Below are 56,604 nucleotides of genomic sequence, written 5' to 3'. Positions count from 1 at the left end.
TCGATCGCGCCCGACGGGATCACCGTCGCCGACCTCGTCGGCCGCGGCCGCTACCCGCACCAGGGCATCCTGCGCCAGTGGTCGGTCGACGACGAGCGGGTCGTGCAGGAGTCCATGGCGCAGACCGGGGTCGCCGAGCTCGCCGACCGCTATGTCGACGAGCTGTCGGGCGGGCAGCGCCAGCGCGTGTGGATCGCGATGGCCCTCGCCCAGCAGACACCGCTGCTGCTGCTCGACGAGCCGACGACCTACCTCGACATCCAGCACCAGATCGACGTGCTGGACCTGTGCGCGCGGCTGCACGAGGAACAGGGGCGCACGCTCGTCGCCGTACTGCACGACCTCAACCACGCGGCCCGGTACGCCACCCATCTGATCGCGCTGAAGGGCGGCGAGGTCATCGCGCAGGGCGCGCCGAACGACATCGTCACGGCCGGGCTGGTGGAGGAGGTCTTCGGGCTGCGCTGCCAGGTCATCGACGATCCGGAGACGGGGACACCACTGGTGGTGCCGGCTGCCCGGAAGGCCCGCGTGCGGGCCGAGCGGGCGGTCGCTACAGAAGTTTCCTGAGCTGGAACAGATCGCGCAGGCCCGCCTCGAGCTTCACCCGCCCCGAGCCCCAGGCCTTGGCGAAGTTCAGCTCGCCGGCGACGAGCGCGACCAGGTCGTCGCCGGTCATGGTCAGCCTGATCTGGGCCTTCTCGACCGGAGGCCCCTGAAGGGTGTCGTGCACGACGATCCGGCCGTCCGTCATCCGGCCGACGAACGTGATGTCCAGGTCGGTGATCCGGCAGCTCACCGATCTGTCCAGGGCCGCGGCCGTACGGACGTCCCCCTCGGCGTCGCCCATGCTGTCGGAGAGCTTCTCGAGTGCGGCGCGGCACTCCTCGGTCGTGGCCATCGCGACCGACGGTACCCCAGACGTTCGGAGTACCGTCTGGGCATGAGCGACACAGTGCCGGAGGCGGGGACCACGCCGGAGACCGTGCATGCGGAGCAGGAGCACGATCCCGCCGCTCCCGCCCCGTTGGACGTCCCCCGGACCCCCACCGGCAACGCCGAGGTGGACGGACTGCTGGACCGGCTGGCCGATGCCGACCACCTCGCCACCGACGGACACGTCGAGGTGTACGAGGATGTACACGGGGGGCTGCGCGACGCGCTCACCGCGCTCGACGCACGCCCGGGACCTCCGGTTCCCACCCGTCACCCGACCACCGGACCTCGATGAGACCCTTCGGGTCACATCCTTCGAATGGCGTACGGCAATAGGAGCTGAACCGAACGTGGCAGGAGTCGCACGACGCCGTCTGGACGCGGAGCTGGTCCGCCGTAAGCTCGCGCGTTCGCGTGAGCACGCCGGCCAGCTGATCGCCGCCGGGCGGGTGAGCGTCGGAAAGACCGTCGCGACCAAGTCCGCCACCCAGGTCGAGACGGCGGCCGCGATCGTCGTGGCCGTCGACGGCGACGACCCCGACTACGTGTCCCGGGGCGGCCACAAGCTGGCCGGCGCGCTGGCCGCCTTCGTGCCGCAGGGGCTCGTGGTGGAGGGGCGGCGGGCGCTGGACGCCGGCGCGTCGACCGGCGGGTTCACCGATGTGCTGCTGCGGGCGGGGGCCGCGCACGTGGTCGCCGTGGACGTCGGATACGGACAACTCGCGTGGTCTCTTCGAAGCGATGAACGCGTCACCGTCAAGGACCGTACGAACGTACGCGAGTTGACGCTTGAAGCGATCGATGGGGAGCCTGTGGATCTTGTCGTGGGGGACTTGTCCTTCATCCCGCTGGGGCTGGTGCTGCCCGCCCTGGCACGGTGCGCCGCGCCGGACGCGGACCTGGTGATGATGGTCAAGCCGCAGTTCGAGGTGGGGAAGGAACGGCTCGGCAGCGGGGGTGTCGTACGGAGTCCGCAGCTGCGGGCGGAAGCGGTGCGGGGTGTGGCAGGGAAGGCGTGGGACCTGGGGCTCGGGGTGAAGGGTGTCACCGCCAGCCCGCTGCCCGGACCTTCGGGCAATGTCGAGTACTTTCTGTGGCTCAGGGCCGGGGCGCCCGCCCTCGACCCGGCCGACGTTGACCGTGCAGTTGCGGAGGGGCCGCGTTGACTCAGAACCGAGCTCGTACTGTTTTCCTGCTTGCCCACACCGGGCGGCCCGCGGCCATCCGCAGCGCCGAGCTGGTCGTCAAGGGGCTGCTGCGTGAGGGCATCGGGGTGCGCGTCCTGGAGTACGAGGCCGCCGACCTGCCCCTGCCGGAGGAGGTGGAGCTGGTCTCCGAGGCCACTCCGCAGTGCCTGGAGGGGTGTGAGCTGCTGATCGTCCTCGGCGGCGACGGCACGCTGTTGCGTGGCGCGGAGTTCGCGCGGGCTTCGGGGGTGCCGATGCTCGGCGTCAACCTCGGCAGCGTCGGCTTCCTCGCCGAGGCCGAGCGCGACGACCTCGACAAGGTCGTCGACCGGGTGGTGACCAAGGCGTACGAGGTCGAGGAGCGGATGACCGTCGATGTCGTCGTGCATCGCAACGGGGACATCGTGCACACCGACTGGGCGCTGAACGAGGCGGCGGTGCAGAAGGCGGGCGCGGAGAAGCTGCTCGAAGTCGTCCTGGAGATCGACGGGCGGCCGGTCACCGGTTTCGGGTGTGACGGGATCGTGCTGTCCACGCCGACCGGCTCCACCGCCTACGCGTTCTCCGCCGGCGGGCCCGTGGTGTGGCCCGAGGTCGAGGCGTTGCTGATGGTGCCGATCAGTGCGCACGCGCTGTTCGCCAAGCCCTTGGTGACCTCGCCCGATTCCGTGCTCGCGGTGGAGGTGCTGCCGCACATCCCGCCGGGCGTGCTGTGGTGCGACGGGCGGCGGACCGTCGAGCTGCCTGCGGGGGCGCGGGTCGAGGTGCGGCGGGGGGCGGTGCCGGTGCGGCTCGCCCGGCTGCATCACGCTTCGTTCACGGATCGGCTGGTGGCGAAGTTCGCCCTGCCCGTCTCCGGATGGCGGGGGGCCCGGCAGTAGCCGTTCGCGCTGTCGGCAGGGGGCGGTGGGGGACGCGCGGCGGCTGGAGGCCCGGCCCGGCGCCGGCCGTGCGGTTCCCCGCGCCCTGGGACACGTCCACTCGCCTGGGTGATAAGTGAAGGCTCTCCGCTTTCGTCTACCTGCGGCTTCCCCTTCCGGGGGCGGGGGGCGTCGCACTTCCTCCCCCCGACCTCGTAAGGTCTTGTCCGTGTTGGAGGAGATGCGGATACGGTCGCTCGGAGTCATCGACGACGCGGTCGTCGAGCTGTCGCCAGGCTTCACCGCTGTCACGGGTGAGACGGGCGCGGGCAAGACCATGGTGGTCACCAGCCTCGGGCTGCTGCTGGGCGGGCGCGCGGATCCCGCGCTCGTGCGGATCGGCGCCGAGAAGGCGGTCGTGGAGGGGCGGATCGCCCTGCCCGCGGACGCCTCGGTGCTGGTACGGGCCGAGGAGGCCGGTGCCGAGCTAGACGACGGGGCGTTGCTCATCAGCCGTACCGTTTCCGCGGAGGGGCGGTCGCGGGCGCACGTGGGCGGGCGGAGTGTGCCCATGGGGGTGCTCGCCGAGCTCGCCGACGAGCTGGTGGCCGTCCACGGGCAGACCGACCAGCAGGGGCTGCTGAAGCTGTCCCGGCAGCGGCAGGCGCTCGACCGGTACGCGGGCGACGCGGTGACCGTGCCGCTCGCCAAGTACACCGAGGCCTACCGGCGGCTGCGGGCCGTGGCCGTCGAGCTGGACGAGATCGTCACCCGCGCGCGTGAGCGGGCCCAGGAGGCCGACCTGCTGCGCTTCGGGCTCGACGAGATCGGCGGGGTCGAACCGCGCGCCGGGGAGGACGTCGAGCTGGCGGAGGAGGCCGAGCGGCTCGGGCACGCGGAGGCGCTGTCGTCCGCCGCCACGGCCGCTCACGCCGCTCTCGCCGGCAATCCGGAGGACCCCGAGGGCATCGAGGCGACCACGCTCGTCGCGGGCGCGCAGCGGGCCCTGGAGGCCGTCAGGTCGCACGATCCGGCGCTGGCCGCGCTCGCCGACCGGATCGGGGAGATCGGCATCCTGCTGGGCGATGTGGCGGGCGAGCTCGCCGGGTACGCCGACGACCTGGACGCCGATCCGCTGCGGCTGTCGGCCGTCGAGGAGCGGCGGGCCGCGCTCACCGCGCTCACCCGCAAGTACGGGCAGGACGTGAACTCGGTGCTGGCCTGGGCCGAGCGGAGCGCCGTCCGGCTCACCGAGCTGGACGGCGACGACGAGCGCATCGACGAGCTGACCGCCGAGCGGGACGCGCTGCGCAGCGAGCTCGGTGGGCTGGCGCAGGCGCTGACGGACGCGCGCACGGAGGCCGCCGAGCGGTTCGCCGCCGCCGTGACGGCCGAGCTGGCCTCGCTCGCCATGCCGCACGCGCGTGTGTCGTTCGAGATCCGGCAGACCGAGGATCCGGAGGGCGTCGAGGTCGGCGGACGGCCGGTCGCCTACGGGCCGGCCGGCGTGGACGAGGTCGAACTGCTGCTCGCCCCGCACCCGGGCGCGCCGCCGCGGCCCATCGCCAAGGGCGCGTCCGGTGGTGAGCTCTCGCGTGTGATGCTCGCCGTCGAGGTCGTGTTCGCGGGCACGGACCCCGTACCGACGTACCTCTTCGACGAGGTCGACGCGGGGGTGGGCGGCAAGGCGGCGGTCGAGATCGGCCGACGCCTCGCCCGGCTCGCCAAGACCGCTCAGGTCGTTGTCGTCACGCATCTTCCGCAGGTGGCCGCGTTCGCCGACCGGCAGCTGCTGGTCGAGAAGACCGACGACGGGTCGGTGACCCGGTCCGGTGTGAAGGTCCTGGAGGGCGAGGACCGCATCCGGGAACTGTCCCGCATGCTGGCCGGCCAGGAGGACTCCGAGACGGCCCGTGCGCACGCGGAGGAGCTGCTGGCCACGGCGCGCGCGGACGCGTGACGGCGGCACGGCACGGCGCGGCGCGGGGCGTCGTGGGTTCTTCCCGGGGGTGAGGGCATGGTCATCCGGAGGGGCGCGGCCCGGCCTTCGCGACGGCGGCCGGGCCGACGGGGGTGACGACAGCGGCTCTGCGCGCCGCGGCACGCGGAGGGTCGGTACGCGGGGCGGGTGGTCGGGCTGCAGTCCGGTCCTGCCACCGCTCTGGGGCGCTGTTCGCCGTGGCACGCGGAGGGCGGGCAGGCGGGTAGTGCGGGAACCACGCGGGGCGGGTGGTCGGGCTGCAGTCCGGCCTCGCCACCGCTGTCCGCCGTGGCGGTCGCAGCCGCCCCCGCGGGCCCCGGCCGCCGCGGCCGGCCTGCCGGAGGACGCGGCCGGGCGGCAGATGCTCGGCGACAGGCCACGCGCTCGGCGCGCTGCTCGGGGCGGCGGTGGTGGCCGGCGACGGCCGGACGGGCCTGATCGCGCACGCCGGCGCCGTTGTGGCCGCGGCGGTGTTCGGGGAGGAGATGACCGAGGCGGCGAGGTCGGCACTCGGGTAATCGAACGGAACCCCACCTTCTCTCACCCGTGTGAGTGATGGAGAGTGCCTCGTGACCGGGTGTCAGTGCGCTCGACGGCACGGAACACCCGTACGTGCTGGCATCCTTGGGAGCAGTGCGTGGAGGAACGCCAGCGGTCCACCCTTCCGCCCGGTCCTTCTGTACGTTTCTTCGTGACCGTCCGACGCCGAACCAGGAGCCCCGGCCACGTGAGCAGCCACTCACCGCACGGCCAGTCGTCGCTGCGCACCGTGCAGGTGCTGGGCGGCGGCAACGCCGGCAGCAGCGCGCACGTGCGCTCCCTGGCCGCGGGGCTCGTCGCGCGGGGCGTGCGAGTGACGGTGTGCGCCCCCGTCGAGGCGGATGACACCTACGACTTCACGGGTGCCGGGGCGGAACACGTGCATGTGCCGCGCAGCAGCGATCCGGGGTCCGTGGCGGTGCTCCGGGCGGCCTGCACGGACGCCGACCTCGTCCACGCGCACGGACTGCACGCCTCCTTCCGCGCCGTCCTGGCGCTCAGCGGCCGGCGCACCCCGCTGATCGTCACCTGGCACAACCGTGCGCACGCAGAGGGGGCCCGAGCCCATCTGCTGAGGCTGCTGGAGCGGCGGGTCGCGAGGGCGGCGACCGTGGTCCTCGGCACCACCTCCCATCTCGTCGACCGTGCCCGCAGGACCGGCGCGCGCGACGCACGGCTCGCCGCCGTGGCGCTGCCCCGGCCCCGCCGGACCGAGGGCCACGAGGAGTCCGAGCAGCCGTCGCCCAAGCTGCGGGCCGAACTCGGCGCCATGGGACGCCCGTTGTTCATGGCCGTCGGCTCCCTGGACCGCCACCGCGGCCACGACCTCCTGCTGGACGCCGCACACGTGTGGCGCGCGCTGGACCCCGTACCGCTGGTCGTGATCGCGGGGGAGGGGCCGCGGCGGGCGGAGCTCCAGCGCCGCATCGAGGACGAGGAGCTGCCGGTCCGGCTTCTCGGGCGACGGGACGACGTGAGCGAGCTGCTCGCCGCCGCCGACCTCGCGCTGCTGCCCGGCGGCGGCGAGTCACGGTCGGTCCTCGCGCAGGAGGCCCTGCACGCGCGCGTGCCGCTCGTCGCGGCCCTCGCCGACGGCATCCGCGAACTCGTCGGCGACGCGGCCGAACTGGTCCCGCCGCACGACCCCGAGGCCTTCGCCGCAGCCGTCGTACGCCTCCTTGACGACCCCGCACGGGCCGAAGCCCTCCGAGACCTGGGCACGCGGCAGGCAGCCGGCTGGCCCACCGAGGACGAGACCGTCGCCCAGGTCCTCAGCGTCTACGACGAGCTGACGCAGCCCCAGCCGCTGATCTGAGCCTCACGGCACGTGCCGCCGCGCCCGCAGCGCCAGGCTCAACGCCAGGACCGTCTGCGGGTCGTCGAGGTCGGTGCCGAGCAACTCGCCGATGCGGGCGAGGCGGTTGTACAGCGTCTGGCGGTTCAGATGCAGCTCCCGGGCCGTCTCCGCCTTGCGGCCCGCGTGCGCCAGATAGGTCTCCAGAGTGGGCAGCAGGGGCGGCTTGGCGCGGTGGTCGTGGTCGCGGACCGGGCCGATCGCGCGGTCCACGAAGGCCGCCAGGTCGCGATGGTCGCGCAGCCGCCACAGCAGGAGGTCGATGTCCAGCCGGCGGGCGTCGTACCAGGGGCGGTCCGGCAGGCCCTGCGCGGCGGTCGCCGTCTCCGCCGCGTGCCTGAGGCCCGCCGAGGCTGCCGCCCAGCCGCCCGCCACCCCGACCACCACGACCGGTGGCTGGGCTCCCGGCCGCTGCATCCCGGCCCGCTCCACCCCGGCCCGCAGCGCCGCCGCGACCCGGTCGGCCACCGCCGAGCGCTCCGACTCCGACCGCAGGCCCAGCAGCAACGGCACCCGGCCCTCCACCGGCCGCACGCCCAGCAGCACGGGCACACCCACCGACGCCAGCTCCTCCGCGACCGCCCGCGCCAGCACCGCCCAGCCCCCGCCGGGGGCGAGGCCGTCGCCCAGCCGCATGACGACCGGGAGCAGGGGACTGGTGCCGGGCTTGAAACCGAGGACCCGCGCCTGCGCCGGAGCGTCCTCCGCGGCGATCCGGCCCTCGGCGAGGTCGGTGAGGAAGTCGCCCCGGCCGCGTGCCGCGAGCTCCTCCTCCTGGCGGGCCTGCATCAGCACCACGGCCAGGATCCCGGCCGCCCGCTCGGCGGCGATCCGGTGCACGGGGGCGAGAGGGGCGCGCACGGGCAGCAGGACGAGCCGGGCGCGCACCGAACCCGCCCCCGGCCCGCCCCCGGGCACATCCACCAGCACCGAGCCGGCGGGCGGCGACGCGTCCTTGTGCGGCCCGCGCAGCCCCTCCCACACCTGGAGCGGATCCGCGCCCTCGGGGCCGGCCCCGGCCGCGTACAGGAGCTGGCCCTCGGTCGTCTCCAGGAAGACGGGGTTGCCGCTGAAGTCCGCCAGGATGCCGAGGACCTGCGGTATCCCGCCCCCGCCGAGCAGAGCTTCCGTACAGCGCCGGTGCACTTCCTCGGCCTGCTGGAGCAGCGCGTAGTGGCCGTTGACGATCTCGGTGTGGATCTCCTCCGTGACCGTCACGAACGGCACCTCGCGGTGCAGTTGGACGAGGGGAAGCCCGGTCGCGCGCGCCGTCTCGACCAGGGCCGCGGGCAGCCGGGTGAAGCGCGGGCCCAGCTCGATCACCAGGGCCGCGATACCCCGCTCGGCCAGGGTGCGGACGAACACCCGCTGCTCGGCCGGACGGGTGCCGAGACCGTAGCCCGTGGTCAGCAGCAGCTCGCCGCCCTTGAGCAGCGAGGCGATGTTCGGTACCTCGCCCGCGTGCACCCAGCGCACCGTGCGCCCCAGCCGGTCGGCGCCCGCGAGGATCTCGGGGAGCCCGCTGCGCAGGCCGGGCAGCTCCAGCGCGCGCCGCACGGTGATGCCGGCGCTCCGGCTGTCGAATCGGTGGTCCGCGCGGCTGTCCATGCAGCGGACGCTACCTGCGCGGACGTGCCGGTGACATCTCCGCGCCGGCATGGGGCGCCCGTCGCCGGGTAGCGGCGGCCCATGGACTTCAGTGTGGTTGCGGTGGCGCGTGAGGACGACAGCCCGGTCGACGAGCCGCTGCGGGTCGCGGCGCTCGCCGACCGGCTCGGCTACCGGGAGGTGTGGGCCGGCGAAGGGCCGACCTGGGACGCCTTCGTCCTCGCCGCGGCGTTCGGCCGGGTCACCGAACGGGCCGCGCTGACGGCGGGGCCGGTCCCGGTGTCCGTGCGTGACCCGTACACCCTCGCCAGGGGCGCCGCGTCGGTTGCCGCGGTCACCGGCGGACGGGCGGTCGGCGTGGCGCTGGGCACCTCGAGCAAACGCGTCGTGGAGGGCGTGCACGAGCGGCCCCGGGTGCGTCCCGCCGCCGTCCTCACCGAGACCGCGGCGGCCGTGCGCGCCCTGCTGCACGGGGCTCCCGGTGAGCCGGTCGTGCCCGGCAGCACCTTCCTGCGTCGGCTCCCGCCGCCGGGCGGCCCGCTCACGGTGGCCGCGTTCGGGGACCGCGCGATCGCCGCGGCCGCCGCGCACGCCGACCGGATGCTGCTCGACGTCGTCTCCCCGGAGCAGGTCCGTGAGCTGCGCGCCAAGCTGGACGCGGCGGCCGGTCGGGCGGGCCGTACGCCGCCCACGCTCGCCGCCTGGCTGCCCGCGGCCGTCGACCCGGCGCCCGAGTCGCTCACCCAGGTACTGGGCAGCATCGCCGGGTACCTGACCGTGCCGGGGTATCGCGAGGTGTTCGCCGAAGCCGGTTTCCGCGAGGCCGTCGAGCTCGCCGCGGCCGGCGCCGACCGCGCCGCCCTGGTCCGGTCCCTGCCGGCGGCGGCCGCCGCCACCGTCGGCCTGGTCGGCACGCTGGACACCGTGCGCGCCCGGATCGACGCCTACGCCGAGGCGGGGCTCGACGAGATCGCCCTCGTCCCGGCGACGGCCGCCGATCCGGCGGGGGAGCGGACGCTGACGGCGCTGGCGGCGACGGCGGGGCTCGAGCCGGGCGGACGACCCGGGCCGTCGGTTCTCAGGCAGGCCTGATGTTGTGGTTGAAGCGGAACACGTTGTCGGGGTCGTACCACCGCTTCACGTCGCCGAGCCGACGGGCGTTCGCCTCGCCGACGCCCGCCACGACCCGGTCGGCGCCCTCGTCGCCGATGAAGTTGAGGTAGACCGCGCCGGTGCTCCACGGCTGTACGTCGGCGCGGACGTCCCTGACCCACTGGACGCACCGCTCGTCGTCCGCCGGGTCCGCCCACAGCCCGAAGGGGTGCACGCCCCACGGTGCGTCGCGGTAGGGCACGGGGTACTCGTGCGGGCCGGTGCCGATGGCGCCGCCCTGCGGGAACAGCGCGTGCATCGTGCCGGTCGGCACGGGCATGGCCCGGCCACGGGCGCAGTACACGTCCACGAAGTCGTCCGGGGCGCCGGTCAGGTACTCCGCCGACCAGTAGTTCCGCATCCCGGGCGGATCGTCGATCATGCACTGGACGTCGGCGTAGGGCATCGCCCCGACGACCTCCGCCTCGTGCGGCAGCGCCAGCAGCGGTTCGGCGAGCTTGCGCATGTCCGCCTCGGCGCCGGCGTACGTCAGCAGCACTCCGCACAACAGCGACCCGACCAGGTGCGGCGGGACGAACTCCTCGGGCGGGCCCGTGAGGTAGATCACCGCGCCGCTCGCCTCGTCCGGGCCGGCCGTGATCACGTCCCGGTAGGTGCGGGTGACCTCCGGGCCGAACTCCGGGAGGTAGAACAGCAGCGCGATGGAGAACGTGGGCAGCTCGTGCAGCTTCAGGGTGAGCGCGGTGGCGATGCCGAAGTTGCCGCCGCCGCCGTGCAGCGCCCAGAACAGGTCCGGGTTGTCGTCGGCGCTCGCGTGGACCTGCCGGCCCTCCGCGGTGACGAGCTCCACGCCGAGCAGGTTGTCGACGGCCAGCCCGCACCGGCGGTCCAGCCAGCCGGTGCCCCCGCCGAGGACGAAGCCGCCGACGCCGGTGGTGGAGGCCCGTCCGCCGGTCGTGGCCAGGCCGTGGGGCTGACAGGCGCGGTCCAGGTCGCTCATCGTGGCCCCGCCCGCGACGCGTACGGCCTCGGCGGCCGGATCGACGGTGACCGCGCGCATATGACGCAGGTCCACCACCACGGCCCCGTCGCCCAGGGCCATGCCGGCGACGCTGTGGCCGCCGCCGCGCACCGCGACGGGCAGGTCGAGGTCACGGGCGAAGCGCACCGAGCGCACCACGTCGGACTCGTCCACGCACTGGGCGATCACGGCCGGACGGCGGTCGATCATCGCGTTGAAGACCGTCCGGGCCTCGTCGTAGCCGGGATCTCCCGGGGCGAACGCGTCGCCGACCAGATCCTCGCGGAGCGCGGCGAGGGCCGCGCCCGCCTTCGATGGGGAGGCCATGAGGCGCCCCCTTCCGGAAAGGGGCTGTTGGCTCCCAGCCTAGGCGGGCGGGCCGCGCCGGTCCTGTTCAGCCGCCGTACGCCCCCGACGCCGTCAGGCGCAGGGCCGTGTCGATCAGCGGGACGTGGCTGAACGCCTGCGGGAAGTTGCCGACCTGGCGCTGCAGGCGCGGGTCCCACTCCTCGGCGAGCAGGCCGAGGTCGTTGCGCAGGGAAAGCAGTTTCTCGAACAGCTTGCGGGCCTCGTCCACCCGGCCGATCATCGCGAGGTCGTCCGCCATCCAGAACGAGCAGGCCAGGAAGGCGCCCTCGTCACCCGGCAGGCCGTCGACGCCCTCGTCGCCGCCCGAGGTCGGGTAGCGCAGGATGAAGCCGTCCGGGGTGGACAGCTCGCGCTGGATCGCCTCGATGGTGCCGATCACCCGCTTGTCGTCCGGGGGCAGGAAGCCCATCTGCGGGATGAGCAGCAGGGACGCGTCCAGCTCCTTCGAGCCGTAGGACTGCGTGAAGGTGTTGCGTTCCTTGTCGTAGCCCTTTTCGCACACGTCCCGGTGGATGTCGTCGCGCAGCTCGCGCCACTTCTCCAGCGGGCCGTCCGCGTCGCCGGACTCGATCAGCTTGATCGTCCGGTCGACCGCGACCCAGGCCATGACCTTGGAGTGCACGAAGTGCCGGCGCGGGCCGCGCACCTCCCAGATGCCCTCGTCCGGCTCGTCCCAGTGCTGCTCCAGGTAGCGGATCAGCTTGAGCTGGAGCAGGGAGGCGTAGTCGTTGCGGGCCAGGCCCGTCATGTGGCCGAGGTGCAGGGCCTCGGTGACCTCGCCGTACACGTCCAGCTGGAGCTGGTGCGCGGCGCCGTTGCCGACCCTGACCGGGCCGGAGTTCTCGTAGCCGGGCAGCCAGTCGAGCTCGGCCTCGCCCAGCTCGCGCTCGCCCGCGATCCCGTACATGATCTGCAGGTTCTCGGGGTCGCCGGCGACGGCCCGCAGCAGCCACTCGCGCCAGGCACGGGCCTCCTCGCGGTAGCCGGTGCGCAGCAGCGAGGACAGCGTGATGGCCGCGTCGCGCAGCCAGGTGTAGCGGTAGTCCCAGTTGCGGACGCCGCCGATGTCCTCGGGCAGGGACGTGGTCGGCGCGGCGACGATGCCGCCGGTCGGACCGTAGGTCAGCGCCTTGAGCGTGATCAGCGAGCGGATCACGGCCTCGCGGTAGGGGCCGTGGTACGTACAGTGCTCGACCCACTCGCGCCAGAAGTCCTCGGTCGCCTGGAGCGACTGCTCGGGCTCGGGCAGCGGTGGCGGCTGCTTGTGCGAGGGCTCCCACGAGATCGTGAACGCGATCCGGTCACCCGGCGCGACCGTGAAGTCCGCGTACGTGGTCAGCGACTTGCCGTAGGTCTCGCACTCGGTGTCGAACCACACGGAGTCGGGGCCCGCGACGGCCACCGTGCGGCCCTCGTGCTTGTGCACCCACGGCACGACCCGGCCGTAGGAGAACCGCATCCGCAGCGCGGAGCGCATCGGGACGCGGCCCGAGACGCCCTCGACGATCCGGATCAGCTGGGGCGCCCCGTCGCGAGGGGGCATGAAATCGGTCACCCGGACCGTGCCGCGCGGGGTGTCCCACTCGGACTCCAGGATGAGCGAGTCGCCCCGGTAGGTGCGCCGGGCCGCGCGCGGCGGAGGCGCGTCGGAGGCGTGCGCGGGGCCGAGGCGCCAGAAGCCGTGTTCCTCGGTGCCGAGCAGACCTGCGAAGATCGCGTGCGAGTCGAAGCGGGGCAGGCACAGCCAGTCGACTGTGCCGTCCCGGCAGACCAATGCGGCGGTCTGCATGTCTCCGATGAGTGCGTAGTCTTCGATGCGCCCGGCCACGTGCAACTCCAGTCGAACGGCCACGTCGCCCCCATCAGGAACGGGGGCTGTCGCTAGTGCGGTCAAGGGGTCGTTTGTAATGCGTCGTTGAGCGCTGAAGCAAAGCAGCCGCTCAGCCATATAGGCAAAACGCTGATTCATGTTCAACGAACTGACGAGCTCTGGTTGTTCCGGTGGGGGTACGGGCGGGGGTGTGCCGTCTTGCCGACCGGGCTCGGCAGCGAGTGTCCGAGCAGGATACGACGCACGTAGATGATCTGCGTGCCGCTCCCGGCGACGCGGGTGGGCCGAACGGGTGAGCAACCGGTGGGAAACCGGTGCGGGAGCGCCGCCCGTGTCGACCCGTGCGCGGAGCGTGGCCGGAAGCCATCTCCCTGAGGCGCTGATACCCTGGTAGCCCGTGGACCGGTGGTCTCGAAGCCCCCGAACCGCACCCCCAAATCGCGACCACGGGAGCCCCCTCTTGGCCATGACGCCCAAATCCACGACGACCAAGCACATCTTCGTCACCGGGGGTGTCGCCTCCTCGCTCGGCAAGGGTCTGACCGCCTCCAGCCTCGGCATGCTGCTGAAGGCGCGGGGTCTGCGGGTCGTGATGCAGAAGCTCGACCCGTATCTGAACGTCGACCCGGGCACGATGAACCCCTTCCAACACGGTGAGGTGTTCGTCACCAACGACGGGGCCGAGACCGACCTGGACATCGGACACTACGAGCGCTTCCTTGACCGTGACTTGGACGGCTCCGCCAATGTCACTACAGGGCAGGTCTACAACACGGTCATCGCCAAGGAGCGGCGCGGTGAGTACCTGGGGGACACCGTCCAGGTCATCCCGCACATCACCAACGAGATCAAGCACCGCATCCGCCGTATGGCGACGGACGAGGTCGACGTCGTGATCACCGAGGTCGGCGGCACGGTCGGCGACATCGAGTCGCTGCCGTTCCTCGAGACCGTCCGCCAGGTCCGGCACGAGGTCGGCCGGGACAACGTCTTCGTGGTGCACATCTCGCTCCTGCCGTACATCGGCCCCTCGGGTGAGCTGAAGACCAAGCCGACCCAGCACTCGGTCGCGGCGCTCCGGAACATCGGCATCCAGCCGGACGCGATCGTCCTGCGTTCCGACCGCGAGGTGCCTGCCGCGATCAAGCGCAAGATCTCGCTGATGTGCGACGTCGACGAGGACGCGGTCGTGGCCTGCCCCGACGCCCGCTCGATCTACGACATCCCGAAGACGGTGCACGGGGAGGGCCTGGACGCCTACGTCGTCCGCAAGCTGGACCTGCCGTTCCGTGACGTGGACTGGACGACCTGGGACGACCTGCTCGACCGCGTCCACAACCCCGACCACGAGATCACCCTCGCCCTGGTCGGCAAGTACATCGACCTGCCCGACGCGTACCTCTCGGTCACCGAGGCGCTGCGGGCCGGCGGCTTCGCCAACAAGGCCCGCGTGAAGATCAAGTGGGTCACGTCGGACGACTGCAAGACCCCGGCCGGCGCCAAGGCGCAGCTCGAGGACGTCGACGGGATCTGCATCCCGGGCGGCTTCGGCGACCGCGGTGTGCTCGGCAAGGTCGGCGCGATCCGCTACGCCCGCGAGAACCGGATCCCGCTGCTCGGCCTGTGCCTGGGCCTGCAGTGCATCGTGATCGAGGCGGCGCGCAACCTGGCCGACATCGGGGACGCCAACTCCACCGAGTTCGACCCGGCCACCGCCCACCCGGTGATCTCCACCATGGCCGAGCAGCTCGACATCGTGGCCGGCGACGGCGACATGGGCGGAACGATGCGCCTGGGCATGTACCCGGCCAAGCTGGCCGAGGGGTCCATCGTCCGTGAGGTGTACGACGGCAAGGAGTACGTCGAGGAGCGGCACCGTCACCGCTACGAGGTGAACAACGCCTACCGGGCCGAGCTCGAGAAGAGGGCGGGCATCCTGTTCTCCGGCACCTCGCCGGACGGCAAGCTCGTCGAGTACGTCGAGTACCCGCGGGACGTCCACCCCTACCTGGTGGCCACGCAGGCCCATCCCGAGCTGCGCTCGCGGCCCACGCGTCCGCACCCGCTGTTCGCCGGCCTGGTGAAGGCGGCGGTGCAGCGGACCGTCGAGGCGGGGCAGAGTTCGAAGTAACACACCAGTTGTACGGTGGCCGGGGTGCAAACCTTCAAGGGTGGGTACCCCGGTTTTCGTTTGCGCACGTGGCACGTGGAAGGACGCATGGCATGACGATCAAGGACACCGCCGAGGCGTGGGAGATCCGCTCCAGTGAGACGCCCTTCGTCGGCAACAAGACCTCCGTCCGCACGGACGAGGTGGTCATGCCCGACGGCTCGGTGGTCCGCCGGGACTACCAGGTCCACCCGGGGTCCGTCGCCGTCCTCGCCCTCGACGGCGACGGCCGTGTCCTGCTCATCAAGCAGTACCGCCACCCCGTGCGGCAGAAGCTGTGGGAGATCCCGGCCGGTCTGCTCGACGTGCCCGGCGAGAACCCGCTGCACGCCGCCCAGCGCGAGCTGTACGAGGAGGCGCACGTCAAGGCCGAGGACTGGCGGGTCCTGACCGACGTCTACCCGACCGCGGGCGGCTGCGACGAGTCGGTGCGCGTCTTCCTGGCCCGCGACCTGTCCGAGGCGGACGGGGAGCGCTTCGAGGTGGAGGACGAGGAGGCCGACATGGAGCACGCGCGGGTGCCGGTCGACGAGCTCGTCCGGGGCGTGCTCGCGGGCGACGTGCACAGCAACTGCCTCGTCGTGGGAGTCCTCGCCCTGGTCGCCGCGCGCACCGGCGACGGGCTCGACGCGCTGCGCCCGGCGGAGGCGCCTTGGCCGGCCCGTCCGTTCGAGGCGTGACACCCCCGACCCCCACTCGTGCGGAGTCGCCCTCCCGACCCCGCCCCGCCCCCGTCCGGTCTGACGATCGGCTGATCCGATCGGGGGATGTCCCGGCGGTGCCCGCCGTGCTCCTCCGGGAACGTCGCAGAGCGTGAACTAGGCTCAGGAATCGCCCGATCCGGAGTCCCGGCGGGCTTGCGCGTGCGGTGGGACGGGAGTGTGGCCCGTGACGGACCAGGCAGTGGACACAGGCGGCGTGCAGCTGTCGGGACACGCTGCGACACAGGGCCATTTCCTGGGCCGTACCCGGGAGTTGAAAGAACTGCGCGCCGACATCGAGCGCGCCGGGCTGGACACCATCTCCGGGCGGAAAGCACCCCGCGCCCGCGTCCTCCTCATCGCCGGCCGGCCCGGCTCCGGGCGTACGGCGCTCGCCGAGGAGCTCGTCCGGCAGGTCGCGGACCGCTACCCGGACGGGGTCCTGCGCGCCCGTCTCGCCGAGCCCGACGGCACGCCCGTGCCGGTCGAGCGCGCCGCCCGTGAACTGCTCACCGCGCTCGACGTGCCGACACCGCCCGGCGCCGACGAGGACGACCTCGCGGCCCTCCTGCGCCAGGCCCTCGCGAAGCGCCGTGTGCTGCTCCTGCTCGACGACGCGGCCGGTGCCGAACAGGTCGACGCCCTGCTCCCGGACGCCCCCCAGTGCCTTCTCGTCGCCGTCTCCGCCGGACCGCTCACCGGCATCGCGGATGTCCGCCCCTGCACCCTGGGCGGCCTGGACACCAAGTCCGCCCTCGAACTGCTGACCCGGTACACCGGCTCGGTCCGCATCACCGTCGACCCGCGCTCCGCCGAGAACCTCGTGGAGGCCTGCCAGGGCCAGCCCGCCGCGCTCAACCTGGCCGGCGGCTGGCTCGCCGCCCGTCCCAAGGCGGCCGTCGCCGACCTCGCCAAGCAACTCCACGCGGAGGGCGACGAGGGCACCCCGCTCAGCCGGGTCTTCCGGCTCGTGCACGCCGCGCTGCCCGCCCCCGCGGCCCGGACACTGCGACTGCTCTGCCTCGCCCCGGCGGGCCTCGCGGACCCGCACACCGCCTCCGCGCTCGCCGGCTGCTCGCTGGGCGCCGCCCGCACCACCCTCGACGACCTCACCGCCCTGGGTCTGCTGCGGCCCGTGGACTCCGAGCCGCCCCAGTACGAGGTCCCCGGCTGCCTGTACCCCCTGCTGCGCGCCGCCGCCGAGACCCACGACCGCCCGGCCGAGCTCCATCTGGCGCGCGCCCGCATGCTGGAGCGGACGGTACGGCTGCTCCAGTCCTGCCGGGCCATCACCGAGACCGACAACCCCCAGGCCCGAGAGAAGCTCCAGGGCATGCCCGGCGCCCTGCGCTTCCCCACCCCGCGCGCGGCCGCCGAGTGGCTGCGCGTCCGTCGGCCCGCCCTGCTCGCCTCGGCCCGCCTCGCGGTCGCCGACGGGGAGCTGGACACCCTGGCCCGCCGACTGATGTCCCAGCTGGTCAGGGCGATGGTCGCGCACTTCGGCACCCAGGCGGCGGCGCCCGACCTGTACGGCGTGCACCAGCTCGTCCTGGACGTGGCCGAGCGCCGGAACCTGCCCCGCGAGCGGGCCGCCGCCCTGCTGAACCTCGCCGACGTCGACGCCAGGACCGGCCGCACGGCGGAGGCCCTGGTGCGCTACCGGGCCGCGCTGGACGCCGGACGCGAGGCGAACGACCCGTACGCGATCGGCCGCGCGATGGAATCCGTAGGCGGCGCGCATCTCGAGCTCGAGGACTACGACCGGGCCGCCGACTGGTTCGGACGGGCCCTCGCCCAGCGCCTGGCCCGCGACGAGCGCGCGGACGCCGCCCGCGTCTACGGCCGCATCGCCACCGCGCACACCTACGCGGGCCGCTACGGCGAGGCACAGCGGGCCTGGCGGGCCGCGGCCGCGGGGCACCGCAAGAACGGCGATGTCGGCGCGCACGCACGGGCGTTGAGCGAGCTGGCCCGGGTGCAGGAGTACGCGGGACGCCCCGAGGAGGCGCTGCGCACCTGCCAGGAAGCGGTGGAGTGGGCCCGGCGCGCGGAGGACACGCGTCTCGAGGCCGCCGTGCAGCTCAGGCTGGCCGACACCCTGGAGCGCCTGGGCGACCCGGCGGCGGCCGGTCTGCACCGGGGCGCGGCCGAGCGCATCCTGGAAGAGAGGCTCCCGGACCGCGAGCCGCAGCCGGGGCCGCAGCCGGAGTCGGAGTCGGAGTCAGAGCCGGAGGTGGAGGCGGAGCCAGATTCGGGGCCGAATTCGGTGCCGGAACAGCCCGATCACCTGGAACACCGCGCTAACACCTGCGAAATCCGTAGTACATCCGCTGGAGATTGATGCAATGAAAGGCTAGACAGCGGGAACACCTTCATTAGACTGGCTCTGCCGCACGTTCTCCTGCGGTGCGTCCCGGTGTGCCCTGTACCTCCGGGAATGTCTTTGCTGTACCCCCACACCCTCTGAGCCAAGGACCGTGATCCACGTGAAGGTCGGCATCCCCCGCGAGGTCAAGAACAACGAGTTCCGGGTGGCCATCACCCCCGCCGGTGTGCACGAACTGGTGCGCCACGGCCACCAGGTCGTCGTCGAACGCAACGCCGGTCTCGGCTCGTCCATCAGGGACGAGGAGTACGTGGCCGCCGGCGCACGGATCCTCGGGACCGCCGACGAGGTGTGGGCCACGGCCGACCTGCTGCTGAAGGTCAAGGAGCCGATCGCCGAGGAGTACCACCGCCTCCGCAAGGACCAGACGCTCTTCACCTACCTGCACCTCGCCGCGTCCAAGGAGTGCACGGACGCCCTCGTCGGGTCCGGCACCACGGCGATCGCCTACGAGACCGTCGAGCTGCCGAGCCGCGCGCTGCCGCTGCTCGCCCCGATGTCCGAGGTCGCGGGCCGGCTGGCCCCCCAGGTCGGCGCCTATCACCTGATGCGCGCCAACGGCGGTCGCGGGGTGCTGCCCGGCGGAGTGCCGGGCGTGCTGGCCGCCAAGGCGGTCGTCATCGGCGGCGGTGTCTCCGGCTGGAACGCGGCGCAGATCGCCGTCGGCATGGGCTTCCACGTGACGCTGCTCGACCGCGACATCAACAAGCTCAAGGAGGCCGACAAGATCTTCGGTACGAAGATCCAGACGGTCGTCTCCAACACCTTCGAACTGGAGAAGGCCTGCCTCGAGGCCGACCTCGTCATCGGCGCCGTCCTCATCCCGGGCGCCAAGGCCCCCAAGCTGGTCACCAACGAGCTGGTGTCCCGGATGAAGCCGGGAAGTGTCCTTGTCGACATCGCGATCGACCAGGGCGGCTGCTTCGAGGACTCCCGCCCGACCACCCACGCAGAGCCGACCTTCCCGGTCCACGAGTCGGTCTTCTACTGCGTCGCCAACATGCCCGGCGCGGTCCCCAACACCTCGACCTACGCGCTCACCAACGCCACGCTGCCCTACATCGTCGAACTCGCCGACAAGGGCTGGGTGGAGGCACTGCGCCGCGATCCGGCACTGGCCAAGGGCCTCAACACCCATGACGGCAAGGTCGTTTACCGCGAGGTCGCGGAGGCGCACGGCCTGGAGCACGTGGAGCTGGACTCCCTGCTCGGCTGAGTCGTCGGGCCGACCCGATCGGCCAAGTGACCCAGGGGAAAAGGCGATACGTCAACACGGTCGTCAACCCCGCGCACCCGGCCGGACCTTGCACGACAAGGTCCGGCCGGATGTGTGTATGGTCACTTTGCGACTCTCGGCCAACTCGCCTCGAACGTAACGCTTCGACCGATTCGTACACCGGCGGAACCTGCCGTGCGACGGCCGTACGCCCTTGACAGCGGGATGTTTCATTGCCGACACATCGGGCCGGGTCCGGCGGATTGTGTTGCTGCGGACACCCGACACGCCATAGAGTCGCCAACCGTCGGCATGGTGCCACGCTGACCTTGTCTAGAAGTTTCCTGGTCACCAAGGAGGTAAGACGACTTGTGAATGAGTCGACATTTGCTCCCGGGGGTGGTCAACCAGGAATGCCGACGCGGGCCCAGGTCTCCGCGGGGCTCGAGGCTGTCGGCTCCGTCGCTGTCCGAACCTTCGCAGCCCACCAGAGCCAGCGCAGCCCCCATATGGCTCTGTCAGCACACCAGAGCATGGATGGCCATTACGTGAACGCCATGGCCGGCGACGGAAGTGGCGCGCCCCACAACCACTTCGCCGACTACGACGAACTGCCCGAAGGGCACTTCTACGACCCCGATGCCGAGTACGAGCCGGACCCGGAATACGCGGCCACGCTCGCGCCCGACGCGGCCCGACAGCGCCGTGAGCGCGTCGGTCCGACCGGACGCCCGCTGCCGTACTTCCCGATCCCGGGCCCGCTGACCCAGCACGGCCCCGCGACGATCATCGCGATGTGCAACCAGAAGGGCGGCGTGGGCAAGACGACGTCGACCATCAACCTGGGTGCCGCGCTCGCGGAGTACGGCCGGCGCGTGCTGCTCGTGGACTTCGACCCGCAGGGCGCGCTGTCGGTCGGTCTCGGTGTCAATCCGATGGAGCTCGACCTCACCGTCTACAACCTGCTCATGGAGCGGGGCATGGCGGCGGACGAGGTGCTCCTCAAGACGGCGGTCCCGAACATGGACCTGCTGCCCAGCAACATCGACCTGTCGGCCGCCGAGGTGCAGTTGGTCTCCGAGGTCGCGCGCGAGTCCACGCTCCAGCGTGCGCTCAAGCCGCTGATGGACGACTACGACTACATCGTCATCGACTGCCAGCCCTCGCTCGGCCTGCTCACCGTGAACGCCCTGACGGCCGCTCACAAGGTGATAGTGCCGCTGGAATGCGAGTTCTTCGCCCTCCGGGGTGTGGCATTGCTGACCGAGACCATCGAGAAGGTCCAGGAACGGCTCAACCCGGAGCTGGAACTCGACGGCATCCTCGCCACGATGTACGACTCGCGCACCGTGCACAGCCGCGAGGTGCTCGCACGGGTGGTCGAGGCCTTCGACGACCACGTCTACCACACGGTCATCGGGCGCACGGTCCGCTTCCCGGAGACCACGGTCGCCGGTGAGCCGATCACCACGTACGCCTCCAACTCCGTCGGCGCCGCCGCCTACCGTCAGCTCGCCAGGGAGGTGCTCGCCCGGTGTCCCGCCGAGTGAGTCTGCCGGGGGCCGACGAACTCTTCCGTACGACAGGGGGAATGGCGCTTCAGCCGTCCGCGCCCCGGCGTTCCGCCAACGGCGAGGCCCGGGTGCCCGCGCCGGCCGGAGAGAGCGACGGGGTGGCGGCCGGCGGCGCGGAGGACGCGCCGCAGGCCGTGCCCGTGCAGGGCGGTGACGGCGAGGGCGCCGAGCACGTGGCGGCCGACGCGGGTCGGACCGACGCCGGGGAGTCCCGCATCCGGGGCACCGCCGGGGAACGCTCCGAGCGCCGTCAGGGCCCGCAGGAAGGTTCTGCCTCCGCGGCCGACAGCCAGGCGCGCAAGCGCGCACGGCAGGCGGCCCGCAGGCCCAGCGGCCGGGAGCGGCACGACGAGAAGATCACCGTCTATGTCTCCGCCGAGGAGCTCATGGACTTGGAGCACGCCCGGCTGGTGCTCCGTGGTGAGCACGGGCTGGCCGTGGACCGGGGGCGCATCGTCCGCGAGGCGGTCGCCGTGGTCCTCGCCGACCTGGAGAGCCGCGGGGACGCCAGCATCCTCGTACGACGACTTCGCGGGCGGTAGCGGTAGCCTGCGAGGGCCATGACCTCGAACGAAGCGCCCGTCCCCGGCCCCGGCGCAGCAGCCGGCCGTCGGCGTGCGCTGGGGCGGGGGCCAGGGACGGCGCCGGTCCCCGCCGAGCCGGAGTCCGAGGCCGTCGTGCCGGAACCGGCGTCCGTGCCGGAACCCGTCGGCGCCGAGCCCGTCGTCCCGGAACCGGTCGCGACGGAACCCGCAGTCCCTGAAGCGCCGGCGCCGGAACCGCTCGCACCGGATCCGGCCGCGACGGAACTCGTCGGCGCCGAGCCCGTCGTCCCGGAGTCGTTCGACCCGGGGCCCGGCGTCCCGGAGCCGGTCGCAGCTGAACCGGTCGCACCTGAACCGCTCATCCCTGAACCGGTCGCGCCCGAGGCCGTCGCGCCCGAGGCCGTTGGGCGCAAGGCCGTCGTGCGCGAGGCCGGGCCGGGGGCCGTCGTGTCGGCGTCGGCTTCCGCACCCCAGGAGACGCCCGACGGCGTCTTCAAGGTGCGCCTCGCCAACTTCGAGGGGCCCTTCGACCTGCTGCTCCAGCTGATCTCCAAGCACAAGCTGGACGTCACCGAGGTCGCGCTGTCGAAGGTCACCGACGAGTTCATGGCGCACATCCGGGCGATGGGCCCCGACTGGGACCTGGACCAGACGACCGAGTTCCTGGTCGTGGCCGCCACGCTGCTCGATCTCAAGGCGGCCCGGCTGCTGCCCGCCGCGGAGGTCGAGGACGAGGCCGACCTGGCGCTGCTCGAGGCCAGGGACCTGCTGTTCGCCCGGCTGCTCCAGTACCGGGCCTACAAGCGGGTCGCCGACATCTTCACGCAGCGGCTGGAGAGCGAGGCCCGTCGCTACCCCCGTACCGTCGGTCTGGAACCGCATCACGCGGAACTGCTGCCCGAGGTCGTCATCAGCATCGGCGCGCAGGGGTTCGCGAGGCTCGCGGTCAAGGCCATGCAGCCCAGGGCCAAGCCGCAGGTGTACGTCGACCACATCCACGCCCCGCTGGTGAGCGTGCAGGAGCAGGCCGGGATCGTCGTCGCGCGGCTCAGGGAGCTCGGCGAGGCCAGCTTCCGGACGCTGGTCGAGGACACCGAGGACACCCTCACCGTCGTGGCCCGTTTCCTCGCGCTGCTCGAGCTGTACCGGGAGAAGGCCGTCGCGCTCGACCAGGAGACCGCGCTCGGTGAGCTGCTGGTGCGCTGGACCGGCGGGGACCGGGAGGCGCGGCCGATGGTCACGGACGAGTTCGACCGGCCGCCCGAGGAGCCCGACAAGGAGACGAAGACGTGACCGAGGAGAGCGTCGCCGCACTCGACCTCAAGCCGGCCCTGGAGGCCGTCCTGATGGTCGTCGACGAGCCCGTGACCGAGGAGCACCTCGCGAAGATCCTCCAGCGGCCCCGGCGCAGGATCGCGGACGCCCTGCGCGAGCTGGCGGACGAGTACACCGTGCAGGGGCGCGGCTTCGAGCTCAGGCTCATCGCCGGCGGCTGGCGGTTCTACAGCAGGCCCGAGTACGCGGCGGCCGTCGAGGGCTTCGTGCTGGACGGCCAGCAGGCCCGGCTCACCCAGGCGGCGCTGGAGACCCTGGCGGTCGTCGCGTACCGCCAGCCGGTCAGCCGCAGCAGGGTCTCCGCGGTGCGCGGAGTGAACTGCGACGGCGTGATGCGCACCCTGCTCCAGCGCGGTCTGGTCGAGGAGGCGGGCGCGGAACCCGAAACAGGTGCGATCCTGTACGTGACGACGAACTACTTTCTGGAGCGGATGGGCCTGCGCGGTCTGGACGAGCTCCCGGAGCTCGCGCCCTTTCTCCCCGAGGCGGAGGCGATCGAGGCCGAGATGCTGGAAGGGGTCCCGTCGTTCGATCCGGACGCACCGGACGCAGATGCAGACGACACGACGACGACGGAACTTTGATGCGAAGCAGTGGCAGCGGCAGTGGCAGGAACAACGGGCGCGGCAAGCCCCGGGGCGCCGGTGGGGGCGCTTCCCAGCCGAGGGGCGGCTCGGGAGGCCGTGACGACCGGTCGAGGGGCGGCGCCGGAGGCCGCGACGACAGGGCGACGGGCGCGGGCCGTGACGACAGGCCGAAGCGTCCGGGCAAGCCCCGTCCCGAGGAGCGCCGCTACGACGTGGGCCCCGGCGCCACCCACGAGGGCCCGAAGGCCGGGCGGGGCGGCGCGGCCCGCGGCGGCGCCAAGGGCGGCCCCAAGCAGGGGCAGCAGCGCGGCGGACGCACCGAGCCCGCGCGCTCCCGCGAGTACGAGACGCGGGCCGAGGAGCGCAACCGGGACCGGTACGCGGGCAAGAAGGAAGTCAAGCTGCCCAAGACCTTCCCGGGCGCCGAGCAGGAGGGCGAGCGGCTCCAGAAGGTCCTCGCGCGCGCGGGCTACGGCTCCCGGCGCGCCTGCGAGGAGCTGATCGAGCAGGCGCGGGTCGAGGTCAACGGCGAGATCGTCCTGGAGCAGGGCAAGCGGGTCGACCCGGAGCACGACGAGGTCAAGGTCGACGGCCTGACGGTCGCCACGCAGTCCTACCAGTTCTTCTCGCTGAACAAGCCGGCCGGCGTCGTCTCCACGATGGAGGACACCGAGGGCCGTCAGTGCCTCGGCGACTACGTGACCAACCGTGAGACGCGGCTGTTCCACGTCGGGCGGCTCGACACCGAGACCGAGGGCGTCATCCTGCTCACCAACCACGGCGAGCTGGCGCACCGGCTGACCCACCCCAAGTACGGCGTGAAGAAGGTCTACCTCGCGCACATCGTGGGTCCCATCCCGCGTGACCTGGGCAAGCGTCTGAAGGACGGCATCCAGCTGGAGGACGGGTACGCGAAGGCGGACCACTTCCGGGTCGTCGAGCAGACCGGCAAGAACTACCTGGTCGAGGTGACCCTGCACGAGGGCCGCAAGCACATCGTGCGCCGGATGCTGGCGGAGGCCGGCTTCCCGGTCGACAAGCTGGTGCGCGTCGCCTTCGGCCCGATCACCCTGGGCGACCAGAAGTCGGGCTGGCTGCGACGGCTGTCCAACACGGAGGTCGGGATGCTGATGAAGGAAGTCGACCTTTAAGCACTCCTGAGGCTCCCAGCACTTGTGCGTGACGGCACCCCCTTTTTATAGTCGTAGTGACTATTAAAGAAGGGGGTGTTCGTCGTGCCGGGTTACGACAAGTACGCCCACGAACCCTTCGCCGTCACCGTCGACCTCGCCGTCCTGACGGTCCGGGCCGGCGCCCTGCACGCGCTGCTCGTCGAGCGGGGCCAGGAGCCGTACGCCGGCCGGTGGGCGCTGCCCGGGGGCTTCGTGCGCCCGGACGAGTCCGCCGAGACGGCCGCCCGGCGCGAACTGGCCGAGGAGACCGGCCTGAAGGACGTCTCCGGGCTGCACCTGGAGCAGCTGCGCACCTACAGCGAACCCGGCCGCGACCCCCGGATGCGGGTCGTGTCCGTCGCCTTCGCCGCCCTGCTGCCCAACGCCCCCGAGCCGATGGGCGGCGGCGACGCGGCCCGGGCGGGCTGGTTGCCGTACGACGACGTGGAGCCGCTCGCCTTCGACCACGACCGGATCCTGGCCGACGCCCACGAACGGGTCGGGGCCAAATTCGAGTACACCTGCCTCGCCACGGCCTTCTGCCCGCCCGAGTTCACGCTCGGGGAGCTCCAGCAGGTCTACGAGACGGTATGGGGGACGGAGCTCGACCGCCCCAACTTCCGTCGCAAGGTGCTGGCCGGCCCGGGTTTCGTCGAACCCGTGCCCGGCGCCGTACGCCTGACCGGCGGCCGCGGCAAGCCCGCCGCGCTCTACCGCGCGGGCACCGCCACCGCGCTCCACCCGCCCCTGCTGCGACCGCCCCGGGAAGGACGATCCGCATGACCACCACGACCACCGTCAGGAAGCGCGCCACCGGGTCCCTGCTGGGACTCGCGCTGGGGGACGCGCTCGGGTTTCCGACCGAGTTCAACGACATTCCGTCGATCCTCGCCAAGTGCGGCCCCTGGCGGCGGATGGAACTGCCGCAGCGCGCCTTCGTCTCCGACGACACCCAGATGACCCTCGCGCTCGGGCGCGCCATGCGGACCGCGATGGACCGGGGGCTGCTCGTGCCGACGGCACTGGCCCGCCCTCTGCGCGCGGAGTTCGTGGACTGGTACCGGTCGCCGGACAACAACCGGGCCCCGGGGCGGACCTGCCTGACCGCCTGCAACCTGCTCGAGGACGACAACCGTGACTGGCGGGACGCCAGCCAGATCGGCTCCAAGGGCTGTGGCGCCAACATGCGCGTCGCTCCCGTCGGCCTCGCCCCCGGGCTCAGCGAGGAGCAGCGTGCCGGCGCCGCCCAGCTCCAGTCCGCCCTCACCCACGGACACCCCACCGCGCTCGCCGCCTCCGACCTCACCGCCCACGCCGTACGGCTGCTCACCCAGGGCGCCGAGCCGACGGCCCTGATCGGGCTCCTGCGGGCGTACGCCGTCGACAACCGCTCCCGCTACCACCACCGCTGGCTCGGCGACCTGTGGACCCGCAGCCAGGACCCCACTCCGGAGCACTTCATCGAGCGCGGCTGGGACGAGTGCCTGGGCGTGCTGGAGCGCCTTCAGGAGGCCCTGCGCGACCCCGCGCCCGAGAGCGACCCGTGCCTGGCCACCGGGGCGGGGTGGATCGCCGAGGAGGCCATGGCCACCGGCCTGCTGTGCTTCCTGCTCTTCCCCGACGAACCGGTGACCGCGCTGCGCCGGGCCGCCTGCTCGTCCGGGGACTCCGACTCCATCGCCTGTCTGACGGGCGCCTTCGCGGGCGCCTTCGCCGGGGCCGACGCCTGGCCGAGGGCGTGGGCGGACCGGATCGAGTACCAGGGGGAGCTGGTGACGCTCGGGGCGCTCTGGGACCAGTGAGCCGCGCCTGACCTGCCGGGGGCTCAGGCCAGCTTGATCGAGCCGGCCTCGACCGTGATCTGCTCCGCGGGCAGCGGCTTCGTGGCCGGGCCGCCGGCCACCGAGCCGTCGGCGATGCGGAACTCGCTCTTGTGGCAGGGGCAGTGGATGATGCCGTCGGCGACGCTGCCGACGGTGCAGCCCTGGTGGGTGCAGACCGCGGAGAACGCCTTGAAGTCGTCCTTCGTCGGCTGCGTGACGACGACCTTCTCCTCCGCGAAGATCTTGCCGCCGCCGACGGGGATGTCGGTGGTCTTCGCCAGTTCCTGGCCGGCGGAGGCGTTCGAGGACTGCTGGGAGGAGGAGTCGTTCTCGTTGCCGTACTCTCCACAGCCCGTGGCGAGCGCTGCTGCCGCGCCGCCCGTCGCCAGGAGAACCGTGCGCCGTGTCGCGGGGTGGGTCATGTCGTCACTCCGAAGGTGCGGAAGAACCAGAGGGCCGAGGTCAGCCAGATGATCGTGAGCACGGCGAAGACGAGCCCGCCCACGATCGGCAGCAGCCATCCCGGGAGTCGCTCCGAACGCAGCAGCAGCATCTTGGCACTGAATGCGCCGAAGAAGAAGCAACCCAGGAGGGAGTGCCACATAACGCGCGTTTCGTATGTCTGCCAGCCAAGCGCGTACAGGCAGTGCACCGCAACCGGGACCGCGATCAGAAAGGCCGTGCGACCGGACCAGCGGTGCAGTGTGCCGGACCAGGCGGGCCCCGGCAGCCTTCCGTACAGCATCAGCGCCGAGGCGAGCTGGACCAGCGCGAAGAACATCGCGGCCGTGGCCAGCCATGACTTGACCGCGCCCGTACTGCTGAAGCCCGCCAGGTTGAAGGCCGTCCCGGCCGGGTCGTGGACCTTGCCGTACGCGCCCAGGGCGAGCGCCACCGCGGCGGCGACGAGCGCCGGCACCAGGTAGCGGGCGGGCTGCGGGCCGCGCCGTGCGGGCCCGGGGAATCCCTGCGTGGCGGCGTTCGGGTCGACGGTCATGGTGGCTCCCTGCTCGAAGGGGTCAGGGGGTCGCGGGGCGGGCCGTGAGCTGCTGCCCGTCGACCGTCACCGCGCCGGTCTTCGGGTCGATGCGGGGCGCGGGGGAGGGCTCGCCGTCACGGGTGACGATGCCGACCTGGGTGCCGTCCTTCAGCACGATCCAGCCGCCGTCGATCTTCGCCGAGCGCACGGTGGCCGTCGCCCGCCACAGCCCGGACGGCTTCTTCGCCCGGTCCGCCGAGAACGCGTGGCGCCCGCCGCCCACGGTGACCGCGCCGTCGATCCTCCCGTGCTCTCGGCTTCCCTCGAGCGTGCCGTCCAGTTTCGCGCCGTGCTCGCCGGTGAGCCGCAGCGTGCCGTCGTCCCCGACGTCGCCCTTGAGCCAGGACTCCTCGGTGCGGCCGTCGCAGTAGTACGCGACGGCCTTGCCGTCCTGGACCGAGACGGCGATCGCCGCCGCGTCGTCGTCCGTGCGGCCGGCGTAGTCGGCGTCGGGGGCCGGAGCACGGGTGGGGGAGGGGGAGCGGGAGGGGGTGGGCCCCGAGGGGGTGCTCCGGACGGGGGCCGGGCTCGGTGACTTCTCCTCGTACGAGGACGACGCGGTCTTCGTCCCCGTGGTCGCGTTGAGCGTCAGCAGGAACAGGCCGAGCACCAGTCCCGCGAGAAGGGTGAGCAGGGGTCCTGGACGCTTCATGTCGGGCCTTCCCCGATGCGGGTGTCCTGCCGTCAGAGTGCCATCAGAGCGCAGCCCGCACGCGCCGTAAAGGGCGTACGGGGGCGTACCCGTCTCGGCACGCGGGCGGCGCGCACCGGACCGGCGCGGGCTGACTAGGCTGGCTGCGTCAGGAGCCGTAGTCGGTACATGAGTACGTGAGCAAGGAGCAGCGCCGTGGCGGTACGAGCGGTCCGGGGAGCCGTCCAACTCGAGCGGGACGAGGCGGGCCACATGGACGAGCAGGTCGGGGCCCTGCTCACCGCCGTCCTGGAGCGCAACTCGCTCAGCGCCGACGACCTGATCAGCATCTGGTTCACGGCCACACCGGACCTGCACAGCGACTTCCCGGCGGCCGCGGCCCGCAAGCTCGGCATCGTCGACGTGCCGCTGATCTGCGCCCAGGAACTCGACATCGCGGGCGCCATGCCGCGGGTCGTCCGCATCCTCGCGCACGTCGAGTCCGACAAGGCGCGCGCCGACATCAGCCACGTCTACCTCGGTGCGGCGGCCGCCCTGCGCAGGGACATCGCGCAGTGAGGACCGCGCTCGTCATCGGAACCGGGCTGATCGGCACGTCCGCCGCCCTGGCCCTCGCCCAGCGGGGGGTCGTCGTCCACCTCGCCGACCACGACCCCGGGCAGGCCCGTACGGCGGCGGCACTCGGCGCCGGCACCGACGAGGAACCCGAGGGCCCGGTCGACCTCGCGATCATCGCCGCTCCGCCCGCCCATGTGGCCGGTGTGCTCGCCGACGCGATGCGCCGGGGCGTGGCCCGCGGCTACCTCGACGTGGCCAGCGTGAAGGGCGGGCCGCGCCGCGAGCTTCAGGCGCTCGGCCTCGACCTGTCGGCGTACATCGGCAGCCACCCCATGTCCGGCCGGGAGAAGTCGGGCCCGCTGGCCGCGACCGGTGACCTGTTCGAGGGCCGCCCCTGGGTGCTGACACCGACCAGGGACACCGACACCGAGGTGCTGAACCTCGCCCTGGAGCTGGTCTCGCACTGCCGTGCCGTTCCGGTCGTCATGGACGCGGACGCCCACGACCGCGCGGTGGCGCTGGTCTCCCACATGCCCCACCTGGTCTCCAGCCTGGTCGCGGCGCGTCTGGAGCACGCCGAGGAGGCCGCCGTCCGGCTGTGCGGGCAGGGCATCCGGGACGTCACCCGGATCGCCGCCTCCGACCCCGGCATGTGGATCGACATCCTGTCCGCGAACCCGGGCCCGGTCGCCGACCTGCTCACCGATGTCGCCGCCGACCTGGAGGAGACGGTCCGCGCCCTGCGCTCCCTCCAGTCCTCCGACGACGACAAGCGCCGTGCGGGCGTCGGCGGCATCCAGGACGTGCTGCGCCGCGGCAACGCGGGTCAGGTCCGCGTCCCCGGCAAGCACGGGGCCGCTCCGCGGGCGTACGAGGTGGTGGCGGTGCTCATCGACGACCAGCCCGGGCAGCTGGCCCGTATCTTCGCCGACGCCGGACAGGCGGGCGTCAACATCGAGGACGTACGCATCGAGCACGCGACGGGGCAGCAGGCGGGCCTGGTGCAGCTGATGGTCGAGCCGAAGTCCGCCGTGGTGTTGTCCTCGGCGTTGCGGGAGAAGGGCTGGGCCATCCGTCAGTAGCTGGGGCCGGCGCCCCCGGGCCTCGCTCTCGGCCCCGAAGGGGCCTCGCTCTCGCACGCCGGGCGGGCCGGATGATGCCGACCGGCGTCGAGCGGGAGCCGACGTGCGGCCGGACGAGTGACCTGTGCCCGGTAACCTTGTGCGGGGCGCGGTCGCGCCCCGCACATCCACCGCCTCGCACCAGGAAGGTGTCCTCCCGTGGAAAACGGCGCCGCCCAGCCCGTGATTGTCGCCATCGACGGCCCTTCGGGCACGGGCAAGTCGAGCACGTCCAAGGCCGTGGCCGCCCAGCTCGGGCTGAGCTACCTGGACACCGGCGCCCAGTACCGGGCGATCACGTGGTGGATGGTGAACAACGGGATCGACATCGAGGACCCCTCGGCGATCGCCGCCGTCGCGGGCAAGCCGGAGATCGTCTCCGGCACCGACCCGGCCGACCCGGCGATCACGGTCGACGGCACCGACGTGGCCGGACCGATCCGCACCCAGGAGGTCACCTCCAAGGTCAGCGCCGTGAGCGCCGTACCGGAGGTGCGGGCCCGGATCACCGAGCTCCAGCGCTCGCTGGCGGCTTCCGCCGAGCAGGGGATAGTCGTCGAGGGGCGTGACATCGGTACGACCGTGCTGCCCGACGCCGACCTGAAGGTCTTCCTCACCGCGTCCGCGGAGGCCCGTGCCGCCCGGCGCAGCGGCGAGCTGAAGGGCGCGGACGTCCACACCACCCGCGAGGCGCTGATCAAGCGGGACGCGGCCGACTCCTCCCGCAAGACCTCCCCGCTCGCCAAGGCGGACGACGCCGTCGAGGTGGACACCACCGAGCTGACGCTGACCCAGGTCATCGAGTGTGTCGTCACCCTCGTCGAGGAGAAGCGGGCCGCGAAGTGACTCCAGTGCCCGCGCCCTCCGAGAGGGGCGCCGAGGTCGGGCGGCGCATCGGCGTCGGCCTGATGTACGGGCTGTTCAAGCCGCGTGTGCTGGGCGCCTGGAAGGTGCCGGCGAGCGGCCCGCTGATCTTCGCGATCAACCACTCCCACAACGTCGACGGCCCGATGGTCATGGGCGTGGCGCCCCGGCCGACGCACTTCCTGATCAAGAAGGAAGCGTTCATCGGCCCCCTCGACCCGTTCCTGACCGCCATCGGCCAGCTCAAGGTCGACCGGGACACCACCGACCGGACGGCGATCACCCGCGCGCTGGGCGTGCTGGAGCAGGGCGGGGTCCTCGGGATCTTCCCGGAGGGCACCCGTGGCGAGGGCGACTTCGCCGCCCTGCGCGCCGGTCTCGCGTACTTCGCGGTACGCGGCGGGGCGCCGATCGTGCCCGTCGCCGTGCTGGGAAGTTCCGGACGGCGCGGGCGGTTGATAAAGGCGCTGCCTCCGCTGCGCTCCCGCGTCGACGTCGTCTTCGGCGACGCGTTCGAGGCGGGCGACGGCAGCGGGCGGCGTACCCGCAAGGCGCTGGACGCGGCCACCGAGCGCATCCAGAAGCATCTTGCCGCACACCTGGAAAACGCCAGGCGCCTGACCGGGCGCTGAGCGACACTGAATACCGAGTAGTGGATCAATCCGCACAAAACGGCTGCTCCACCGATCACCACGAATGAACGACGAGGTACGGACTTCATGAACGACCATATCCAGCCCGACGGCTCGGACGCCTTCGAGCACGATCACGGGGCACTCGGCGACGCCGAGTACGCGGAGTTCATGGAGCTCGCCGCCGTCGAGGGCTTCGACATCGAGGACGTCGAGGGGGCGATCGAGGAGGCCGGCCACGGGCCGCTGCCGGTGCTCGCCGTCGTCGGCCGCCCGAACGTCGGCAAGTCGACCCTGGTCAACCGGATCATCGGCCGCCGCGAGGCCGTCGTCGAGGACAAGCCGGGCGTCACCCGGGACCGGGTCACCTACGAGGCCGAGTGGGCGGGCCGCCGCTTCAAGCTCGTCGACACCGGCGGCTGGGAGCAGGACGTCCTCGGCATCGACGCCTCCGTGGCCGCGCAGGCCGAGTACGCGATCGAGGCGGCCGACGCCGTCGTCTTCGTCGTCGACGCCAAGGTCGGCGCCACCGACACCGACGAGGCGGTCGTGCGGCTGCTGCGCAAGGCCGGCAAGCCCGTCGTGCTGGCCGCCAACAAGGTCGACGGCCCGAGCGCCGAGGCCGACGCGGCCTATCTGTGGTCCCTGGGCCTCGGCGAGCCGCACCCGATCTCCGCGCTGCACGGCCGCGGCACCGGCGACATGCTGGACGCCGTCCTGGAAGCCCTGCCGGAGGCTCCCGCGCAGACCTTCGGCACCGCCGTCGGCGGCCCGCGCCGCATCGCGCTCATCGGCCGCCCGAACGTCGGCAAGTCCTCGCTGCTGAACCAGGTGGCGAACGAGGAGCGCGTCGTCGTCAACGAGATCGCGGGCACCACCCGCGACCCGGTCGACGAGCTGATCGAACTCGGCGGCGTGACCTGGAAGTTCGTGGACACGGCGGGCATCCGCAAGCGCGTCCACCTCCAGCAGGGCGCCGACTACTACGCCTCGCTGCGCACCGCGGCCGCCGTCGAGAAGGCCGAGGTCGCGGTCATCCTGATCGACGCCTCCGAGTCCATCTCGGTCCAGGACCAGCGCATCGTCACCATGGCAGTGGACGCGGGCCGCGCCCTCGTCATCGCCTACAACAAGTGGGACACCCTCGACGAGGAGCGCCGCTACTACCTGGAGCGGGAGATCGAGACCGAGTTCGCCCAGGTCGCCTGGGCGCCCCGGGTGAACGTCTCGGCGCGCACCGGCCGGCACATGGAGAAGCTGGTCCCGGCGATCGAGGCCGCCCTGGCCGGCTGGGAGACCCGCGTCCCGACGGGCCGCCTCAACGCCTTCCTGGGCGAGCTGGTCGCCGCCCACCCGCACCCGGTCCGGGGCGGCAAGCAGCCGCGCATCCTCTTCGGCACGCAGGCCGGGACCAAGCCCCCGCGGTTCGTCCTCTTCGCCTCCGGCTTCATCGAGGCGGGTTACCGGCGCTTCATCGAGCGCCGGCTGCGCGAGGAGTTCGGCTTCCCGGGCACCCCGATCCACATCTCGGTGCGGGTGCGCGAGAAGCGCGGCGCCAACAAGAGCAAGAAGAAGTAGCGGTGACATGGCTGGAGGGCGGCACCCGTGACGGGTGCCGCCCTCCAGCCATGACCGTCGGTCAGAAGGTCCTCCGGGATCCCGGCGGGAGCGCCGCCGGGATGTGCTGCAGCGTGGTGGGCGTGGGCTGTGTGCCGAGCTGCCCCACCCGCTGCCACTGTGACTGCTGCCCGACTCCGTGCCGTGCGCTCTGCGCCCCCGCGCTGTAGGCGCTGTACGAGCTGCTGAACGAGCCCGGGCGGGGCGCCGGATAGGAGCTCGTGTGGTGCGGGATGTTCCCGAAAGCGGTGAACCCCAGTTCGTCCTCGCCGCTGCGGTCACCCGGCAGCGAGCGGAACGTCTTGACGTACTCGGCGTAGAGCGCGTCGTAGATCGGCGTGGCCGATGGGCCGCCCTGGGAGTCCTGCGCCGGTCGCGCGGTCGGGATCGACTGGAAGGACGGGCGGCGGGGAACGTCGTAGGTGTGCACGTATGTCCAAACGACGCGGCACTGGAAGAGATGCGGCTCGACAGCGGGCCTCGGCCGACCTCAGGAGGGCGCGGAGCTGCGTTCGGACCGGCTCGGTCGCGTCGGTGCGACCCACCGTGCACGGTTTCGCCCCCCGCCCGTGCACGGCAACCCCGTCCGTGCACGGTCTCGACCACCGTCCTCGCACAGCCTCTCGGCCGTCGTACGACCGCCGTCCCCGCTCCGGTGGACGAGCTCAGGTCCCGGCGAGCGGAAGAGCCGCCCCGACCAACTGCCCGTTGGCCGCGGCCTTGTCCAGCGCGTCCCGCAGCAGGTCCTCGCGGGGCTGACGACCGATGGAGCCCACCGGCGCCGCGAACATCAGCACCTGCTGGTGCTTGTTGGCGGCGGCCCGCCATCCCTCCGTCACCTGCAACGGCTGGTGCGCCTGCCACCAGGCGACCGGCTGCCCGCCGTTCACCGAGGGCTGGAGCACCGCGTGCAGCTGTCCCATCGCCAGCAGCACGGACCAGCCGTGCTGTACCGGCGGCACCTCGGTCAGCTGGGACAGCGGCATGAAGCCCTGCTCGATGAGCAGCGGCAGGAAGTCGTCCCCGGCGCCGGTCGTGCCGGGCCGCACGATGGGCGCGGTGGGCTCGACGACCAGGGCCGGGTGCAGCTCCCCGGCGATCAGGACGAGTCCGCTGGTGATGCCGAGCACCGCCTGCTCGGGTGCCACCTTGTCGGGGTGCAGGTCGACGGTGTCGCCGCTGATGGAGCGGACCGCGCCCTGGAGTTGCTCCTCGGTGACCTGGACGACCTGCGAGGGCAGGCACGTGGAGTGGGCGAAGGCGAGGACGGCGGTCTCGTCCCCGATGAACAGGACGGTGCTGGTGTGCTCGTTCTCGGAGTCGCCCGGGGTGCGGCAGGACGTGCAGTCGTAACTGCCCGGGGCGTTGTCTCCGGCGAGCAGCCGGTCGGCTTCTTCGTCGCCGATCTCGGCGCGTACCTCGTCGCTGACGTCGAGCATGCGCGGCACGGGTGACTCCCTCGGATGCGGTGCGTGGGCGAGGCGGGTGGCTCCCGGCTCGAGATCCGGGTCGGTCCCCGGCTCATGAACAAGACAACGGGTGATCTGTGGCCGGGGTCACGCTGGACGGCGAACGGAATCGAACCATCCCGCGTGCGCGGTCACGATGCGTGCGGAATCCGCCACTCCATGTCAAGTAACGGGGAGGTCACGGAAGTTGAATCGGTGAGCTGACTCACAGAAGGGTCGATCGCCTGGTCGACAAATCGGGAAATGAGCGAATGAAGTAGGTGGCCTGAAATCGTCGCTACCTACGGTAACCAGCAACTGGCCTGGGACGAAGGGCTGTTGGTTGATAACGACTCGTCAGCTGCCTAGATTGCTCCGCCGTGTGCAACGAGCACCGCTCGGGTACGTCCGCCGGCCGCGCAGAGCCAGACATCGCGCAGTACGACCGTCGGCGGACGGGGCCGAGTGCGACGACCGCGTCCTTGTGCGCGGGCGGCGTGCTCCGGCCAGGGGGAGCCCCGGGTTCGTAGAGAGGGATCTACATGTCCGAATGTGCCGATATCCACACCCGCAAGTCGTCGCGCAGGACGGCGGTCCTCGCCGGGGCGATACTGCTCGCCCCCCTCGGACTGCTGTCCGCGACCGGCAACGCCTCGGCGGCCGACAGCGGGGTGTGGGACCGCATCGCCCAGTGCGAGAGCGGCGGCAACTGGTCGATCAACACCGGCAACGGCTACTACGGCGGGCTCCAGTTCTCCGCCGGTACCTGGCGCGCCTACGGCGGCACCGCGTACGCGTCGACCGCCGACAAGGCCAGCAAGGCACAGCAGATCTCCGTCGCCACCAAGGTGCAGAACTCCCAGGGGTGGGGCGCGTGGCCGACCTGTTCGGCGCGCGCCGGGGCGTCCGGCAGCGCGCCGCAGGGCGGATCGTCCTCCGCCAGGTCGAGCTCCGCCGACTCGGGCTCCGCGAAGTCCGGTTCATCGAACTCCTCGGAGTCCGGTTCCTCGAAGAAGTCGGGCTCTTCGCGGTCCGGCTCCGGCTCCTCGCAGGCGGGTTCGTCGAAGGCGCCGGAGCGCTCGGCGAACCAGACCTCGCGCGGCACGACCCGTGGGGACTACACCGTCCGTGCGGGCGACACCCTCAGCACCATCGCGGCCCGCAACGGGCTGACCTGGCAGCGGGTCTACGCCGCCAACAAGGCCGTCGTCGGCGGTGACCCGGACCTGATCGTGCCCGGACAGCGCCTCATGCTCTGACCGACCCCCGCAGGGGCGCGGCGGCTCCATCCGGCGGGACGGCCGGGTGGGGCCGCCGCGCCCCGTGGGACACACTGGGCGCATGCTGGAGACCTCCGCCCGACTGCTGCGCCTGCTGTCCCTTCTGCAGGCCCACCGCGAGTGGTCCGGCGCCCAACTCGCCGACCGGCTGGGTGTCACCGCGCGCACGGTGCGCCGGGACGTGGACCGGCTGCGCGAGCTGGGCTACCCGGTCAACGCCAGCCCCGGCACCGGAGGCGGCTACCAGCTGGGCGCCGGCGCCGAGTTGCCGCCGCTGCTGCTGGACGACGACGAGGCCGTCGCCGTGGCGGTGGGGCTGCGGACGGCCGCCGGGCAGGGCATCGAGGGCATCGGCGAGACCTCCGTGCGGGCCCTGGCGAAGCTGGAGCAGGTGCTGCCGCACCGGCTGCGCCGCCGGGTGGGCGCCCTGAACGCCTTCACCGTGCCGATGCTGCGCGGCCCGCGGCCCTCCGCCGTCGACCCGGCCGTCCTCACCGAGCTCGCCCACCTCTGCCGGGACGCCGAACGCCTGCGCTTCGACTACCGGGGGCACGACGGCGCGGCGACCCGCCGTACGGTCGAACCGCACCGCCTGGTGTGCACCGAGCGCCGCTGGTACCTGGTCGCCTGGGATCTCGACCGCGCGGACTGGCGTACGTTCCGCGTGGACCGCCTCGCGCCGAGGGCGCCGCACGGGCCGCGCTTCGAACCGCGCGAGCCGCCCGCCGAGGATCTCGCCGCGTACGTCTCGCAAGGCGTCTCCACGCGCGCGTACGCCACCCGGGCCACCGTCCGGCTGTTCGTGCCGCTGGCCGAGGCCGCCGAACGGATCTCACCCTCGGCCGGCACGCTGGAGCCCGACGGCGACCGGGCCTGTGTCCTGCGCACCGGGGCCGCGAGCCTCGACGTGATGGTGATCCACGTGATGATGGCGGGCTTCGAGTTCGAGGTCCTGGAGCCCCTGGAGCTGATCGAGGCGATCAGGGTGGCCCGTGACCGGCTCGACGGCGCTCTGGCCCGGTCCGCGCGGGCTCAGCCGTCCAGCGGTGCGTAGCCGGACCCGCGTGGACGGACCTGCGGAGCGGGGTGGGCGGCCCGCGTCCGCTCCTTCGTCCGCCCTGTCCCGGGCCCGTCGGCGCCCTGGGCGGGTACGGAGGGTGTGTGGGGGAGCCGTGTATTTCCTATGGGCAGTCAGCTCCCGCGACGCAGTCGGCAATCGGAATGCGGCGGGGTCCGGGGGAGGTTCTCCGTGAACTCTCCGCCGGGGTATTCGGGGATGCCGGAAGGCGTGCGGGAATTACGTTCGAATGCGCGCGGAAGGCATACGGAAGGCGTACGGAACCGCTCGTACGTGTGACGGAGTTCGACCGAAACGCATGTCGTGATCCTGTGACGAAAGTGTGACCCGGGTGATCCGTATCGGCGGCCCGGGGTTCCCGGGGCGCGGCTCGCGGCCTAGCGTGGCGGTATGGCACCGAATCCCACTCCGCCAGCGGAGCCCCAGGACAATCCGGACGGGTACGTCGGTCTCGAGGCCGCACGGGCCGAGCGGCTCGCGCGGGAACGGGGGTGGTCGACGGTGCGCTCGCTGGCGCCCGGCACCATCCTCACCATGGAGTACCGCTTCGGGCGGCTGAACCTCGAGGTACGCGACGGGCGCGTGGCACGCGCCTGGAAGGGCTGAGCGGTCCGAGGAGGTCGAGGCGGGCACGACGAAGGCCCCGGTTCCTGGCTTCGGGAACCGGGGCCTTCGTGTGCGGAACCGGGTTGTGCGTACCGGGGTCCCGCCGTTCGGGAGGCTGGAGCGGAGACGTTCGGGGAGGTCAGCCGCCGGTGAGGGGGCGGGGTGCCGAGGCCGTCGTACCGCGGGGGAGACGGTCCGCGTGCGGTGGTCGGCGGCTGCCGACCGGGGTGACCGGAGTGCGCTCCGAGCGGGTCGTGTGCGGACCGGGCGCCAGATAGACCGGGGCGCGCGGTGAACGGGCCGGGGCGGCCGTCTCGCGGGCCGCGGCGGCAGCCTCGTCCTGGGCCGTCACGGCCGACTTGAACGGCACGGGTACGGCGACCGGGGCGACCGGAACCGGAGCCGGGACCGTGCCGACGCGGCGCTCGCGCCAGCGGTCGCGCAGGTCGAAGATCGCGACCTCGGCGCGGGCGATCAGCGGCTCGCACCAGGGCAGGGCCAGCAGGATCAGCAGACCCGCGGCCCAGCCGAGCACCACGTCGCTGAGCCAGTGCGTGCCCAGGTAGACCGTGGCGAGGCCGACGCCGAGCGAGGTCACCGCGGAGAGGGCGGACAGCCAGCGGCGGGCTCTCGGGGTGGAGGCCAGATATGCCAGGATTCCCCAGGTCACGACCGCGTTGGCGGTATGGCCGCTGGGGAATATATCGCCGCCCAGGCCCATCTCGTTGGAGCCGATGGTGGTCGCGTAGTGCGGTCCGAGCCTGCCCATGCCCAGCTTCGCGGCACCGACGGTGATGTTCAGCAGCAGCAGCGAGGCGCCGAGCGTGAGCAGCGGGCGCAGGGTGTGCTGCCGCCAGGATCTCCAGCCGAGCCAGGCGGCGACCATCACCGCGGTCGGACCGCGCTGGCCGAGGACCACGTAGTAGTCGACGAACCAGTGGATGCCGGCCCACTGCTGGTACGGCCGGAAGAACATGACCAGCCAGTCGAGGCGGACCAGCCACGAGGTGATCACCACGAGCCACACGATCGCCAGATAGAAGGCCAGGGTCGCCGAGAACAGCGCGATCCTGTGCCTGCTCATCTTCGGCACATCGATGTGGGCCGGTCGTTCCGGCTCCCGGTCGAGCCTGGCGAACACCCGGTCCAGACGGGTGAGGTTTTGTTGGGTACGCACCTAAACGACGTTACAGCGAGTGAGCTCGAGACCCGGCCGATTCCGCTGGTTTGTGATGACGATGTGATGTGGGATTGCTCTCAGAAGGGCAATTATTCCTGTGAATCAGCAATCGTCGAACAGTGCTTCCTTCAATTCCTTTGATCATTCGAGGGGATAGTTTTAGAGAACGTAGAAAGGCTTCACGGAAAAGCCGGATACCTCTTTACGGGGGACCGCTGCCGTTGAGCCACCACCCGCCGTACACGGCCGATGCCACCGCGAGGCACCCCACCAACGGCGCCGACCTGGACGTCCGCAGCCGGGCCAGGGCCAGGGCGAGGGGCAGCAGCAGCGGGAAGGCGGGCAGGAGCAGCCGCGGCTTGGAACCGAAGTAGCTCGACGCGCACAGGGCGAGCGCGAGGACGACGCCCGCGTACACCAGCAGCGGAAGCGGCTGACGCTGCCGCACGCAGACGGCGTACAGCCACAGCAGCAGGCCGACGCCGACGATCAGCCCGAGACCGGCGAGGGCCGACGGGAACGACGTGAACTTGTCGGCGACGAAGCGGGCGAAGGCGTAGCCGCCGTCGAAGCCGTTGCGCCAGCCCGCCTGGACGTCGAGGTAGCCGAGGGGGCCCCTGCCGGTGCGATGGCCGACCCACAGGACGTATCCCGCGGCGCCGAGGGGCGCCAGGAGCATGCCGAGGGCGCGGGGCACCCGAGAGGCGCGCTCGCCGGTGGGCGCGCCGGGCTCGGGCGCCGCGCATCGGTTTCGCGCGAAGGGGACCTCCGCGCGAGCCTCCCGGTCACGAAGGAAGGACACCGCGGCCGTCGCCCACACGGCCGCGACCACCGCGAGCCCCACCGGACGGGTCAGGCCGGACAGCGAGGCAAGCACCCCGGCGGTCACCCAGCGGCCGGTGAGCACCGCGTACAGCGACCAGGCGGCCAGCGCGGTGAACAGCGACTCGCTGTACGCCATCGACTGCACGATCGCCACGGGCAGCACGGCCCACACCAGCACCGCGCACACCCCTGCGCGGCGCCCGTACACATGGTCGGCGACCGCGAAGACACCCCAGGCGGCGGCGACCGAGGCGAGCAGGGACACGACGAAACCGGCGTCGGCGTACGACAGCGGGGCCACCGCGTGCAGCAGCCTCTCCAGCCAGGGCAGCAGCGGGAAGAAGGCGAGGTTGGAGTGGACGTCGCCGTTCGGCAGACGGACCTCGTAGCCGTATCCCAGCTCGGCGACCCTGGTGTACCAGAGGGCGTCCCAGCGGGCGGTCAACAGCGTGTACGCGCTCTTGTCGCGGGCGGCGCTCCACACGGCCAGGACGAGCAGACCCAGGGCGCGCACGGCCGCGTACCCCAGAAGGGCGGGGGCCGCCCGGCGCAGGGTCGCGGGGCCGGGGGGCCTCACGCGCGTCTCGAGATCGGTCACGGGCTCGATTATCGACGGCGGGCCCGACGACCGGGGCCGCCGGGCCTCCGGGCGTCCCGGGAGACGGGCGCCGGGAGGGGGCGCGGGGGCTGGCGTGGGAGTGACACGGGAGTGGCGTACGCCACACGGGTCGCCCTGGACGGTGAGAGGTCCGCCACGTGGCCCCGGCGCGAACTCGCGTACGCTGCGTTCCACTCGTGTTCGTTTGCGCGGGCCGGAGATCACCGCTCCTCTCCGGCCGAGCCGCGGGGAGTCCCCACCCCGTGAGCCCGCCGAATCGAGGGATCACCTGGGAGGTACGTACATGTCCGGGACGACCACGGCCGCCGCTGGGCTGCGCCGTCGGGCGGCCGGGGCCGGTGCCAACCGCTGGGTCGTGCTGGTGGTGCTGTGCGTCAGCCTGCTGCTGGTCGCCGTGGACGCGACCGTGCTGCACGTGGCGGTGCCCGCCGTCACCGAGGACCTGCGGCCCGGCGCCATCGAGCTGCTCTGGATCGTCGACACCTATCCGCTGGTCTGCGCCTCGCTGCTGATCCTGTTCGGCACGCTCGGCGACAAGGTGGGCCGCAGACGGATCCTGCTGCTCGGATACGCCCTGTTCGGCGTCGCCTCCGCGCTGGCGGCGTTCGCGGGGAGCGCGCAGACCCTGATCCTGGCGCGGGCGCTGCTGGGCGTGGGCGGGGCGATGATCATGCCCGCGACGCTGTCGATCCTGCGGCAGGTGTTCCCGGACCGGCGTGAGCGGGCGCTCGCGATCGGCATCTGGAGCGCGGTGGCCGCGGTGGGCGCCGCGATCGGCCCGCTCCTGGGCGGTTTCCTGCTCGAGCACTTCTGGTGGGGTTCGGTCTTCCTCGTCAACATTCCGCTGATGCTGGTCAGCCTGCCGGTGGGGCGGTTGCTGCTGCCCGAGTCACGGGGCACGACGGACGGCCCCTGGGACGTGGTCGGCGCGCTGATGGCGGCGGTCGGCCTGTTCGGTGTGGTGCTGGGCGTGAAGCGGCTGGGCGGTGGCGAACTCGGGCTGCTCACCGTGGTCCCGCTGCTGGTGGGCGCGGTGCTGATCGCGCTGTTCGTGCGCCGTCAGCGGCGCCGACTCCATCCTCTGGTGGACCTGCGGATGTTCCGGCGGCCGGCGTTCAGTACGTCGGTCGGCTGCATCGTGCTGGCGATGCTGGCGCTGGTGGGCCTCGAACTGATCGCCGCGCAGTACTTGCAGCTGGTGCTGGGTCTGTCCCCCCTGGAGACGGGCCTGCGACTGCTGCCCCTGACCTTCGCCGCGATGGCGGCGGGGCTGGCAGGGGCGCGGCTGCTCCGGCAGGTCGGGCCGCGCCGGATGGTGTGCGGGGGGTTCGTTCTCACGGCGCTGGCGGTGCTGACGCTGACCGCGATGGGCGGGTCGGACAACGCGGGACTGCTGCTGGTCGGGTTCCTGCTGCTGGGCTTCGGCCTGGAGACGACCTTGTTCGCGGCCTACGAGTCGATGCTGAGCGAGGCTCCGCCGGAGCAGGCGGGCGGGGCGGCGGCGATCGGCGAGACCTCGTACCAGTTGGGGGCGGGGATCGGGATCGCGCTGCTCGGCAGCGTGATGAACGCCGCGTACGCGCCCGGGCTGAAGTCCGTGCCGGGTGTGCCGGCGTCGGCGTCGGACGCGGCGGGGCATTCGCTGGGGGAGGCCTACGAGGTCGCCGGGCGGCTCGGCGGGCCTACGGGGGAAGCGCTGCGGCGGGCTGCCCGGGACTGTTTCGTGCACGGGCTGCACGTCACGCTGCTGGTGAGCGCGGGGTTGTTGCTGCTGGGGGCGGTGATGGCGTTGCGGTTGCCGCGGGTGATGCACTGCGAGGCACCGTCGGCGGGGGTGGAGCTTCCTTCTCCCCGGGAAGTCGTGGAGTCCCGCGTCTCCGCGTGAGTTCATCCCCCATACACACCCACTTGTTCGCTGTCGGTCGAACGGTGAGCGTTTCCTGACCGGGTGCTCCGCCGTTGGTGGCTGTGGCTGTGGCTGTGGCTGTGGCTGTGGCTGTGGCTGTGGCTGTGGCTGTGGCTGTGGCTGTGGCTGTGGCTGTGGCTGTTGGCCGTGACCGTCGCTTGCGGTTTGTGCGGCGCGTACTGGACGTGCGGGAGGCCGCGTCGTAACGTCGCCGGGGCATCGTGACTAGCGGTGCTAGTTTTTGGTTCCTGCCGGAGGCTGTCGTATGTCCGCGTCCTCGAAGTTGCCGCCCTTCGACCCCGCCGACCCGCTCGGGATCGACGATCTGCTGGAGCCGGAGGATCTCGCGGTCCGTGACACCGTGCGGAGCTGGGCCGCGGACCGGGTGCTGCCCCATGTCGCCGAGTGGTACGAACAGGGCGAGCTGCCGGGCATCAGGGAGCTCGCGCGGGAGCTCGGCGCCATCGGGGCGCTCGGGATGTCGCTCAGCGGATACGGGTGCGCCGGCGCCAGCGCGGTGCAGTACGGCCTCGCCTGTCTCGAGCTCGAAGCCGCCGACTCCGGCATCCGGTCCCTCGTCTCCGTGCAGGGCTCCCTCGCCATGTACGCGATCCACCGCTTCGGCGGCGAGGAGCAGAAGCAGACCTGGCTGCCGGGTATGGCCGCCGGTGAAATCATCGGGTGCTTCGGGCTCACCGAACCCGATCACGGGTCCGATCCCGCCGCCATGCGCACGTACGCCAAGCGGGACGGCTCCGACTGGGTGCTGAACGGCCGCAAGATGTGGATCACCAACGGCTCCGTCGCCGGGGTGGCGGTCGTCTGGGCGCAGACCGACGACGGGATCCGCGGTTTCGTGGTGCCCACCGGCACTCCGGGGTTCTCCGCGCCCGAGATCAAGCACAAGTGGTCCCTGCGGGCCAGTGTGACCAGCGAACTCGTGCTCGACGACGTGCGGTTGCCCGCCGACGCCGTCCTGCCGGAGGTGACCGGGCTGCGCGGACCGCTGAGCTGTCTGTCCCACGCGCGCTACGGCATCGTGTGGGGCGCGATGGGAGCGGCGCGTTCCTGCTTCGAGACCGCCGTCGACTACGCGAAGACCCGCGAGCAGTTCGGGCGGCCCATCGGAGGGTTCCAGCTCACCCAGGCCAAGCTCGCCGACATGGCGGTCGAGCTGCACAAGGGGATTCTGCTCGCCCATCATCTGGGGCGGCGCATGGACGCCGGCCGCCTGCGTCCCGAGCAGGTCAGCTTCGGCAAGCTCAACAACGTACGGGAAGCGATCGAGATCTGCCGGACCGCCCGTACCGTCCTCGGCGCCAACGGGATCTCGCTCGAATATCCCGTCATGCGGCACGCGACCAACCTCGAGTCGGTGCTCACCTACGAGGGCACCGTCGAGATGCACCAGCTCGTGCTGGGCAAGGCGCTCACCGGACTCGACGCCTTCCGCTGACCCGGCCCGGGGGCCGGGGCAGGGCCGGTGAGCGGCCCTGCCTCAGCTCTGGTTGAAGAAACCGTCCGTCCGATGCGCGGACGGGTCTCCGTTCACGATCTCCGTGTTGGCGGGGGACAGCAGGAACACCCGGGTGGACACCCGCTCGATCGAACCCCGCAGGCCGAAGATCAGCCCGGCCGCGAAGTCGACGACGCGCTTGGCGTCGCCGGCCTCCATGGCCGTCAGGTTCATGATGACCGGCACGCCCTCGCGGAACAGTTCGCCGATCGCCCGCGCGTCCCGGAAGCTGTCCGGGGTGACGGTGCCGATCCGGCGGCCCTTCTCCTCGGCCGTGTCCGTCGCCACCTTCACGCGGGGGTCGGTGACCCAGGCGTCGCCGGAGTCGTTCCCCTCGGAATAGTCGTCGTCGTAGTAACGCTCGTCATCGTTGTCGTCGACGAGGCCAAGCCAGGCACTCGCCTTGCGCACCGATCCCATGGACGCCTCCTCTCACAGCGGTCTTTCTGCTTTCCGCATCCCCATGGTCGTCCATGATGCGGATGTCGCGCCAAGTGGATAGACGCCGCGCGGGGGGTTTGTGACGGTACTGGTGCACAGCGCATACGTCGAGAGCCCGCGTCTCCCAAGGGTCGTACCGCATACGACTGCTGACTGTGAGTGAAATATGATTCTTCGTGGCGGATGGGTGACGGACGGTGCGTCCGGGTGAACCAGGTACCCACGAACCGGCGTGACAATCGGTCGATAGCATGCGGCAGCTCAATGTCCCAAGGACGACGGGGGTTGTCGTGTTCGGAATCGTCAGGCCGTGCAGTCACCGGCTCGGAGAAGGTCTCAAGACCCAGTGGATGGCCCACCTGTGCGGGCTGTGTCTCGCGCTGCGCGGCGACCACGGGCAGTTCGCGCGGGTGGTCACCAACTACGACGGGCTGCTCGTATCGGTTCTGACGGAGGCTCAGGCGCCCCGGGTCACGGCCGACGGGTGGCGGCGCACGGCGGGGCCGTGCCCGCTGCGCGGGATGCGCACCGCGTCCGTCGCGCAGGGCGAGGGCGCCCGCCTCGCGGCCGCCGTCTCGCTGGTGCTCGCCTCGGCCAAGGTGCGCGACCACGTCGCCGACGGGGACGGGCTGCTGGCGCGGCGGCCCGTCGCCGTCGCCGCGCGCAGGGTCGCCGCGAGCTGGGGGCGCGCCGGGGAACGCGGCGGGGCGGCCGTCGGGTTCGACACCGCCGTCCTCGTCGAGGCCGTGGACCGGCAGGTCGGCATCGAGGCGCTCGCCGGGCCCGGCACCTCGCTGACGGCCGTCACCGAACCGACCGAGACCGCCACCGCGGCCGCCTTCGCCCACACCGCCGTCCTGGCGGGCCGGCCGGGCAACGCCGCGCCGCTCGCCGAGGCCGGCCGCCTCTTCGGACGGCTGGCGCATCTGCTGGACGCGGTCGAGGACCGGGAGTCCGACGCGGCGGCCGGCGCCTGGAACCCGCTGACGGCCACGGGGACCCCGCTCGCCGAGGCCCGCCGGCTCGCCGACGACGCCCTGCACGGCATCCGGCTCGCTCTGCGCGATGTCGCGTTCGTGGACGGCAGGCTCGCGCATCTGCTGCTGGCGCACGAGCTGGAGCGGTCGGTCGACCGGGCGTTCGGGACGCAGTCGTGCGGACACGCGCACGGGGCGGAGGGTGCCTTCGGGCCGCCGACCGGCCCGTACGCCCCGCGGGGGCCGGTGGATCCGCACGTGCCCGGCAACCCCTACGGGGGCAACCCCTTCGGCGGTGAGCCGCCGCGGCCCGGGAAGCGGGGCTTCTGGGCCGGGTGCGCGGTGGCGCTCGGACTGTGCTGCACCTGCAAGGTCTGCTGCGCCGACGAGTTCGAGGGGCCCTGGTCGCGGAAGAAGCGGGAGGGCTGGTGCAGCGACGGCTGCGACTGCTGCGACTGCTGCGACGGGTGTCAGTGCTGCGAGTGCTGTGAGTGCTGCTCCTGCGACTGCTCCTGCTGACGCGGCGTCACCGTTTCGGCCCCCGGCGCCTCGTGTGGGGCGCCGCGGTGAGCGACGGGCATCCCCGGAACGTATCTCTGGTCGAGGACGCGGACTTCGTACGGCCGTCCATCGTCACCGGCGGTCGGCCGTTCGCGTGCCGGCCACCCGCGGAGCCACCGCTCCGGATGCTCGAAAGGATCAATGATCATGCCCGGGCGCTCTGACAAAACCGTTCCGCTCGCCGTGAAGATCGTGGTGAGCGGCGGGCTCGGGGTCGGCAAGACGACCTTCATCGGGGCCGTCTCCGAGATCGACCCGCTCGACACCGAGGCGCCGATCACCCAGGTGTCGGTCGGGGTCGACTCGCTCGTGGGCGTGGAGTCCAAGACCACCACCACGGTCGCGCTCGACTTCGGACGGATCACGCTCGATCCGGCCATCGCGCTGTATCTGTTCGGCACTCCCGGCCAGGACCGCTTCTCCTTCCTGTGGGACGACCTGGTGGAGGGCGCGCTCGGAACGGTGGTCCTCGCGGACACCCGGCGGATCGAGGAGTGCTTCCCGGCCGTCGACTACTTCGAGGCCCGGGGAGCGCCGTTCGTCCTCGCGGTGAACCGCTTCGACGGGGCCGAGCACTTCGAACTGAACGAGGTTCGGGCGGCGTTGGGGCTGAGTGCCGAGGTGCCCGTGCTGGAGTGTGACGCGCGAGAGCGCGGCTCCGTGCGGGACGTGCTGGGGGCGTTGATGGACCGGGTGGTCGGGTATCGCGCCGCTCCGGGGCGGAGGGCGGTCGGGGCGTGCTGATCGCCGCAGGGCAGGTGTGAGGTCAGGCGAAAACGGTGGAAAAGTGCGCGGGGTGAGGGGGAGGCGCGCATGTGAAGGCGGAGCTGGGCGAAGGCGGAACGCGGAGCAGGGCACCCCGGAAGCGGGGGCCGCAGTGGGTCAGCTCAACAGGAACAGGACCACACGCGACCGAAGTCGATGTGGGAGCGGGTGACCAGACACTGCTGCGGATGCATGGGGCCAAGTGGAACAGGTCTCCGGTTATGCGTCAACCGACTTGAGATGTACCGCTCACAGTGTGGACGGCCTTGACAGTGAGGGGAAACGCCCACGTACTCTCGCTGCACGGCTCTGCTGAGGGGCTAGGCCGTATCTGCGCCGCGCGGCGCGCTTCTCATTCGGTGTGTGAAGGCACCTACCCGTGTTCGATCCCAGCTGTCACGGAGCCTTCGCATGCCTTCCGAAACCCTCGACCCCGCAGCCCCCGCCACCCTCGTGATCGTCGGGGCCGGGCCGCGGGGGACCGGCCTCATCGAGCGGATAGCCGCCAACGCGCCCGAGCTGTACGCCGGTTCGGGGCTCGAGATCCATCTCGTCGACCCGCATCCGCCGGGCGCCGGACGCATCTGGCGTGCCGCCCAGTCGCCGCTGCTGTGGATGAACTCGCACGCCGAGGACGTCACCATGTACACCGACGAGACGGTGGAGATGGCCGGACCGGTGCGGCCGGGACCGACGCTGCACGAGTGGGCCGGCATCGACGGGCAGACCTTCGCCGACCGGCAGATCCAGGGTTCCTATCTGCGCTGGGTCCACGAGCAGGCCGTGGCCGCGCTGCCCCCGGAGATCACCGTCCGCCATCATCCCGGGCGCGCTCTGCGGGTGAGCGGCCCCCGGGACGGGCGCCAGCAGGTATGGCTGGAAGGCCGAGACCGACCCCTGAGCGCCGATCTCGTCGTCCTCGCTCTCGGTCACCTCGACGCCGAACTCGACCAGGAGCAGCGTGAGTTGGCGGCCTACGCGGGCGAGCACGGGCTCGTCCACCTGCCGCCCGACTTCACGGCCGACAGCGACCTGTCCGCGCTGCCGGCCGGTGAACCCGTGCTGGTGCGCGGTTTCGGGCTCGCCTTCGTCGACCTGATGGTGCTGCTCACCGAGGGGCGCGGCGGCCGGTACGAGGGGGACACGTACGTGCCCTCGGGGCGGGAGCCGGTGCTGTACGTCGGCTCACGGCGCGGAGTGCCGTACCACTCGAAGATCGGCTACGACTGGACCGGTGAGCGGCCGCCGCTGCCCCGGTTCCTGGGGCCCGCCGAGATCGACGGGCTGCTTGCCCGGCCCGGCGGCTTCGACTTCCGGCGCGACGTGTGGCCGCTGGTGGAGAAGGAGCTGGGCTTCGCCCACTACCACCGGCTGTTCACGGCCCACGCCGAGCGGACCGCGATCGCCTGGACCGACTTCGAGGAGAAGTACGGGGCCGCGTCCGAGGGAGCCGAACGGGAGGCCCTGGTGGCGTCCGCCGTGCCCGACCCGCGCGACCGGCTCGACCTGGCCGCGATCGACCGGCCGCTGGACGGGGTGACGTACGGGTCCTTCGAGGAGTTCCAGGAAGGGCTGCGCGGCTATGTGGCGGATGACCTGAGTCGCCGTCACGATGCCGCGCACAGCACCGATCTGGCCGTCTTTCTGGGGCTGCTGTCCGTGTACGGGCAGCTGGTCCGGCTCGGGGACATCGGCTCCTGGTGGCACGGGTTCTTCAGCTACCTCGCCTCAGGGCCGCCCGGACCCCGGCTGAGACAGTTGCTCGCCCTGTCCCGGGCGGGGGTGCTGAAGTTCGTCGGCGCCGGCATGGCCGTGCACGCGCGGGACGGGGTGTTCCGGGCGTCGAGCACGACCGTGCCGGGCTTCTCGGTCGAGGCGCGGGCGCTGGTGGAGGCCCGGCTGCCGGAGCCGACACTCCGGCGCGCCCTCGACCCACTGCTGCGGGAGCTGCACACCGAAGGCGCCGGCGAGACCCCGGACGGGCTGCTGCGGGTGGACCCGGCCGACGGACGGGTCCTGGACCGGTCCGGCCGGCCGCACCCACGGCGCTTCGCGCTCGGGCCGCACACCGACGGCCGTACGGCGGGCGCGTTCACCCGGCCGCGCACCGGCGGCCCCGCGTTCCGGCAGAACGACGCCACCGCCCGCGCCGCCCTGGTGTTCCTGCGGGACCTGGGCGCCGATGCCGTCGGGTGAACCGCTCCGCTTCGAAGCGTCATGGAAGAAAGGGTTCTCCCCTATGACCTCATCGCACGGCCGGGGCCCGCTGCACCTGGCCGCCGCCGTCGACCAGCCCGGGATGTACGACGCCGGTCCCTACATCGAGCTGGCGCGGCTCGCCGAGCGCGGCGGGCTCGACTTCGTGACGCTGGACGACACCTTCGCCCGGCCCGGGCCCGACGCGTCGGCCGTGCTGTCCCGGGTGGCACCCGCCACGCAACGCGTCGGACTGGTGCCCACCCTCACCACCACCCATACCGAGCCCTTCCACGTCCAGGCCACGGTCGCCACCCTCGACTGGGTCAGCCGGGGCCGGGCCGGTTGGCGGCTGGACGTCTCCACCACCGAGGGAGAGGCCCGTCTCTTCGGCCGCCGGTACTCCGCGCCGCTGGACGCCCTGTGGCAGGAGGCCGGTGAAGTCGCCGACGTGGCGGCGAAGTTGTGGGACAGCTGGGAGGACGGCGCCGAGATACGGGACGTGCCGACCGGCCGTTTCGTCGACCGGGACAAGCTGCACCACGTCGACTTCACCGGCTCTGCCTTCTCGGTGAAGGGCCCCTCCACCGTGCCGAGACCTCCGCAGGGGCACCCCGTGCGCGTGGTCGACGCCACCGAGAGACCCGCCCGGTCCACCGCCGCCCGCCACGCCGACGTGGCCCTCGTACGCGCGGCGAGTTCCACGCAGGCCCGTGAGATCCGCGCCGAACTCCGGGCCGACGCGGCCAGATCGGGGCGCGACCCGAACTCCCTGCTCGTCCTGGTGAGTCTGCTGATCGACCTCGGGGACGGCGAGCACGCCGCCGAACCCGGCCACGGCGGAGGCGGCCCCCGGCCGACCGCGCAGGGCCCGCTCTACCGGGGCGGCCCCGTGGACCTCGCCGACCTGATCGCCTCCTGGTACGAGGACGGCACCGCCGACGGCTTCCACCTCATCCCCGTCGAACCGCGCCGCGACCTGGAACGGCTGGTCAACGGCACGGTGGCGCTGCTCCAGCACCGCGGCCTGTTCCGCACCTTCTACCCGGGCAGCACACTCCGCGAGCATCTGGGGCTGGCCCGGCCCGCCAACCGGTACGCGGGAGGAGCGGCATGAGCGGACGGGAACCGCGCGGCCCCGGGTCGCCCGGCAAGCACCTCCACCTGGCCGCGCTCCCCCACTCCCGATTTCGCCCGAGCGGGGGGACCCCCGTCCCGGGCGCCGACAACGCCACCGTCTGGGCCGACTCCGACGCCAGGTCGCAGATCGAGTTCTCCTCCTTCGAGCGCCTCGCCCGGACCGCCGAACGCGGTCTGTTCGACTTCTTCTTCCTCGCGGAGGGGCTGCGGCTGCGCGAACACAAGGGTCGTATCCACGACCTGGACGTGGTGGGACGCCCGGAGCCGCTCACCGTCCTCAACGCGCTCGCCGCCGTGACCGAGCACCTGGGGCTCGCCGCCACGGTCGACGCCACCTTCAACGAGCCGTTCGAACTCGCCCGCAGACTGGCCACGCTCGACCACCTCAGCGGCGGCCGGGCGGCCTGGAACGTGGTCACCTCCTCGGACGCCTTCACCGGCGAGAACTTCCGCCGCGGGGCCCACCTCGACCATGCCGACCGGTCCGACCGGGCCGCCGAGTTCGTCGCCACCGCACGGGAGCTGTGGGACTCCTGGACACCTGACGGGGTGTCCCGGCCGTTCGCGCACCGGGGCCGGCACTTCGACATCGCCGGAGAGTTCGGCCTGCCGCGCTCGCCACAGGGGCACCCTGTGGTGATCCAGGCGGGGGGCTCCGGGGAGGAGCGGGAGTTCGCGGCCGCCACCGCCGACGTCGTCTTCACCCGGCACGGCACGCTGGAGGCCGGGCGGGCCCGCTACGCGGACCTCAAGGGACGGCTGGCCAAGTACGGCCGCAATCCCGGCGATCTGAAGATCATGCCCGGCGTCACCGTCGTCCTCGGCGACACCGCCGCCGAGGCGCAGGAGCGGGCCGCCACGATCAGACGGCAGCAGGTCTCCCCGCAGAACGCCGTCCTCGCCCTGGAGCGGATCTGGGGCGTCGACCTGTCGGCGTACGACCCCGACGGGCCGTTGCCCGAGGTCGATCCGGTGGCGGACCCGCAGCTCACGCCGGGCCGCAACCGGCGCGGCGACACCGTCGCGACGGCCGAGAAGCTGCGGGCGCTGTCGCAGGAGAAGGGGCTGTCCATCCGGCAGACCGTGATCGAGACGAGCGCCCGCCAGTCCTTCATCGGCACGCCCGAGGCGGTCGCCGCCGAACTGGAGGAGTTCGTGCGCGAGGACGCCGCCGACGGCTTCGTCCTCGTACCCCATCTCACGCCCGGCGGGCTCGACGAGTTCGTCGACCGGGTGGTGCCGCTGCTCCAGGAGCGTGGCGTGTTCCGTACGGAATACGAGGGGAACACCCTCCGCTCACACCTGGGCCTGCCCGCCCCGGTAGCCCGGCAGGCCGGTAGTCCGGTAGTCCGGTAGTCCGGTAGTCCGGTAGTCCGGTAGTCCGGTAGCCCGGCAGCCCGGTAGGCCGCCTGAAACGGCCTGGCGGACTCCCGGCTCGAGGACCTTCCGGACGGCCGACTTCCGGCCACCCCGGGACCTGGGTGGCCGAAGAGGACGCCGTGGTGCTCACCGCGGCCTGCTCCGACGGGCCGAGCGTGGACGGGAAGCCGTTCAGCCGGGCACTCCGGCGCACCCGACGCGGACGGACGCACGACGGTCGACTTCACCCGGGCCGTACTGCCTCCGTGCGCCTTTGTGGATGCTTTCCTCTGCCCCGCCCCGCCGCCGGGGAACACATAGGACGTGGTGGTCGAGGCAGGGGAGCGCAACCTGGTCTGAGCTGGGGCAAGAGGCTGCAAGAGGGCTCAACTCACGCAGTTCGTTGAAGGCCTGACGGCCGAAAGGCGCCCTTGCGCCGACCGGCCGTTCGGCCGAATACTCCCCCTCAGCGCTTGTCAGGGCCACGGCGTGTCCGAAATCCGGACGAACGTCGGTCCCTGACTGCGCCTCACGGGCCCCGACCCCACACCACGGGCCCCCGACTTCCCCTGGGAGGGAACGAAACGTGAGGATCAAGCGCACCACCCCCACCACCCCCACACGCGGTATCTCGAGACGGACCCGGCTGACCGCCGTGGCCACCGGACTCGTGGCCGCCGCCGCCATCGCCATCCCCCACGCGAGCGCGGCCGACACCGCCACCTTCAGCAGCGCCGAACTGAAGAGCGCCGGAGACTCGGTGCTCCAGGCGGACATCCCGGGCACCGCCTGGGCGGTCGACGCCAAGACCAACCGCCTCATGGTCACCGTCGACAGCACGGTCTCGGACGCCGAGATCGCGAAGATCAAGGAGCAGGCGGGCAGCAACGCCGGCGCGCTCACGATCAAGCACACCCCGGGCAGGTTCAACAAGCTGATCGGCGGCGGTGACGCCATCTACGGCGGCGGCTACCGCTGCTCGCTCGGCTTCAACGTCGTCAGCGGGAGCACCTACTACTTCCTGACCGCCGGGCACTGCGGCGAGGTCGCCTCGACCTGGTACTCCAACTCCGGTCAGACCACCGTGCTGGGGACGAACTCCGGCTACAGCTTCCCGACCAACGACTACGCGCTGGTCCGCTACACCAACACCTCGGTCGCCAAGGCGGGCACCGCGGGCAACACCGACATCACCAGCGCCGGCAACGCCACCGTCGGCCAGTCGGTCATCCGGGACGGCTCCACGACCGGTATCCACACCGGCCGGGTGACCGCCCTGAACGCCACCGTCAACTACGGCGGCGGCGACGTGGTCTACCAGATGATCCAGACCAACGTCTGTGCCGAGGGCGGCGACTCCGGCGGAGCGCTCTACACCTCCGGCGGAGTCGCGCTGGGTCTGACCTCCGGTGGCAGCGGCAACTGCAGCTCGGGCGGTACGACCTTCTTCCAGCCCGTGACCGAGGCCCTGAGCCGTTACGGCGTCAGCGTCTTCTAGTCCTCGCGCAGGAGTCCCCGCGCGGGAGCCCCCCGGCGCACGAGTCCTCGCGCCGGACCGCTCCACCTGGCCTGTGGCCGATCGCGGGCGAGCCCCCGTACGCAACCGGCGTGCGGGGGCTCGCTCTTGCCCGGGGACGGGGTTACCGTCGGAGTACAGGCAGTGATGCGTGGCAGTGCTGTGGACCCTTGGGGGCCGGCATGGTCGAGGAGCTGATGGCGGCGGGAGTCACGCTCGTGGCCGCCGGAGCGGTGTACGTGGCGGCGGCGGCGCGGGTCGTCAAGCAGTACGAGCGGGGCGTGGTCCTCCGGCTCGGGAAGCTCCGGCCCGAGGTGCGCGGGCCCGGGCTCACCCTGATCCTTCCGGGCATCGACCGGCTCCGGAAGGTCAACATGCAGATCGTCACGATGCCGGTGCCCGGGCAGGAGGGCATCACCCGGGACAACGTCACCGTGCGCGTGGACGCCGTCGTCTACTTCAAGGTGACTTCGCCGGCCGAGGCGGTGATCCGGGTGGAGGACTACCGGTTCGCCGTCTCGCAGATGGCGCAGACCTCGCTGCGGTCCATCATCGGCAAGAGCGACCTGGACGATCTGCTCTCCGACCGCGAAAAGCTCAACCAGGGCCTGGAGTTGATGATCGACAGTCCGGCCGTGGAGTGGGGCGTGCAGATCGACCGGGTGGAGATCAAGGACGTGTCCCTGCCGGAGACGATGAAGCGCTCGATGGCCCGGCAGGCCGAGGCCGACCGTGAGCGGCGGGCGCGGATCATCAACGCGGACGCCGAACTCCAGGCGTCGAAGAAGCTCGCCGAGGCCGCCAAGGAGATGTCCGAGCAGCCCGCCGCGCTGCAGCTGCGGCTGTTGCAGACGGTGGTGGCGGTCGCCGCCGAGAAGAACTCCACGCTCGTCCTGCCGTTCCCGGTGGAACTGCTGAGGTTCCTGGAGCGGGCGCAGCAGCAACCGCTTCCCCCGACGTCCTCCACACCCACGACGACTTCGACACCTTCACCGACCGAAGCGGAGTCGGGTTCCAGCCAGGACTAGACCTACCACCGCGTGAGTGGTTACTCACGCGTAGCGTTTGCAGTGCGAATTTTCCTGCGGTGGCCGACCGACGGCCCGGGGTGGTGAAGGCGCGGAGGGCGCGCGGTGCTCACCCTGTGCGCGTCCTGAAGTCGACCTTGTGTGCTCCCTGTGCGGTTCGGAAGAGTAAGCGCCCGTCAACCAGCCTTCCGGCCCGGAGCGGCCCCCACGACCGCCCGGGCCGAACCCCCACAGGAGGACGCGAGTTGAAGCACCGACGTATATCCGGGCGGCGGACGGTCATGGCGGGCGCGGGCATCGCCGCCCTGGTCGCGGCCGGAGTCACCTTCCAGACTGCGAACGCCAGTGAGCCCGCGAAGAGCCCGCGGCCCACCCCGCTCTCGGCCCTCGCGGCCGGAAAGCTCGCCTCGACGCTCGGCCGGGATCTCGGCACCGACGCGGCGGGCACGTACTACGACGCGAAGAGCGCGAGCCTTGTGGTGAACGTCCTCGACGCGGCCGCCGCGAAGACCGTCGAGGCGGCCGGCGCCAAGGCCAGAATCGTCGAGAACTCCCTCGCCGAACTGACCGGCGCCCGTACGACGCTCAAGGCGGACGCGTCCGTCCCGGGCACCGCGTGGGTGACCGACCCGACCACCAACAAGGTCGTCGTCACCGCCGACCGCACCGTCTCCGACGCCGAGTGGGCCAAGCTCACCAAGGTCGTCGACGGGCTCGGTCAGGTCGCCGAACTCCAGCGCGGAAAGGGGGAGTTCAAGCCCCTCATCGCCGGCGGCGACGCCATCACCGGCGGCGGCGGGCGCTGCTCCCTCGGCTTCAACGTGGTCAAGGGCGGCGAGCCGTACTTCCTGACCGCCGGGCACTGCACCGACGCCATCTCCACCTGGTCGGACACCTCCGGCGCCGAGATCGGCGCCAACGAGGTGTCCAGCTTCCCGGACAACGACTACGGCCTGGTCAAGTACACCGCCGACGTCGACCACCCGAGCGAGGTCGACCTCTACAACGGCTCGGCCCAGCAGATCACCGGCGCCGCCGAGGCCACCGTCGGCATGAAGGTCACCCGCAGCGGCTCGACCACCCAGGTGCACTCCGGCACGGTCACCGGCCTGGACGCCACGGTGAACTACGGCAACGGCGACATCGTCAACGGTCTCATCCAGACGGACGTCTGCGCCGAGCCCGGGGACAGCGGCGGCTCCCTCTTCTCGGGCAGCAGCGCCGTCGGCCTGACCTCGGGCGGCAGCGGCGACTGCACCTCCGGTGGGGAGACGTTCTTCCAGCCGGTGACGGAGGCGCTGTCGGCGACGGGGACGCAGATCGGCTGACACGCTGACGTGACACCGGTGCAGGTCCCGCCCCTCGCGCGAGGGGCGGGACCTTTCGCGTGCCTCACGCGTGCCTCACGGTGCCTCTCGGGCGCCTTCACCGCGCCCCACGGCGTATCGCGGCACGGCGGGGCGATCATGGCGTGCGCCGTGCCGGGCGCGTCCGCGGCGCCGCCGGACCGAGCGCCTCCCGGAAGGTGATCAGTGCGCCCAGCCCTCGGCAGGCCGCGAGGCTCCCCGGCGAGCGAATGAGCGGGCGAGCGGGCGAGCGGGTGAGCGGACGAGCGGGGGAGCGGACGAGCGGGGGAGGGCCGCTGGGGAGGGTAGGGCCACTGAGGGGGGAGCCGCCGGGTGTGTCGGCGCCGGTGGTCTGTGTCATGTCCCCACGGTCCGGAGGGCGGGGTGTTTGCGCAGGTGGGAGGCGCCCGAACGGTTGTCGTACAGATGTTCGGGAATTGGTCTATGGTGGGGGTGAGGGAGCTGGGAACTGATGTTCGATTATGGAGGTGTGGATGCCAGGGTTCACGCATCTGCACACCGTCTCCGGGTTCTCCCTGCGTTACGGCGCCTCGCACCCGGAGCGGCTGGCCGAGCGCGCCTCGGAGCGGGGCATGGACGCCCTCGCCCTCACCGACCGCGACACCCTCGCCGGCACGGTCCGCTTCGCCAAGGCCTGCGCGAAGGCGGGCGTGCGCCCGCTGTTCGGGGTGGACCTGGCGGTGGCGTCCCCCGAGCGGCCGCAGGGCGACGCGTCCGTACGACGGGACAGGCGCCGCACCCCGGTGCGCGGCGGCGCGTTCATCGACGAGTCGGCGCCACGCGTCACCTTCCTCGCCCGCGACGGCGCCCGCGGCTGGGGCGACCTGTGCCGGATCGTCACGGCGGCGCACGAGGGCGAGGGCGTCCCGTTGCTGTCCTGGGCCGAGAACCACGGCGCCGGCCTGAGCGTCCTGCTCGGCCCCGCCTCCGACGTCGGCCGCGCGCTCGCCGCCGGCCGTCCGGACCGCGCGGCGAAGCTCCTCGTCCCCTGGCGGGAGGTGTACGGCGACGCCCTGCGCCTGGAGGCCGTCTGGCACGGGCGCACCGGCACCGGACCCGGTTCCCTGCGGCTGGCCGCCCGCACCGTCGGCTTCGCCGCCGAACAGCGGGTCCGGCCCGTCCTCAGCAACGCCGTCCGGTACGCCGACCCCGGCCAGGGCCCGGTCGCGGACGTCCTGGACGCCGCCCGCCGGCTCGTCCCCGTCGACCCGACGAAGGACCTGGACTCCGGGGAGGCCTGGCTCAAGGACGCGAGCGCGATGCTGGGCGCGGCCGAGCGGATCGTCGAGGCCGCGGGCTACCGGCGCGACACCGCGCGCCACCTGCTGGAACAGACGCGGGCGACGGCCGCCGAGTGCCTGGTCGACCCCGAGGACGATCTCGGTATGGGCGCCGTCCACTTTCCCGAGCCGCACCTCGTCGGCGCGGGCCGGCGCACCGCCCAGCGGGCGCTGGCCTCCCGGGCGGCGGCCGGGATGGTGCGGCGCGGGTACTCCGGGAAGCGTGCCTACTGGGAGCGGATGCACCGGGAGCTGGACATCATCGCCCACCACGGCTTCGCCTCGTACTTCCTGACGGTCGCTCAGGTCGTGGACGACGTACGGGAGATGGGTGTTCGGGTCGCGGCCCGCGGCTCCGGCGCGGGATCGCTGGTGAACCACCTGCTCGGCATCGCGAACGCCGACCCGGTCGAGCACGGGCTGCTGATGGAGCGCTTCCTGTCCAAGGAGCGGGTCGTGCTGCCGGACATCGACATCGACGTGGAGTCCGCGCGCCGGCTGGAGGTCTACCGGGCGATCATCGACCGGTTCGGCACCGAGCGGGTCGCGACGGTCGCGATGCCGGAGACGTACCGGGTGCGCCACGCCGTCCGGGACGTGGGCGCGGCCCTGTCCATGGACCCGGCCGACATCGACCGCATCGCCAAGTCCTTCCCGCACATCCGGGCGCGCGACGCCCGCGCGGCGCTGGAGGAACTGCCCGAACTGCGGGCGCTGGCGGGGG

At 72.2% G+C, this 56,604-nt stretch carries 50 protein-coding genes and 1 pseudogene (2 of these 51 only partly in view); 39 read left to right on the top strand and 12 right to left on the bottom strand.

Annotated features, from left to right (window positions below; all coding sequences use genetic code 11):
- Positions 1-570, top strand: partial view of an ABC transporter ATP-binding protein gene (locus ACIPFH_RS31910; RefSeq protein WP_401831881.1) — the 3' portion only. 255 nt of this gene lie to the left of the window's left edge; the window shows 570 of its 825 coding nt (coding positions 256-825); the start codon falls outside the window, past its left edge; the stop codon is at positions 568-570.
- On the opposite strand, the gene ACIPFH_RS31905 is transcribed toward ACIPFH_RS31910, so the two are convergent.
- Complete coding sequence (locus ACIPFH_RS31905) at positions 554-901, bottom strand: alkyl sulfatase C-terminal domain-containing protein (RefSeq protein WP_401831880.1); 348 nt, start codon at positions 899-901, stop codon at positions 554-556. The two genes, ACIPFH_RS31910 and ACIPFH_RS31905, sit on opposite strands and share 17 nt — an antisense overlap.
- 42 nt (positions 902-943) lie before the next feature.
- On the opposite strand from ACIPFH_RS31905, the gene ACIPFH_RS31900 reads away from it, so the two are divergent.
- The 5 genes from ACIPFH_RS31900 (at position 944) to ACIPFH_RS31880 (ending at position 6,819) form a co-directional block, all read left to right on the top strand.
- Complete coding sequence (locus ACIPFH_RS31900) at positions 944-1,231, top strand: hypothetical protein (protein ID WP_401831879.1); 288 nt, start codon at positions 944-946, stop codon at positions 1,229-1,231.
- A gap of 55 nt (positions 1,232-1,286) precedes the next feature.
- Positions 1,287-2,102, top strand: coding sequence for a TlyA family RNA methyltransferase (locus ACIPFH_RS31895; protein WP_401831876.1), 816 nt, complete (start codon positions 1,287-1,289; stop codon positions 2,100-2,102).
- Positions 2,099-3,004, top strand: coding sequence for an NAD kinase (locus ACIPFH_RS31890; RefSeq protein ID WP_314224287.1), 906 nt, complete (start codon positions 2,099-2,101; stop codon positions 3,002-3,004). The genes ACIPFH_RS31895 and ACIPFH_RS31890 overlap by 4 nt, the downstream gene beginning before the upstream one ends.
- Positions 3,005-3,224: 220 nt before the next feature.
- A complete protein-coding gene (recN, locus tag ACIPFH_RS31885) occupies positions 3,225-4,943 on the top strand; it encodes a DNA repair protein RecN (RefSeq protein WP_401831928.1) in 1,719 nt (572 codons plus the stop codon).
- 748 nt (positions 4,944-5,691) lie between these two features.
- Positions 5,692-6,819: a glycosyltransferase family 4 protein gene (locus tag ACIPFH_RS31880; RefSeq protein ID WP_401831874.1), complete on the top strand. Its 1,128-nt coding sequence runs from the start codon at positions 5,692-5,694 to the stop codon at positions 6,817-6,819.
- Between the two features lie 3 nt (positions 6,820-6,822).
- Here ACIPFH_RS31880 and ACIPFH_RS31875 read toward each other — a convergent pair whose 3' ends face one another.
- On the bottom strand, positions 6,823-8,466 hold the full coding sequence (locus tag ACIPFH_RS31875; protein ID WP_401831873.1) for a PucR family transcriptional regulator: 1,644 nt from the start codon (positions 8,464-8,466) through the stop codon (positions 6,823-6,825).
- Between the two features lie 81 nt (positions 8,467-8,547).
- On the opposite strand from ACIPFH_RS31875, the gene ACIPFH_RS31870 reads away from it, so the two are divergent.
- Positions 8,548-9,558, top strand: a complete 1,011-nt coding sequence (locus ACIPFH_RS31870; RefSeq protein ID WP_401831870.1) for an LLM class F420-dependent oxidoreductase — start codon at positions 8,548-8,550, stop codon at positions 9,556-9,558.
- Here ACIPFH_RS31870 and ACIPFH_RS31865 read toward each other — a convergent pair.
- Together ACIPFH_RS31865 and ACIPFH_RS31860 are read right to left on the bottom strand one after the other, a co-directional pair.
- Entirely contained in the window at positions 9,545-10,927 is a 1,383-nt protein-coding gene (locus ACIPFH_RS31865) for an FAD-binding protein (RefSeq protein WP_401831869.1), read from the bottom strand. The genes ACIPFH_RS31870 and ACIPFH_RS31865 overlap by 14 nt on opposite strands.
- A 67-nt stretch (positions 10,928-10,994) precedes the next feature.
- Positions 10,995-12,797, bottom strand: coding sequence for a glycoside hydrolase family 15 protein (locus ACIPFH_RS31860; protein ID WP_355705094.1), 1,803 nt, complete (start codon positions 12,795-12,797; stop codon positions 10,995-10,997).
- A gap of 469 nt (positions 12,798-13,266) precedes the next feature.
- Between ACIPFH_RS31860 and ACIPFH_RS31855 the strand changes: the two genes are divergently transcribed.
- The 11 genes from ACIPFH_RS31855 to ACIPFH_RS31805 all read left to right on the top strand — a co-directional run bounded on the left by ACIPFH_RS31855 (position 13,267) and on the right by ACIPFH_RS31805 (position 26,288).
- Positions 13,267-14,931 carry a CTP synthase gene (locus ACIPFH_RS31855; protein WP_356253612.1) on the top strand — a complete coding sequence of 555 codons (1,665 nt, stop codon included), beginning with the start codon at positions 13,267-13,269 and terminating at the stop codon, positions 14,929-14,931.
- 92 nt (positions 14,932-15,023) lie between these two features.
- The gene (locus ACIPFH_RS31850) at positions 15,024-15,650 is read left to right on the top strand and encodes an NUDIX domain-containing protein (RefSeq protein ID WP_401831868.1); all 627 of its coding nucleotides are present in this window, start codon (positions 15,024-15,026) and stop codon (positions 15,648-15,650) included.
- A gap of 208 nt (positions 15,651-15,858) precedes the next feature.
- Entirely contained in the window at positions 15,859-18,012 is a 2,154-nt protein-coding gene (locus tag ACIPFH_RS31845; protein ID WP_401831866.1) for a tetratricopeptide repeat protein, read from the top strand.
- Between the two features lie 136 nt (positions 18,013-18,148).
- Positions 18,149-19,273, top strand: coding sequence for an alanine dehydrogenase (gene ald / locus ACIPFH_RS31840; RefSeq protein WP_356253621.1), 1,125 nt, complete (start codon positions 18,149-18,151; stop codon positions 19,271-19,273).
- A 413-nt stretch (positions 19,274-19,686) separates the two neighbouring features.
- Positions 19,687-20,823, top strand: coding sequence for a ParA family protein (locus tag ACIPFH_RS31835; RefSeq protein ID WP_356253624.1), 1,137 nt, complete (start codon positions 19,687-19,689; stop codon positions 20,821-20,823).
- Positions 20,808-21,389, top strand: coding sequence for a hypothetical protein (locus ACIPFH_RS31830; RefSeq protein WP_401831862.1), 582 nt, complete (start codon positions 20,808-20,810; stop codon positions 21,387-21,389). Before ACIPFH_RS31835 ends, ACIPFH_RS31830 begins: the two co-directional genes overlap by 16 nt.
- Before the next feature lie 18 nt (positions 21,390-21,407).
- Complete coding sequence (locus ACIPFH_RS31825) at positions 21,408-22,685, top strand: segregation/condensation protein A (RefSeq protein ID WP_401831861.1); 1,278 nt, start codon at positions 21,408-21,410, stop codon at positions 22,683-22,685.
- 53 nt (positions 22,686-22,738) lie between these two features.
- Entirely contained in the window at positions 22,739-23,311 is a 573-nt protein-coding gene (gene scpB / locus ACIPFH_RS31820) for an SMC-Scp complex subunit ScpB (RefSeq protein WP_401831925.1), read from the top strand.
- Positions 23,311-24,465 (top strand): pseudouridine synthase, encoded by a 1,155-nt coding sequence (locus tag ACIPFH_RS31815; RefSeq protein WP_401831860.1) that lies wholly within the window; start codon positions 23,311-23,313, stop codon positions 24,463-24,465. The genes scpB and ACIPFH_RS31815 overlap by 1 nt, the downstream gene beginning before the upstream one ends.
- A gap of 75 nt (positions 24,466-24,540) precedes the next feature.
- Positions 24,541-25,269 carry an NUDIX hydrolase gene (locus ACIPFH_RS31810; RefSeq protein ID WP_401831858.1) on the top strand — a complete coding sequence of 243 codons (729 nt, stop codon included), beginning with the start codon at positions 24,541-24,543 and terminating at the stop codon, positions 25,267-25,269.
- On the top strand, positions 25,266-26,288 hold the full coding sequence (locus ACIPFH_RS31805) for an ADP-ribosylglycohydrolase family protein (RefSeq protein ID WP_401831856.1): 1,023 nt from the start codon (positions 25,266-25,268) through the stop codon (positions 26,286-26,288). Before ACIPFH_RS31810 ends, ACIPFH_RS31805 begins: the two co-directional genes overlap by 4 nt.
- Before the next feature lie 23 nt (positions 26,289-26,311).
- Here ACIPFH_RS31805 and ACIPFH_RS31800 read toward each other — a convergent pair whose 3' ends face one another.
- The 3 genes from ACIPFH_RS31800 to ACIPFH_RS31790 are packed head-to-tail and all read right to left on the bottom strand — an operon-like array spanning position 26,312 to position 28,000.
- Positions 26,312-26,731: a Rieske (2Fe-2S) protein gene (locus ACIPFH_RS31800; protein ID WP_401831853.1), complete on the bottom strand. Its 420-nt coding sequence runs from the start codon at positions 26,729-26,731 to the stop codon at positions 26,312-26,314.
- Entirely contained in the window at positions 26,728-27,306 is a 579-nt protein-coding gene (locus tag ACIPFH_RS31795; RefSeq protein WP_401831851.1) for a DUF6529 family protein, read from the bottom strand. The genes ACIPFH_RS31800 and ACIPFH_RS31795 overlap by 4 nt, the downstream gene beginning before the upstream one ends.
- Positions 27,307-27,328: 22 nt before the next feature.
- Positions 27,329-28,000, bottom strand: a complete 672-nt coding sequence (locus tag ACIPFH_RS31790; RefSeq protein ID WP_401831849.1) for a hypothetical protein — start codon at positions 27,998-28,000, stop codon at positions 27,329-27,331.
- 195 nt (positions 28,001-28,195) lie between these two features.
- Here ACIPFH_RS31790 and aroH point away from each other — a divergent pair, with 195 nt between their 5' ends.
- From aroH to der, 5 genes are all read left to right on the top strand, one after another.
- Positions 28,196-28,558 carry a chorismate mutase gene (gene aroH / locus ACIPFH_RS31785; protein WP_356253651.1) on the top strand — a complete coding sequence of 121 codons (363 nt, stop codon included), beginning with the start codon at positions 28,196-28,198 and terminating at the stop codon, positions 28,556-28,558.
- Positions 28,555-29,640, top strand: a complete 1,086-nt coding sequence (locus tag ACIPFH_RS31780) for a prephenate dehydrogenase (RefSeq protein WP_401831847.1) — start codon at positions 28,555-28,557, stop codon at positions 29,638-29,640. Before aroH ends, ACIPFH_RS31780 begins: the two co-directional genes overlap by 4 nt.
- A gap of 198 nt (positions 29,641-29,838) precedes the next feature.
- Positions 29,839-30,525, top strand: coding sequence for a (d)CMP kinase (cmk, locus tag ACIPFH_RS31775; protein ID WP_401831844.1), 687 nt, complete (start codon positions 29,839-29,841; stop codon positions 30,523-30,525).
- Positions 30,526-30,587: 62 nt separating this feature from the next.
- The gene (locus tag ACIPFH_RS31770; RefSeq protein WP_401831922.1) at positions 30,588-31,175 is read left to right on the top strand and encodes a lysophospholipid acyltransferase family protein; all 588 of its coding nucleotides are present in this window, start codon (positions 30,588-30,590) and stop codon (positions 31,173-31,175) included.
- Positions 31,176-31,262: 87 nt separating this feature from the next.
- Positions 31,263-32,753 carry a ribosome biogenesis GTPase Der gene (der, locus tag ACIPFH_RS31765; protein ID WP_401831843.1) on the top strand — a complete coding sequence of 497 codons (1,491 nt, stop codon included), beginning with the start codon at positions 31,263-31,265 and terminating at the stop codon, positions 32,751-32,753.
- Between the two features lie 61 nt (positions 32,754-32,814).
- Here der and ACIPFH_RS31760 read toward each other — a convergent pair whose 3' ends face one another.
- Together ACIPFH_RS31760 and ACIPFH_RS31755 are read right to left on the bottom strand one after the other, a co-directional pair.
- Positions 32,815-33,222, bottom strand: coding sequence for a hypothetical protein (locus tag ACIPFH_RS31760; protein ID WP_356253663.1), 408 nt, complete (start codon positions 33,220-33,222; stop codon positions 32,815-32,817).
- A 235-nt stretch (positions 33,223-33,457) separates the two neighbouring features.
- Positions 33,458-34,240: a hypothetical protein gene (locus ACIPFH_RS31755; protein ID WP_401831841.1), complete on the bottom strand. Its 783-nt coding sequence runs from the start codon at positions 34,238-34,240 to the stop codon at positions 33,458-33,460.
- 542 nt (positions 34,241-34,782) lie between these two features.
- Between ACIPFH_RS31755 and ACIPFH_RS31750 the strand changes: the two genes are divergently transcribed.
- The 3 genes from ACIPFH_RS31750 (at position 34,783) to ACIPFH_RS31740 (ending at position 37,204) form a co-directional block, all read left to right on the top strand.
- Positions 34,783-35,499, top strand: coding sequence for a transglycosylase family protein (locus ACIPFH_RS31750; RefSeq protein WP_401831840.1), 717 nt, complete (start codon positions 34,783-34,785; stop codon positions 35,497-35,499).
- An 82-nt stretch (positions 35,500-35,581) separates the two neighbouring features.
- The gene (locus tag ACIPFH_RS31745) at positions 35,582-36,574 is read left to right on the top strand and encodes a helix-turn-helix transcriptional regulator (RefSeq protein WP_401831837.1); all 993 of its coding nucleotides are present in this window, start codon (positions 35,582-35,584) and stop codon (positions 36,572-36,574) included.
- 414 nt (positions 36,575-36,988) lie between these two features.
- Positions 36,989-37,204: an I78 family peptidase inhibitor gene (locus tag ACIPFH_RS31740; RefSeq protein ID WP_356253674.1), complete on the top strand. Its 216-nt coding sequence runs from the start codon at positions 36,989-36,991 to the stop codon at positions 37,202-37,204.
- Between the two features lie 139 nt (positions 37,205-37,343).
- Here the strand turns inward: ACIPFH_RS31740 and ACIPFH_RS31735 are convergent, their stop codons facing one another.
- Both ACIPFH_RS31735 and ACIPFH_RS31730 read right to left on the bottom strand, forming a co-directional pair.
- On the bottom strand, positions 37,344-38,381 hold the full coding sequence (locus ACIPFH_RS31735) for a phosphatase PAP2 family protein (RefSeq protein WP_401831834.1): 1,038 nt from the start codon (positions 38,379-38,381) through the stop codon (positions 37,344-37,346).
- Between the two features lie 205 nt (positions 38,382-38,586).
- A complete protein-coding gene (locus ACIPFH_RS31730) occupies positions 38,587-39,807 on the bottom strand; it encodes a mannosyltransferase family protein (protein WP_401831832.1) in 1,221 nt (406 codons plus the stop codon).
- Between the two features lie 304 nt (positions 39,808-40,111).
- Here ACIPFH_RS31730 and ACIPFH_RS31725 point away from each other — a divergent pair, with 304 nt between their 5' ends.
- The 3 genes from ACIPFH_RS31725 to ACIPFH_RS31715 all read left to right on the top strand — a co-directional run bounded on the left by ACIPFH_RS31725 (position 40,112) and on the right by ACIPFH_RS31715 (position 43,190).
- Entirely contained in the window at positions 40,112-41,713 is a 1,602-nt protein-coding gene (locus ACIPFH_RS31725) for an MFS transporter (protein WP_401831829.1), read from the top strand.
- A 63-nt stretch (positions 41,714-41,776) separates the two neighbouring features.
- Positions 41,777-41,959 (top strand): hypothetical protein, encoded by a 183-nt coding sequence (locus ACIPFH_RS31720; protein ID WP_401831827.1) that lies wholly within the window; start codon positions 41,777-41,779, stop codon positions 41,957-41,959.
- Positions 41,960-41,999: 40 nt separating this feature from the next.
- Positions 42,000-43,190: an acyl-CoA dehydrogenase family protein gene (locus ACIPFH_RS31715; RefSeq protein ID WP_401831824.1), complete on the top strand. Its 1,191-nt coding sequence runs from the start codon at positions 42,000-42,002 to the stop codon at positions 43,188-43,190.
- Positions 43,191-43,232: 42 nt separating this feature from the next.
- Here ACIPFH_RS31715 and ACIPFH_RS31710 read toward each other — a convergent pair whose 3' ends face one another.
- A complete protein-coding gene (locus ACIPFH_RS31710) occupies positions 43,233-43,670 on the bottom strand; it encodes a cell division protein SepF (protein WP_401831822.1) in 438 nt (145 codons plus the stop codon).
- Between the two features lie 311 nt (positions 43,671-43,981).
- Here ACIPFH_RS31710 and ACIPFH_RS31705 point away from each other — a divergent pair, with 311 nt between their 5' ends.
- The 10 genes and pseudogenes from ACIPFH_RS31705 to ACIPFH_RS31660 all read left to right on the top strand — a co-directional run.
- A complete protein-coding gene (locus ACIPFH_RS31705; protein WP_401831819.1) occupies positions 43,982-45,187 on the top strand; it encodes a DUF5685 family protein in 1,206 nt (401 codons plus the stop codon).
- Between the two features lie 189 nt (positions 45,188-45,376).
- Positions 45,377-45,973 carry a GTP-binding protein gene (locus ACIPFH_RS31700; protein ID WP_401831816.1) on the top strand — a complete coding sequence of 199 codons (597 nt, stop codon included), beginning with the start codon at positions 45,377-45,379 and terminating at the stop codon, positions 45,971-45,973.
- A 432-nt stretch (positions 45,974-46,405) separates the two neighbouring features.
- Positions 46,406-48,190: an FAD/NAD(P)-binding protein gene (locus tag ACIPFH_RS31695; protein WP_401831815.1), complete on the top strand. Its 1,785-nt coding sequence runs from the start codon at positions 46,406-46,408 to the stop codon at positions 48,188-48,190.
- 43 nt (positions 48,191-48,233) lie between these two features.
- The gene (locus ACIPFH_RS31690; protein WP_401831812.1) at positions 48,234-49,307 is read left to right on the top strand and encodes an LLM class flavin-dependent oxidoreductase; all 1,074 of its coding nucleotides are present in this window, start codon (positions 48,234-48,236) and stop codon (positions 49,305-49,307) included.
- Positions 49,304-50,686 (top strand): NtaA/DmoA family FMN-dependent monooxygenase, encoded by a 1,383-nt coding sequence (locus ACIPFH_RS31685; RefSeq protein ID WP_401831811.1) that lies wholly within the window; start codon positions 49,304-49,306, stop codon positions 50,684-50,686. The genes ACIPFH_RS31690 and ACIPFH_RS31685 overlap by 4 nt, the downstream gene beginning before the upstream one ends.
- A 213-nt stretch (positions 50,687-50,899) precedes the next feature.
- Positions 50,900-51,010, top strand: a pseudogene (locus ACIPFH_RS31680) (DUF1684 domain-containing protein); the annotation flags it as partial.
- A gap of 265 nt (positions 51,011-51,275) precedes the next feature.
- Positions 51,276-52,187 (top strand): S1 family peptidase, encoded by a 912-nt coding sequence (locus ACIPFH_RS31675; protein WP_356260651.1) that lies wholly within the window; start codon positions 51,276-51,278, stop codon positions 52,185-52,187.
- A 200-nt stretch (positions 52,188-52,387) separates the two neighbouring features.
- Positions 52,388-53,233: a slipin family protein gene (locus ACIPFH_RS31670; protein WP_401831809.1), complete on the top strand. Its 846-nt coding sequence runs from the start codon at positions 52,388-52,390 to the stop codon at positions 53,231-53,233.
- A gap of 245 nt (positions 53,234-53,478) precedes the next feature.
- The gene (locus ACIPFH_RS31665; RefSeq protein WP_401831806.1) at positions 53,479-54,561 is read left to right on the top strand and encodes a S1 family peptidase; all 1,083 of its coding nucleotides are present in this window, start codon (positions 53,479-53,481) and stop codon (positions 54,559-54,561) included.
- A 512-nt stretch (positions 54,562-55,073) separates the two neighbouring features.
- Positions 55,074-56,604, top strand: the 5' portion of a protein-coding gene (locus tag ACIPFH_RS31660; protein WP_401831803.1) for a DNA polymerase III subunit alpha. Its footprint extends 2,036 nt past the window's final position; only the first 1,531 of its 3,567 coding nucleotides appear in the window; it begins with the start codon at positions 55,074-55,076; its stop codon lies off the right edge, out of view.

The sequence above is a fragment of the Streptomyces sp. NPDC088157 genome, from assembly GCF_044741545.1.
Classification (GTDB): Bacteria; Actinomycetota; Actinomycetes; order Streptomycetales; family Streptomycetaceae; genus Streptomyces.
Note: the sequence above shows the minus strand (reverse complement) of the source record. Positions and strands in the feature narration are given on the sequence as shown.

What these genes read in the sequence shown, in the direction of transcription:
- ACIPFH_RS31905 (WP_401831880.1), bottom strand. Translation starts at nt 901, where the DNA reads ATGGCCACGACCGAGGAGTGCCGCGCCGCACTCGAGAAGCTCTCCGAC.
- ACIPFH_RS31900 (WP_401831879.1), top strand. Translation starts at nt 944, where the DNA reads ATGAGCGACACAGTGCCGGAGGCGGGGACCACGCCGGAGACCGTGCAT.
- recN (WP_401831928.1), top strand. Translation starts at nt 3,225, where the DNA reads ATGCGGATACGGTCGCTCGGAGTCATCGACGACGCGGTCGTCGAGCTG.
- ACIPFH_RS31875 (WP_401831873.1), bottom strand. Translation starts at nt 8,466, where the DNA reads ATGGACAGCCGCGCGGACCACCGATTCGACAGCCGGAGCGCCGGCATC.
- ACIPFH_RS31870 (WP_401831870.1), top strand. Translation starts at nt 8,548, where the DNA reads ATGGACTTCAGTGTGGTTGCGGTGGCGCGTGAGGACGACAGCCCGGTC.
- ACIPFH_RS31865 (WP_401831869.1), bottom strand. Translation starts at nt 10,927, where the DNA reads ATGGCCTCCCCATCGAAGGCGGGCGCGGCCCTCGCCGCGCTCCGCGAG.
- ACIPFH_RS31855 (WP_356253612.1), top strand. Translation starts at nt 13,267, where the DNA reads ATGACGCCCAAATCCACGACGACCAAGCACATCTTCGTCACCGGGGGT.
- ACIPFH_RS31850 (WP_401831868.1), top strand. Translation starts at nt 15,024, where the DNA reads ATGACGATCAAGGACACCGCCGAGGCGTGGGAGATCCGCTCCAGTGAG.
- ACIPFH_RS31835 (WP_356253624.1), top strand. Translation starts at nt 19,687, where the DNA reads ATGCCGACGCGGGCCCAGGTCTCCGCGGGGCTCGAGGCTGTCGGCTCC.
- ACIPFH_RS31825 (WP_401831861.1), top strand. Translation starts at nt 21,408, where the DNA reads ATGACCTCGAACGAAGCGCCCGTCCCCGGCCCCGGCGCAGCAGCCGGC.
- scpB (WP_401831925.1), top strand. Translation starts at nt 22,739, where the DNA reads ATGGTCGTCGACGAGCCCGTGACCGAGGAGCACCTCGCGAAGATCCTC.
- ACIPFH_RS31815 (WP_401831860.1), top strand. Translation starts at nt 23,311, where the DNA reads ATGCGAAGCAGTGGCAGCGGCAGTGGCAGGAACAACGGGCGCGGCAAG.
- ACIPFH_RS31805 (WP_401831856.1), top strand. Translation starts at nt 25,266, where the DNA reads ATGACCACCACGACCACCGTCAGGAAGCGCGCCACCGGGTCCCTGCTG.
- ACIPFH_RS31800 (WP_401831853.1), bottom strand. Translation starts at nt 26,731, where the DNA reads ATGACCCACCCCGCGACACGGCGCACGGTTCTCCTGGCGACGGGCGGC.
- ACIPFH_RS31795 (WP_401831851.1), bottom strand. Translation starts at nt 27,306, where the DNA reads ATGACCGTCGACCCGAACGCCGCCACGCAGGGATTCCCCGGGCCCGCA.
- ACIPFH_RS31790 (WP_401831849.1), bottom strand. Translation starts at nt 28,000, where the DNA reads ATGAAGCGTCCAGGACCCCTGCTCACCCTTCTCGCGGGACTGGTGCTC.
- ACIPFH_RS31770 (WP_401831922.1), top strand. Translation starts at nt 30,588, where the DNA reads ATGTACGGGCTGTTCAAGCCGCGTGTGCTGGGCGCCTGGAAGGTGCCG.
- der (WP_401831843.1), top strand. Translation starts at nt 31,263, where the DNA reads ATGAACGACCATATCCAGCCCGACGGCTCGGACGCCTTCGAGCACGAT.
- ACIPFH_RS31750 (WP_401831840.1), top strand. Translation starts at nt 34,783, where the DNA reads ATGTCCGAATGTGCCGATATCCACACCCGCAAGTCGTCGCGCAGGACG.
- ACIPFH_RS31745 (WP_401831837.1), top strand. Translation starts at nt 35,582, where the DNA reads ATGCTGGAGACCTCCGCCCGACTGCTGCGCCTGCTGTCCCTTCTGCAG.
- ACIPFH_RS31740 (WP_356253674.1), top strand. Translation starts at nt 36,989, where the DNA reads ATGGCACCGAATCCCACTCCGCCAGCGGAGCCCCAGGACAATCCGGAC.
- ACIPFH_RS31725 (WP_401831829.1), top strand. Translation starts at nt 40,112, where the DNA reads ATGTCCGGGACGACCACGGCCGCCGCTGGGCTGCGCCGTCGGGCGGCC.
- ACIPFH_RS31715 (WP_401831824.1), top strand. Translation starts at nt 42,000, where the DNA reads ATGTCCGCGTCCTCGAAGTTGCCGCCCTTCGACCCCGCCGACCCGCTC.
- ACIPFH_RS31710 (WP_401831822.1), bottom strand. Translation starts at nt 43,670, where the DNA reads ATGGGATCGGTGCGCAAGGCGAGTGCCTGGCTTGGCCTCGTCGACGAC.
- ACIPFH_RS31700 (WP_401831816.1), top strand. Translation starts at nt 45,377, where the DNA reads ATGCCCGGGCGCTCTGACAAAACCGTTCCGCTCGCCGTGAAGATCGTG.
- ACIPFH_RS31695 (WP_401831815.1), top strand. Translation starts at nt 46,406, where the DNA reads ATGCCTTCCGAAACCCTCGACCCCGCAGCCCCCGCCACCCTCGTGATC.
- ACIPFH_RS31690 (WP_401831812.1), top strand. Translation starts at nt 48,234, where the DNA reads ATGACCTCATCGCACGGCCGGGGCCCGCTGCACCTGGCCGCCGCCGTC.
- ACIPFH_RS31685 (WP_401831811.1), top strand. Translation starts at nt 49,304, where the DNA reads ATGAGCGGACGGGAACCGCGCGGCCCCGGGTCGCCCGGCAAGCACCTC.
- ACIPFH_RS31670 (WP_401831809.1), top strand. Translation starts at nt 52,388, where the DNA reads ATGGTCGAGGAGCTGATGGCGGCGGGAGTCACGCTCGTGGCCGCCGGA.